General features: G+C 72.7%; 52 protein-coding genes, 1 pseudogene and 1 riboswitch (1 of these 54 only partly in view). Of the genes and pseudogenes, 19 read left to right on the top strand and 34 right to left on the bottom strand.

Annotated features, from left to right (window positions below):
* On the top strand, nt 1-427 hold the 3' end of the coding sequence (locus AB0C19_RS08415; protein WP_357181354.1) for an alpha/beta hydrolase. The gene continues 482 nt to the left of window position 1, outside the view; 427 of the gene's 909 nt are visible here — the last part of the coding sequence; the start codon falls outside the window, past its left edge; the stop codon is at nt 425-427.
* Between the two features lie 28 nt (nt 428-455).
* On the opposite strand, the gene AB0C19_RS08410 is transcribed toward AB0C19_RS08415, so the two are convergent.
* A complete protein-coding gene (locus AB0C19_RS08410; RefSeq protein WP_357181351.1) occupies nt 456-1595 on the bottom strand; it encodes a site-2 protease family protein in 1140 nt (379 codons plus the stop codon).
* A 160-nt stretch (nt 1596-1755) separates the two neighbouring features.
* Complete coding sequence (locus tag AB0C19_RS08405; protein ID WP_357181348.1) at nt 1756-2691, bottom strand: alpha/beta fold hydrolase; 936 nt, start codon at nt 2689-2691, stop codon at nt 1756-1758.
* Between the two features lie 59 nt (nt 2692-2750).
* Here AB0C19_RS08405 and AB0C19_RS08400 point away from each other — a divergent pair, with 59 nt between their 5' ends.
* Genes AB0C19_RS08400 through AB0C19_RS08385 form a run of 4 tightly spaced genes read left to right on the top strand, consistent with a single transcriptional unit; the run spans nt 2751 to nt 6239 of the window.
* Entirely contained in the window at nt 2751-3650 is a 900-nt protein-coding gene (locus AB0C19_RS08400) for an ABC transporter ATP-binding protein (RefSeq protein WP_357181345.1), read from the top strand.
* A gap of 1 nt (nt 3651) precedes the next feature.
* Nucleotides 3652-4452, top strand: a complete 801-nt coding sequence (locus AB0C19_RS08395) for an ABC transporter permease (RefSeq protein ID WP_357181343.1) — start codon at nt 3652-3654, stop codon at nt 4450-4452.
* Between the two features lie 27 nt (nt 4453-4479).
* A complete protein-coding gene (locus AB0C19_RS08390; RefSeq protein WP_357181341.1) occupies nt 4480-5610 on the top strand; it encodes a histidine kinase in 1131 nt (376 codons plus the stop codon).
* Nucleotides 5607-6239 carry a response regulator transcription factor gene (locus AB0C19_RS08385; protein WP_181539422.1) on the top strand — a complete coding sequence of 211 codons (633 nt, stop codon included), beginning with the start codon at nt 5607-5609 and terminating at the stop codon, nt 6237-6239. Before AB0C19_RS08390 ends, AB0C19_RS08385 begins: the two co-directional genes overlap by 4 nt.
* Nucleotides 6240-6255: 16 nt before the next feature.
* Here the strand turns inward: AB0C19_RS08385 and AB0C19_RS08380 are convergent, their stop codons facing one another.
* Complete coding sequence (locus AB0C19_RS08380) at nt 6256-7167, bottom strand: L,D-transpeptidase (protein WP_357181338.1); 912 nt, start codon at nt 7165-7167, stop codon at nt 6256-6258.
* Between the two features lie 75 nt (nt 7168-7242).
* Nucleotides 7243-8688, bottom strand: a complete 1446-nt coding sequence (locus tag AB0C19_RS08375) for an alpha-amylase family glycosyl hydrolase (RefSeq protein ID WP_357181335.1) — start codon at nt 8686-8688, stop codon at nt 7243-7245.
* Between the two features lie 271 nt (nt 8689-8959).
* On the opposite strand from AB0C19_RS08375, the gene AB0C19_RS08370 reads away from it, so the two are divergent.
* The 4 genes from AB0C19_RS08370 to AB0C19_RS08355 are packed head-to-tail and all read left to right on the top strand — an operon-like array spanning nt 8960 to nt 13647.
* Nucleotides 8960-10606 (top strand): ferric reductase-like transmembrane domain-containing protein, encoded by a 1647-nt coding sequence (locus tag AB0C19_RS08370; RefSeq protein ID WP_357181332.1) that lies wholly within the window; start codon nt 8960-8962, stop codon nt 10604-10606.
* Nucleotides 10606-12069 carry an NADH-ubiquinone oxidoreductase-F iron-sulfur binding region domain-containing protein gene (locus AB0C19_RS08365; RefSeq protein ID WP_357181329.1) on the top strand — a complete coding sequence of 488 codons (1464 nt, stop codon included), beginning with the start codon at nt 10606-10608 and terminating at the stop codon, nt 12067-12069. The genes AB0C19_RS08370 and AB0C19_RS08365 overlap by 1 nt, the downstream gene beginning before the upstream one ends.
* Before the next feature lie 52 nt (nt 12070-12121).
* A complete protein-coding gene (locus AB0C19_RS08360) occupies nt 12122-12769 on the top strand; it encodes a thioredoxin-like domain-containing protein (RefSeq protein ID WP_357181325.1) in 648 nt (215 codons plus the stop codon).
* A complete protein-coding gene (locus AB0C19_RS08355; RefSeq protein ID WP_357181322.1) occupies nt 12766-13647 on the top strand; it encodes a cytochrome c biogenesis protein CcdA in 882 nt (293 codons plus the stop codon). Before AB0C19_RS08360 ends, AB0C19_RS08355 begins: the two co-directional genes overlap by 4 nt.
* 24 nt (nt 13648-13671) lie before the next feature.
* Here the strand turns inward: AB0C19_RS08355 and serS are convergent, their stop codons facing one another.
* The 5 genes from serS to AB0C19_RS08330 all read right to left on the bottom strand — a co-directional run bounded on the left by serS (nt 13672) and on the right by AB0C19_RS08330 (nt 18992).
* Nucleotides 13672-14955, bottom strand: a complete 1284-nt coding sequence (gene serS, locus AB0C19_RS08350; RefSeq protein WP_357181319.1) for a serine--tRNA ligase — start codon at nt 14953-14955, stop codon at nt 13672-13674.
* A gap of 96 nt (nt 14956-15051) precedes the next feature.
* Nucleotides 15052-16134 carry a MerR family transcriptional regulator gene (locus tag AB0C19_RS08345; RefSeq protein WP_357181316.1) on the bottom strand — a complete coding sequence of 361 codons (1083 nt, stop codon included), beginning with the start codon at nt 16132-16134 and terminating at the stop codon, nt 15052-15054.
* Nucleotides 16135-16159: 25 nt separating this feature from the next.
* A complete protein-coding gene (locus AB0C19_RS08340; RefSeq protein WP_357181313.1) occupies nt 16160-17356 on the bottom strand; it encodes a saccharopine dehydrogenase NADP-binding domain-containing protein in 1197 nt (398 codons plus the stop codon).
* Nucleotides 17357-17406: 50 nt separating this feature from the next.
* A complete protein-coding gene (locus tag AB0C19_RS08335) occupies nt 17407-18555 on the bottom strand; it encodes an alcohol dehydrogenase catalytic domain-containing protein (protein ID WP_357181310.1) in 1149 nt (382 codons plus the stop codon).
* Nucleotides 18552-18992: a hypothetical protein gene (locus AB0C19_RS08330; RefSeq protein WP_357181307.1), complete on the bottom strand. Its 441-nt coding sequence runs from the start codon at nt 18990-18992 to the stop codon at nt 18552-18554. The genes AB0C19_RS08335 and AB0C19_RS08330 overlap by 4 nt, the downstream gene beginning before the upstream one ends.
* 144 nt (nt 18993-19136) lie before the next feature.
* Here AB0C19_RS08330 and AB0C19_RS08325 point away from each other — a divergent pair, with 144 nt between their 5' ends.
* The gene (locus tag AB0C19_RS08325) at nt 19137-21983 is read left to right on the top strand and encodes a LuxR C-terminal-related transcriptional regulator (protein WP_357181304.1); all 2847 of its coding nucleotides are present in this window, start codon (nt 19137-19139) and stop codon (nt 21981-21983) included.
* 5 nt (nt 21984-21988) lie between these two features.
* On the opposite strand, the gene AB0C19_RS08320 is transcribed toward AB0C19_RS08325, so the two are convergent.
* From AB0C19_RS08320 to AB0C19_RS08310, 3 genes are all read right to left on the bottom strand, one after another.
* Nucleotides 21989-22537 carry a thioredoxin domain-containing protein gene (locus AB0C19_RS08320; RefSeq protein ID WP_357181301.1) on the bottom strand — a complete coding sequence of 183 codons (549 nt, stop codon included), beginning with the start codon at nt 22535-22537 and terminating at the stop codon, nt 21989-21991.
* Nucleotides 22534-23031, bottom strand: a complete 498-nt coding sequence (locus tag AB0C19_RS08315) for a redoxin domain-containing protein (RefSeq protein ID WP_357181298.1) — start codon at nt 23029-23031, stop codon at nt 22534-22536. Before AB0C19_RS08315 ends, AB0C19_RS08320 begins: the two co-directional genes overlap by 4 nt.
* Before the next feature lie 96 nt (nt 23032-23127).
* On the bottom strand, nt 23128-23814 hold the full coding sequence (locus tag AB0C19_RS08310) for a BON domain-containing protein (RefSeq protein ID WP_357181295.1): 687 nt from the start codon (nt 23812-23814) through the stop codon (nt 23128-23130).
* A 359-nt stretch (nt 23815-24173) separates the two neighbouring features.
* Here AB0C19_RS08310 and AB0C19_RS08305 point away from each other — a divergent pair, with 359 nt between their 5' ends.
* Nucleotides 24174-26897 (top strand): cellulose binding domain-containing protein, encoded by a 2724-nt coding sequence (locus AB0C19_RS08305; protein WP_357181292.1) that lies wholly within the window; start codon nt 24174-24176, stop codon nt 26895-26897.
* A gap of 153 nt (nt 26898-27050) precedes the next feature.
* Here the strand turns inward: AB0C19_RS08305 and AB0C19_RS08300 are convergent, their stop codons facing one another.
* Together AB0C19_RS08300 and AB0C19_RS08295 are read right to left on the bottom strand one after the other, a co-directional pair.
* Nucleotides 27051-27449 (bottom strand): hypothetical protein, encoded by a 399-nt coding sequence (locus AB0C19_RS08300; RefSeq protein ID WP_238670081.1) that lies wholly within the window; start codon nt 27447-27449, stop codon nt 27051-27053.
* 169 nt (nt 27450-27618) lie between these two features.
* A complete protein-coding gene (locus AB0C19_RS08295; protein ID WP_167457621.1) occupies nt 27619-27759 on the bottom strand; it encodes a hypothetical protein in 141 nt (46 codons plus the stop codon).
* Nucleotides 27760-28143: 384 nt separating this feature from the next.
* Here AB0C19_RS08295 and AB0C19_RS08290 point away from each other — a divergent pair, with 384 nt between their 5' ends.
* Nucleotides 28144-28506, top strand: coding sequence for an STAS domain-containing protein (locus AB0C19_RS08290; RefSeq protein WP_030330302.1), 363 nt, complete (start codon nt 28144-28146; stop codon nt 28504-28506).
* Nucleotides 28507-28524: 18 nt separating this feature from the next.
* Here AB0C19_RS08290 and AB0C19_RS08285 read toward each other — a convergent pair whose 3' ends face one another.
* Nucleotides 28525-29352 (bottom strand): 5'/3'-nucleotidase SurE, encoded by an 828-nt coding sequence (locus AB0C19_RS08285; RefSeq protein ID WP_210783405.1) that lies wholly within the window; start codon nt 29350-29352, stop codon nt 28525-28527.
* Nucleotides 29349-30326: a PfkB family carbohydrate kinase gene (locus AB0C19_RS08280; protein ID WP_357181287.1), complete on the bottom strand. Its 978-nt coding sequence runs from the start codon at nt 30324-30326 to the stop codon at nt 29349-29351. Before AB0C19_RS08280 ends, AB0C19_RS08285 begins: the two co-directional genes overlap by 4 nt.
* 191 nt (nt 30327-30517) lie before the next feature.
* Between AB0C19_RS08280 and AB0C19_RS08275 the strand changes: the two genes are divergently transcribed.
* Nucleotides 30518-30985 carry an SRPBCC family protein gene (locus AB0C19_RS08275; protein ID WP_357181284.1) on the top strand — a complete coding sequence of 156 codons (468 nt, stop codon included), beginning with the start codon at nt 30518-30520 and terminating at the stop codon, nt 30983-30985.
* Nucleotides 30986-31160: 175 nt separating this feature from the next.
* Here AB0C19_RS08275 and AB0C19_RS08270 read toward each other — a convergent pair whose 3' ends face one another.
* The 5 genes from AB0C19_RS08270 to AB0C19_RS08250 all read right to left on the bottom strand — a co-directional run bounded on the left by AB0C19_RS08270 (nt 31161) and on the right by AB0C19_RS08250 (nt 37352).
* Nucleotides 31161-31670, bottom strand: a complete 510-nt coding sequence (locus AB0C19_RS08270) for a hypothetical protein (protein ID WP_357181282.1) — start codon at nt 31668-31670, stop codon at nt 31161-31163.
* Nucleotides 31671-31811: 141 nt separating this feature from the next.
* Complete coding sequence (locus AB0C19_RS08265) at nt 31812-32825, bottom strand: hypothetical protein (protein WP_357181632.1); 1014 nt, start codon at nt 32823-32825, stop codon at nt 31812-31814.
* A gap of 56 nt (nt 32826-32881) precedes the next feature.
* Nucleotides 32882-33013: riboswitch (cyclic di-AMP (ydaO/yuaA leader) on the bottom strand.
* Nucleotides 33014-33131: 118 nt separating this feature from the next.
* Complete coding sequence (locus tag AB0C19_RS08260) at nt 33132-34049, bottom strand: cation diffusion facilitator family transporter (RefSeq protein ID WP_357181278.1); 918 nt, start codon at nt 34047-34049, stop codon at nt 33132-33134.
* A 106-nt stretch (nt 34050-34155) separates the two neighbouring features.
* Nucleotides 34156-36273, bottom strand: a complete 2118-nt coding sequence (locus AB0C19_RS08255) for an AAA family ATPase (RefSeq protein ID WP_357181274.1) — start codon at nt 36271-36273, stop codon at nt 34156-34158.
* A 107-nt stretch (nt 36274-36380) separates the two neighbouring features.
* Nucleotides 36381-37352 carry an alpha/beta hydrolase gene (locus AB0C19_RS08250; RefSeq protein WP_357181271.1) on the bottom strand — a complete coding sequence of 324 codons (972 nt, stop codon included), beginning with the start codon at nt 37350-37352 and terminating at the stop codon, nt 36381-36383.
* A gap of 170 nt (nt 37353-37522) precedes the next feature.
* Between AB0C19_RS08250 and AB0C19_RS08245 the strand changes: the two genes are divergently transcribed.
* Entirely contained in the window at nt 37523-38146 is a 624-nt protein-coding gene (locus AB0C19_RS08245) for a carbonic anhydrase (protein ID WP_357181629.1), read from the top strand.
* A 76-nt stretch (nt 38147-38222) separates the two neighbouring features.
* On the opposite strand, the gene AB0C19_RS08240 is transcribed toward AB0C19_RS08245, so the two are convergent.
* Nucleotides 38223-38552: a hypothetical protein gene (locus tag AB0C19_RS08240; RefSeq protein WP_030330285.1), complete on the bottom strand. Its 330-nt coding sequence runs from the start codon at nt 38550-38552 to the stop codon at nt 38223-38225.
* 309 nt (nt 38553-38861) lie between these two features.
* Between AB0C19_RS08240 and AB0C19_RS08235 the strand changes: the two genes are divergently transcribed.
* Both AB0C19_RS08235 and AB0C19_RS08230 read left to right on the top strand, forming a co-directional pair.
* Nucleotides 38862-39353, top strand: coding sequence for a DUF3145 domain-containing protein (locus AB0C19_RS08235; protein ID WP_030488755.1), 492 nt, complete (start codon nt 38862-38864; stop codon nt 39351-39353).
* 87 nt (nt 39354-39440) lie between these two features.
* Nucleotides 39441-41174, top strand: coding sequence for a glycoside hydrolase family 3 N-terminal domain-containing protein (locus tag AB0C19_RS08230; RefSeq protein ID WP_357181266.1), 1734 nt, complete (start codon nt 39441-39443; stop codon nt 41172-41174).
* A 31-nt stretch (nt 41175-41205) separates the two neighbouring features.
* Here the strand turns inward: AB0C19_RS08230 and AB0C19_RS08225 are convergent, their stop codons facing one another.
* The gene (locus AB0C19_RS08225) at nt 41206-41877 is read right to left on the bottom strand and encodes a lipoprotein (protein ID WP_357181262.1); all 672 of its coding nucleotides are present in this window, start codon (nt 41875-41877) and stop codon (nt 41206-41208) included.
* 134 nt (nt 41878-42011) lie between these two features.
* Between AB0C19_RS08225 and AB0C19_RS08220 the strand changes: the two genes are divergently transcribed.
* Nucleotides 42012-42230 carry a hypothetical protein gene (locus tag AB0C19_RS08220; protein WP_357181259.1) on the top strand — a complete coding sequence of 73 codons (219 nt, stop codon included), beginning with the start codon at nt 42012-42014 and terminating at the stop codon, nt 42228-42230.
* A 51-nt stretch (nt 42231-42281) separates the two neighbouring features.
* On the opposite strand, the gene fabF is transcribed toward AB0C19_RS08220, so the two are convergent.
* The 7 genes and pseudogenes from fabF to AB0C19_RS08185 all read right to left on the bottom strand — a co-directional run bounded on the left by fabF (nt 42282) and on the right by AB0C19_RS08185 (nt 49024).
* Complete coding sequence (gene fabF, locus AB0C19_RS08215) at nt 42282-43508, bottom strand: beta-ketoacyl-ACP synthase II (RefSeq protein WP_091409277.1); 1227 nt, start codon at nt 43506-43508, stop codon at nt 42282-42284.
* A gap of 2 nt (nt 43509-43510) precedes the next feature.
* The gene (locus AB0C19_RS08210; RefSeq protein WP_030330276.1) at nt 43511-43750 is read right to left on the bottom strand and encodes an acyl carrier protein; all 240 of its coding nucleotides are present in this window, start codon (nt 43748-43750) and stop codon (nt 43511-43513) included.
* A gap of 85 nt (nt 43751-43835) precedes the next feature.
* Complete coding sequence (locus AB0C19_RS08205) at nt 43836-44780, bottom strand: beta-ketoacyl-ACP synthase III (RefSeq protein ID WP_091409280.1); 945 nt, start codon at nt 44778-44780, stop codon at nt 43836-43838.
* A gap of 14 nt (nt 44781-44794) precedes the next feature.
* Nucleotides 44795-45703 (bottom strand): annotated as a pseudogene (locus AB0C19_RS08200) (ACP S-malonyltransferase); the annotation flags it as partial.
* Nucleotides 45704-45781: 78 nt separating this feature from the next.
* Nucleotides 45782-47083 (bottom strand): helix-turn-helix domain-containing protein, encoded by a 1302-nt coding sequence (locus AB0C19_RS08195; RefSeq protein ID WP_279616386.1) that lies wholly within the window; start codon nt 47081-47083, stop codon nt 45782-45784.
* A gap of 37 nt (nt 47084-47120) precedes the next feature.
* On the bottom strand, nt 47121-47822 hold the full coding sequence (locus AB0C19_RS08190; RefSeq protein WP_357181253.1) for a response regulator transcription factor: 702 nt from the start codon (nt 47820-47822) through the stop codon (nt 47121-47123).
* Complete coding sequence (locus AB0C19_RS08185) at nt 47819-49024, bottom strand: histidine kinase (protein ID WP_357181250.1); 1206 nt, start codon at nt 49022-49024, stop codon at nt 47819-47821. The genes AB0C19_RS08190 and AB0C19_RS08185 overlap by 4 nt, the downstream gene beginning before the upstream one ends.
* 313 nt (nt 49025-49337) lie before the next feature.
* Between AB0C19_RS08185 and AB0C19_RS08180 the strand changes: the two genes are divergently transcribed.
* The gene (locus tag AB0C19_RS08180) at nt 49338-49667 is read left to right on the top strand and encodes a hypothetical protein (protein WP_112582586.1); all 330 of its coding nucleotides are present in this window, start codon (nt 49338-49340) and stop codon (nt 49665-49667) included.
* A gap of 57 nt (nt 49668-49724) precedes the next feature.
* Here the strand turns inward: AB0C19_RS08180 and AB0C19_RS08175 are convergent, their stop codons facing one another.
* The gene (locus AB0C19_RS08175; protein ID WP_357181246.1) at nt 49725-50375 is read right to left on the bottom strand and encodes a hypothetical protein; all 651 of its coding nucleotides are present in this window, start codon (nt 50373-50375) and stop codon (nt 49725-49727) included.
* 252 nt (nt 50376-50627) lie between these two features.
* On the opposite strand from AB0C19_RS08175, the gene AB0C19_RS08170 reads away from it, so the two are divergent.
* Complete coding sequence (locus tag AB0C19_RS08170; protein WP_357181242.1) at nt 50628-51245, top strand: copper resistance CopC family protein; 618 nt, start codon at nt 50628-50630, stop codon at nt 51243-51245.
* A gap of 107 nt (nt 51246-51352) precedes the next feature.
* On the opposite strand, the gene gltX is transcribed toward AB0C19_RS08170, so the two are convergent.
* From gltX to AB0C19_RS08155, 3 genes are read right to left on the bottom strand one after another with little or no spacing between them, the layout of a single operon-like run.
* On the bottom strand, nt 51353-52762 hold the full coding sequence (gltX, locus tag AB0C19_RS08165) for a glutamate--tRNA ligase (protein ID WP_357181239.1): 1410 nt from the start codon (nt 52760-52762) through the stop codon (nt 51353-51355).
* Nucleotides 52763-52813: 51 nt separating this feature from the next.
* A complete protein-coding gene (locus tag AB0C19_RS08160) occupies nt 52814-54091 on the bottom strand; it encodes an MFS transporter (protein ID WP_357181236.1) in 1278 nt (425 codons plus the stop codon).
* Nucleotides 54088-55437 (bottom strand): GH1 family beta-glucosidase, encoded by a 1350-nt coding sequence (locus AB0C19_RS08155; protein ID WP_357181233.1) that lies wholly within the window; start codon nt 55435-55437, stop codon nt 54088-54090. The genes AB0C19_RS08160 and AB0C19_RS08155 overlap by 4 nt, the downstream gene beginning before the upstream one ends.
* Nucleotides 55438-55548: the final 111 nt, after the last annotated feature.

The raw sequence follows: 55548 nt of genomic DNA, 5'->3' as shown, positions 1-55548 counted from the left end.
CGACCGCAACCGGCTCGCCGTGATGGGGCACTCGATGGGCGGCGGCGGCAGCCTCTCGGCGGCGAACTCACGACCGCAGTTGCAGGCCGCGATCCCGCTGACCGGCTGGCACACGGTCAAGAACTGGTCCGGCGTACGGGTGCCGACGCTTGTGGTCGGCGCGGAGAACGACTCGGTGGCGCCGGTCTCGTCGCACTCGGAGCCCTTCTACACCAGCCTGCCGTCCACGCTGGACAAGGCGTACCTGGAACTCAACAACGCCAGCCACTCCGCGCCCACCTCGACGAACGTGACTGTCGCCAAGTACAGCATCTCCTGGCTGAAGCGCTTCGTTGACGACGACACCCGCTACGACCAGTTCCTCTGCCCCGCACCCCCCGCCTCGACAACCATCCAGGAGTACCGCAACACCTGCCCCCACTCCTGACCCGTTGCCCCCTGCCCCCTGCCCCGCATCACCGGGAGGGGGTGGGGGTGCGGAGGGTGCTGCGTTGGACGGCGCGGCTGATGTCGCTGGGGGAGACTATGCCGGTCAGACGGCCGTCCTCGGTCACCACCAGGGCGCGGCCGTCGGCGCACTCGGAGAGCCGGGGGAGCAGGTCGTTGAGCTGTTCGCCGGGCTGGGCCAGCACCAGTTCGTCGGCTCGACAGGCCACCTCGGCCAGCGTGGTCGACGCCCGCCGCTCCGGCGGCACGCCCCGCACCCGGTCGACGGTGACCAGGCCGGTCGGCCGGCCGTCCTCGGTCAGCGGCAGCGCCGAATGCCGGTACGCGAACAGGTAGTGGTCGACGAAGTCCGCGACAGTCATCTGCGCCGAGGCGGTCTGCGGCTGCGGGGTCATCACATCGCCCACCCGAATCCCGCGCAGCGCGGTGCCGGTGCGGGCCTGCCGCTCCTCCATCCCGGCCGCCCCGATCAGGAACCAGCCGATCAGCGCCAACCACAGCCCGCCGAAACCCACACCGGACAGGAACTGCCACAACCCCAGGCCGATCAGCAGCACACCCAGCACCCAGCCGGCCCGGGCGGCGACCACTGAGGCGCGGGTCCGGTCACCGGTGGCCTTCCAGACCGCGGCGCGCAGCAACCGGCCACCGTCCAGGGGCGCGGCCGGCAACACGTTGAAGATGGCCAGCAGGACGTTGATCCCCGCCAGCCAGGCCACCGCCCCGAACAGCAGCCCGCCCTGCCCGGCCAGCGCGAGCAGCGCCGCGATGGCACCGAAGAACGCCCCGATCAGCAGGCTGACCAGTGGGCCGACGCCTGCGATGCGCAACTCGGCGCCCGGGTCACGCGGCTCGCCCCGCAACTCGGCCACGCCGCCGAACAGCCACAGCGTGATGCCGTCGACAGTCAGCCCGTTGCGTTTGGCGACGATCGCGTGCGACACCTCGTGGGCGAGCAGGCCGACGAAGAACACCACCGCCGCGGCCAGCCCGGCGATCAGGTACGCCACCGACGAGCGGTCGGGGTACGAACGGGGGAACTGGTTCGCTGCCAAGCCCCAGGCGATCAACGCGAAGATGACCAGCACGCTCCAGTTGACGCCGACCGGCACTCCCGCGACCCGGCCAAGCCGGAAACTGGCCCTCATCCCACCGAGATACCCCGCCAGACCGTGGGCATGCCGAGGACTCAGGCAAACGGTGTGATCCACTCCGCTTTCGTGAAGTCGGGGTGTTCTGGCGCCAGGGATACCCCGACGTCATGGACGACGAGTGGATCATGCCCGCCTGTCTGGCGCCGAGCCCAGGTCAGCGGCGGGGGGTCTCGCTGGCGATGGTCATCTCGCGGGGCAATGCCGCCGCGCGCAGCGCCCAGTCCAGCGCGTAGTCGGCGATCTGCTCCCAGCCGTCCTGGCCGACGGTGAAGTGCGATCGGCCGGCGAACTGCTCGTACGCGGTCAGGGCCCGGGACTTCTGGTAGAGCCCGGCGTTGGCGCGGACCACCGAAGCCGGCACCACGTGGTCGACCTCGCCGGCCATCAGCAGCAGCGGCGCCCGGTCGTTGCGACCGACGTCGACGCGGGCCGGCGAGCGCGGGTCGAGGTTGGCGAACGCGCCCTCGAAGAAGACCCGCCCGGCGCCGGGGACGGCGTAGCGCCGCCAGGCCCGGTCGGAGTCCTCGCGGCTCATCGTGTTGCCGAAGGCGTAGGCGAAGTCGTCAGGGGTGAACGGGACGGCCTTGCCCCGGTTGGCGGGGCTGCGCAGGATCGGAAAGCCCGAGCGCAGCTGACTCAGTGGCACCTTGAGCACGCCCTTCACCGCAGCAGGGTGCACTCCCACCACCGCCGCGCCGAGACCCCGGTCGGCAAGGACCTGGGCGAACAGGCCGCCGAACGAGTGCCCCATGATGATCGGCGGGCGGGGCAGCGCCCGGATGATCCGGTCGTAGTGCGCCACGATCGTGGCCATGCTCTGCTCGGCGATCGGGCCGGGGTCGTCGCGCAACTCCTCCACTGACCGGTCCATGCCGGGCCAGGCGGGGGCGATGACGTGCATGCCGCGCTCGGTGTACCGCCGGGCCCACCCCTCCCAGCTACGCGGCGTCATCCAGAGCCCGTGGATCAGCACGACCGTGTCGACCTGACCCTGCGGCGTGGCACCCATCGCGTCCTCCCGGTGTCGCGGTTCGGCCCGGCGGTTACCCGCTGTGCCCGTCCGGAATCCGGCCGCCCTGACAAATGTCACGGTCGGAGCGTGACGACCGCTCCGGGCATCGGGGTACGCCCCACCGGAGCATCAGTGGCATGACCAGTACGCATCCGGCTGTCGAGTTGGACGGCCTCACCAAGAGCTTCGGCACGGTCACCGCTGTCGACGGGTTGAGCCTACGGGTGCAGCCCGGCGAGGTGGTGGCGTTCCTCGGCCCGAACGGCGCGGGCAAGACCACCACCATCGACATGCTGCTCGGGCTGTCCCGCCCGGACACGGGCACCGTCCGCGTCCTCGGCGGCACCCCTGACGAAGCGGTGGCCCGAGGTCGGGTCGCCGCCGTACTCCAGACCGGTGGGCTGCTCAAGGACCTCACGGTGGGCGAGACGGTACGGATGACCGCCCACTTCTACCGGCACACCCGCCCGGCGGCGGAGGTGCTGGAGCGGGCCGGTATCACCGACATCGCCGACCGGGTGGTCGGGCGCTGCTCGGGCGGTCAGCAGCAACGACTGCGCTTCGCGCTGGCCCTGCTGCCCGACCCGGACCTGATGGTGCTCGACGAGCCGACCACCGGCATGGACGTCGAGGGTCGGCGCGACTTCTGGCAGGCCCTGCGCCGTGACGCCCGGCGGGGACGGACAGTCATCTTCGCCACCCACTACCTGGACGAGGCGGACGCGTACGCGGACCGGATCGTGCTGGTCCGACAGGGGCGCATCGTCGCCGACGGCACCACCGCGGAGATCAAGAACCTGGCCGCCGGCCGTACCGTGCGGGCCACCCTGCCCGGCGCCGACCAGGCAGCGCTCGCCGCCCTGCCCGGCGTGGACGCCGTGGAGGTGCGCGGCGACAGCGTGCTGGTGCGGACCGGTGACTCGGACGCCGTCGCCCGGCACCTGCTGACCCGGACCGCCGCCCGGGACGTCGAGATCACCTCCCGCAACCTCGAGGACGCCTTCCTCGCCCTGACCACAGCGCAGACCGGAGCCTGAGATGACCATCTCCACCCCCACCCGCGCCGCTGTCACCGAGCCGGACCGTCGGCTGCCCGCGCTGGGCGGGTTCGCTCCCGGCGCCCTGGGTATCGAGCTGCGCCGGGTGCTGCGCAACCGCCGCACCCTCGCCTTCACGCTGATCATGCCGGGCGTCTTCTTCCTCATCTTCGGCCTGCCGCAGGGCGGGCAGTCACTGGACAACGGTCGGCCGGTGACGGCGTACGTGATGATCAGCTTGGCCGTCTACGCGGCGATGGTGGCCACCACCAGCGTCGGTGGCGCGGTGGCCACCGAGCGGGCGTTGGGCTGGAGCCGGCAACTGCGGCTCACCCCGCTGCGCCCGGCGGCGTACGTGGCGACCAAGCTGATCACCGCGATGAGTCTCGGTCTGCTCGCGGTCGTCATCGAGTTCCTGGTGGGTGCCGTGGCCGGCGTTCGCGTCCCGGCGTACGTCTGGCTGCTGTCCGGGCTCGCCGCCTGGGTCGGCTCGCTGGTCTTCGCCGCGTTCGGTCTCTTCATCGGCTACCTGGCGCCGGCCGAGAACGTCATGCAGATCATCGGCCCCGTCCTGGCGGTGCTGGCCATGTTCGGCGGGTTGTTCGTCCCGGTCGAGGTGCTGCCGGACGTGCTCCAGCAGGTCGCGAAGTTCACCCCGGTGTACGGCATGGGCGTGCTGGCCCGCGCCCCACTGACCGGCGACGGGGTGAGCATGGCGGCGGTGGCGAACCTCGTCGTCTGGGCGTTGCTCTTCGGCGTCGGCGCGGCCCGGCTGTTCCGCCGGGACACCGCGCGGGTCTGACCGGCCGCGACCGCTAGCGTGAACCCGATGGACCTCTCGACCGGGCAGCCCTGGCCGGTGAGCCGCCACTGGCGGGTCACCGGCTGGCTGCTGGCCGCCGTCTGGCTGTTCTTCCTCAACGTGCCGCTCGCCACAGCGCTGCACCAGCCGGAGCCGTGGCGGCGGGCCCTCGGCGTGGTGGCCCTGGTCGTCTTCGGCATCGGTTACGTGCTGCTGTTCCAGTGGGCCCGCAAGCTGCGCCAGTCAATGCTGCCGATTCCGACGGGTCGGGCGCGGGTCGGGCTGGCGCTGCTGCTCGCGGTGGGTCTGGCCAGCCTCCCGGGCACCGAAGGGGACTGGCTGGCCACCCTTGTCTACGTGGCCGCGGCGGCGGTGTTCCTGCTGCCGCCGTGGGAGGCGCTGGCCGTCGTGGTGCTCTGCGCGGTGACCCCCGTGCTGGCCTCCTGGCTGGTGCCGGGGTGGGAGGCGGAGAACGGCATCGTCTTCGCGGTGCTGCTCGCCTCGTTCGCCATGTTCGGGGTGTCCCAGTTGGCCCAGCGCAACAGCGAACTGCGCGCCGCCCAACAGGAGATCGGTCGGCTCGCGGTCGCCGAGGAGCGGTCCCGCGCCGCCCGCGACCTGCACGACATCCTCGGACACTCGCTGACAGTGGTGGCGATCAAGGCCGAGTTGGCAGGGCGTCTGATCGAGGTCGACCGGGAGCGGGCCGCCGTCGAGATCGCCGAGGTGGAGGCGCTGGCCCGGGCCGCGCTGGCCGACGTACGGCAGACGGTCGGGGCGTACCGCGAGGTCAGTCTCGCCGCGGAGCTGGCCGGCGCCCGCTCCGCGCTGGCCGCGGCGGGCATCGCGGCGGACGTGTCGACCGAGGTGCCGGCGCTGCCGGAGGAGTGGGACCGGTTGTTCGGCTGGGCGGTACGGGAAGGGGTGACAAACGTGGTCCGGCACAGCGGGGCGCGATGCTGCGTGATCCGGGTCCACCCGGATCGGGTCGAGATCAGTGACGACGGTCGTGGCCCGTCCACACCCGACCCGAGCGGGCACGGGCTGGTCGGCCTGCGGGAGCGGGCGCGGCGGCTGGACGCGGTGGTGACGGTCGGCCGTCGGCCGGCGGGCGACGGTTTTCTGCTGCGGGTGCACGCGCCGGGGGAGGCCCGGTGAGCGGCGGTTCCACGCCGATCCGGCTGCTGCTCGCCGACGACCAGGCGCTGGTCCGGGGCGCGCTGGCCGCCCTGCTCTCGCTGGAGGAGGACCTGACGGTGGTCGCCGAGGTCGGCCGGGGCGACGAGGTGGTGCCCGAGGCTCGACGCAGCGCCCCGGACGTCGCCCTGCTGGACGTGGAGATGCCCGGCCTGGACGGAATCGCCGCCACCGCGGCGTTGCGGGCCGCGCTGCCGACCTGCCGGGTGCTGGTGGTGACCACCTTCGGCCGACCCGGCTACCTGCGCCGGGCGATGGAGGCCGGTGCGAGCGGTTTCGTTGTCAAGGACACCCCGGCCCGGCAGCTCGCCGACGCGGTCCGCCGGGTGCACGCCGGCCTGCGGGTGGTCGACCCGACGCTGGCCGCGGAGACCCTGGCCGCCGGGGTCAGCCCGCTGACCGAGCGGGAAACCGAGGTGCTGCGGACCGCGCGAGGCGGTGGCAGCGCCGCCGACCTGGCCAGGGCGTTGCACCTCTCCGAGGGGACGGTACGCAACCACCTGTCCGCGGCGATCGGCAAGACCGGTGCCCGCAACCGGGCCGACGCGATCCGGGTCGCCGAGCAGAACGGCTGGCTGCTCGGCGAGTGACGCTGCCGGCCGGCGCTCAGGCGGTCGGCGGCGGGGCGGCCAGTTGGTCGACCACGACGACGCTGCTTCCGGGACGGACCTCGGCGAGCAGTTCCCGCTGACCGCTGCGGGTCAGCCGGATACAACCGTTTGTGGTGTTCTCGCCCAGCTCGTCGTCGTGGTGCCAGGTGTGCACCCCGATGTGCGCGCCGCGCAGCCCGGACGGCACCGACTCCGGGTCGTCGGGCACCGAACCGAGGGCGTAGATGTCCACCCCGCCGTAGACCTCCTCCGGCGGTGGGGTGCGGCCCAGGATGAAGGTCCGCCCCAGTGGAGTCTCCTGGCCCGACTGGCCGAGGCTGACCTCCCAGGTGCGCACCGCCTTGCCGGCCCGGTACCAGGTGAGCCGGTGGACCTTGCGTTCCACAACGATCTGGTCGCGCAGCGGCACCGTCTCGAACCCGCCGGGCGGCAGCCAGGCGAGCCGGCGGTTGGCCGAGGGCAGCAGGACGGCCGTCCAGCCGGCGCGCCGCTGGGCGATCGGCATTGTCAGCTCGACACCGCGGATGGTCGGTTCGAGGAAGGCGCGCGGCCGACCGCCGGGCGCGTCGTACGCGGCGATCCGTCTGGTCGGGTGCACGCCCTCGGTCAGCGGTGTGACGTCCATGGTGTCCGGGTCGGCGGGGAACCCTCCGGGTGCGGGGTCGTAGTCGACAACCGGCAGCCCGTCCGGGGCGGGCGCGGCCGGAGGGATCGACTCCTCCGGGCTCTGGTCCACACTGCTCGGAGTCGGGTCGGCTACCACCACGTTGCGGTCGTCGGGGGCCGTCGAGCTGGGGGTGAGGGCCTGGCCGACAAGCAGCGCGGTCACCAGCAGCGCGGGTACGCCGATCGCGGCGGCCACCCAGACGCCGCGACGACGGTACGGAGTCTTTCGGTCAAACGGCACGAAACCACTCTATGGTGGCTGATGCTTCGGGGCCCCCGGTTCGGCGAGACCCGCCGTCCGGAGGCCCCTGTCGAATCAGATTCGCGCGCCGATGTGAATGGCCACGGCGTCGTGCGCCGGCACGTTCGTCGCGAACCAGCCGCTACCGTCCACCGTGATCACCGGTCCGCTGCACGTGCCGCTCGCGTACGTGCCGTGGATGACGTCGCAGTATCGACCGGCGGGCAGCCCCGTGTAGTAGGAGCGGCCGTTCACAGCGGCGTCCTCGTCGTTGACCGTGATGAAGCCCTTGCCGCTGCGGCTGAACGCGATGTGGTTGTTGCCGTTGTCGTACCAGTTGGCCACGCCGGCGCCCTCGGTGGCGTTGCGGAAGCCGACCATGTTGGCGATCACCGGCCAGCGGTGTTCGCACTCCCAGCCGGAGTAGCAGGTGGCGTTGAGCGTCTTGTTGGCGCCGTCCGACGGTGGGCCGGCGTCCCGGTTGCTGAAGGTGTAGCTGGACATGACGGTCGGGGAGCCGTACGGCCAGGCCAGCATGAAGGCGTTGGCCAGCGCGTAGATGCCCCGGTCGCGGTAGGTCAGCACACCACCGGAGTCGCGCTGGGTGTCGTGGTTGTCGACGAACACCGAGGCCGAGCCGGTGGGCAGGTGCCCCCAGCCCTCGCCGAAGTTGCGCAGGTACGCCAACCGCTCGGAGCGGAACACCCGGGCCAGGTCCTTGCCGTAGCGGAACTCGTGCACGTCACCGTTGCCCGTGTACTCGGTCGGCTGCACCGGCTCGCCGGCGCCGTGGATGACCTCCTGCACGATGTACGCGGAGCGGGACAGCTTGCCCCTGATGGCGGCGATGTCGGCGGCCGGCATGTGCTTGCTGGCGTCCATCCGGAAGCCGTCGACGCCGAGCGAGAGCAGGTCGTTGAGGTACGAGGCGATCTTCGTGCGGACGTAGTCCGACTCGGTCCTGAGGTCCGAGAGGTTGACCAGCTCGCAGTTCTGCACCTCGTACCGGTCGTTGTAGTTGGCGATGTCGTCGCCGCCGTTGCGCCCACAGTGGTGGAAGTCCTGGGTCTGGTAGATGCCCGGGTAGTCGTAGTGCGAGTAGGACGAGCCGGCCCAGCCGGTGCCGCCGTTGTCCTGACCGGACATGTGGTTGATCACCGCGTCGACGATCACCTTGACCCCGGCCGCGTGGCAGGTGTTCACCATCGACTGGAACTGGGCCCGGGTGCCCTTGCGGGACTCGATCCGATAGCTGACCGGCTGGTAGGCCAGCCACCACTGGTTGCCCCGCACGTGCTCCTGCGGGGGCGAGACCTGCACGAAGCCGTAGCCCTTCGGGCCGAGGGTGCTCTGGCATTCGCTGGCCACCGAGGGCCAGTTCCACTCGAAGAGCTGGACGATGACCTTCTTGCCGCCGGACGGGGCGGCGGCGGCCGGGGGTGCCGTCACGGCGGTGGGGACGAGCAGGCTGGCGATCAGGCCGAGGGCGAGGAGCGCCGAGCCGCGTCGACGTCGGTGCATGGGGACTCCTGACGGGAGCGGGGGTGGTGGTGCGGTGGGGGAGTGCCGGCTTGCCGGAATCTTGCAAGCCTGGCTGAAATTTGCTGAAAGGTTACAAGCGTGTTGCGGCGACTGTCAATGCATGGACATTCGTCACTGTCCAGATCGGTGGGGGAAGCGGGTACAACGCACTGCCGCGCCCCTCGGTTCGATTTCGGCAGAGAAATTTCCGTCGGCGGGTGATCCGCGCGCCCCGCCGGTCCGTACTGGATGGGGGAGCAGGGGTCGGCCGGTGGTACGCCGCCGCGAGACGATCGAGGAGCAGATGGCCCGGGCACAGCAGGACAAGAAGGCGGCGACGGTCCGGACCAGCGCCAGCAGTCGGGGGGTGCGCACCCCGTCGCGATCGGCGAGCGCCCTGCTGATCGCGTCGGTGCTCGCCGCGCTCTGGGCGGCGATCATGTTGACCGGCGCCGGTCAGACGGCGTACGCGTACGGCTTCTTCTTCACCGAGTTCTTCGCCGGGGTGGTCTCCCTGGTGGCGTTGAGCCTCACCGTGATGCTCGGCCTGCTCGCCACCGACCGGCTGGTGCTGCGCATCTCGCACCGGGTGCTGATGCAGTCGGCGCACCGGGCCACCGGCGTGCTGGGCGTGGCCGGGCTCGGTTTCCACGTCCTCACCAAGATCGCCACCGGGCGGGCGGCGGCGACCGACGCGCTGGTGCCGTTCGTCGGTGGCCGAGGGCTCTACGTGGGGCTCGGCACTGTCGCCGCACTGCTGATGGTCAGCGTGATCTGGACCGGCATCATCCGCGCCCGCTTCGCCGACGTCGGTCCGAAGTGGCTGTGGCGCACGCTGCACTCCACCGCCTACCTGGCCTGGCCGTTCGCTGTCTTTCACGGCCTCAACGCCGGTCGGGCCGCGGCGCCCTGGGTGATGTTCAGCTACCTGGGCTGCATTCTGCTGGTGGTGCTGGCCCTGCTGGTCCGGTTCTCGGTCACCATCGGTCGGCGCAGCCGCGAGCAGCACCAGGCAGCGGTGCGTAACGCGGTGATGGCCGGCCGGGCCGAGGAGGCGAAGACCGCCCGATCGCTGCTGGCCGGGTTGGGTCGGCGCAGCAAGGCCGCCGACAAGCGTCCCGCCTGGGCGGAGACCACCACCGCCACCTGGGCCGCGCCGGCCGCACGACGTGACCCGGAACGGTTCACCGTCCCGGTGGTGCCCGAGCCCGGTTCCCTCGTCGAGCCGACCCGGCCCAGCCGACGTCGGCGGGAGGAGGAGCCGGCTGCCCGCCGCGACACCGAACGGTCCTCGCGCAGCCGGCGGGCCGAGGAGACCACTACCAGCCGATCGGCCCGCCGCAGCGTGGAGGACACCGGCACGTTCCGACGCGACGAGGAGGAGCTGGAGCCGGTGAGCCGGCGACGCGGCTCCCGCACCCGGGACGAGGACGTACCGACCGGCCGGCGACGCGCCGACGACCAGACCTCTGAGCGGTCCGGTCGCCGGTCCCGCAGCGAGGACGACGGCAGTCGCTACTCGGCCCCACCGCAGCCGACCTTCGACGACGCCGAGGAGCCGTGGGACAGTCCACGCCGGTGGCAGGCCAACGAGCCCATCTCCGCCGGCCCGATCTCCGTCGAGCCGATCTCGGCCGGCCCGATCTCCAGCAGCCCGATCTCGTCGGCGCCGCGCAGCGGCAGCGGCCGGCACAGCGTCGAGGACGACCTGCCCGAGGAGCCGGACTACTGGCGTCCGCCGGCCCGGTACGTGCCGGACGAGGTGGCGCCGCCCGTCGACGACACCCCGACCCTTGTCGACCTGGCGTCCCGACGTGCTCGACGAGCAGCCGGCGAGGGCAAGTCCAAGCGCCGCAAGGCCAGCGCCGACGCTGTGGACGGGGCGTACTGGGCCGGGCTGCGGGGTGAGGCGAAGTGATGCGGACCGCCGTGCCACCGGTCGCCTGTGTGGGCGAACCGCGGCTCACCGCCGGCTTCGCCGAGTACGGCCGGCTCGACCTGCTCGCGCACGAGGAGGTGCACGGCCCGATCGGCCCGATGGAGCCGGCGCAGCTGCTCCAGCTCGCCGAGGGCATGCAGCTCAAGGGCAAGGGCGGGGCGGGCTTCCCGTTCGCCCGCAAACTGCGCGCGGTGCTGGAGTCCTGCGAGCGGCAGGACCTCGCCGCAGTGGTGGTGGTCAACGCCACCGAGGGGGAGCCGGCCAGCTGGAAGGACAAGGTGCTGCTGACCCGCGCCCCGCACCTGGTCCTGGACGGGGCGGCGCTGGCCGCGTACGCGCTGGACGCCGACGAGATCGTGATCGGTGTGGCGGACGACGGGGTCGGCCGTGACTCGCTGATGGAGGCCCTCGAAGAGCGCCGGATGCCGGTGCAGACGACGATCGTCACAGTGCCGCACCGGTTCATCTCCGGCGAGGGCGGCGCACTGGTCAACGGGATCAACGGGCTGCCGCACATCCCGCCGGGCACCAAGAAGCGCTCCAGCGACTCCGGGGTCAGCGGCCTGCCCACCCTGCTCTCCAACGCCGAGACGTACGCCCAGCTCGCCGTCGGCGCCCGACTGGGCCCGTACGAGTACGCGGCCCTCGGCACCGACGACGAGCCGGGCACCGTGCTGCTCACAGTGACCGGCGCGGCGGGCCGACCGGCGGTGGTGGAATGCACTGCCGGTATGCCGCTGCGCGATGTCCTCGACCTGTGCGAGGTGCCGGCCACCCAGGGCATCCTGATGGGCGGCTACCACGGCAAGTGGATCACCCCGGAGGCGGCGGAGAGGGCCGAGGTATCCCGCAAGGGCCTGGCCGCTGTCGGCGGCACCCTCGGCGCCGGCATCATCGTCCCGCTCGGCGTCGACACCTGCCCGCTCGGTGAGGCCGCCCAGGTGGTGCGCTACCTGGCCGGCGAGTCCGCCGGCCAGTGCGGGCCGTGCAAGATGGGCCTGCCGGACCTGGCCCGCGCCGTTGACCTGGCCGTCGCCGGCAGCCAACCGGCGGACGTGGTGCGCGCCGCCGCCGGCGAGGTTAAGGGCCGGGGCGCGTGCAGCCACCCGGACGGCACCGCCCGCTTCGCGCTCTCGGCGATCGAGGTCTTCGCCGAGGACCTGCGGCTGCACAGCACCGGCGACGGCTGTGGCCGACGGGTCAAGGGCGTGATGGGGCTGCCGGGGGCACCCGACGCGAACCCGCAGAAGCTGACACTGGACTGGTCCCGCTGCGACGGGCATGGCCTCTGCGCGCACGTCGTACCGGACTTCATTCGGCTCGACGCGAACGGATATCCCGCCTTCCCGGCCACCCCCGTGCCGACCTGGCTGCGCGAGGGCGCGCTGAAGGCGGTCAAGGTCTGCCCGGAGCTGGCGCTGCGACTCGCCAAGGCCGAGTAGCGACGCCTCAGGTCCAGCAAGGGTCCCTTCCGGACCGGAAACGGAGAAGCGGATGCGGGTCAGCAGGGCGTGGACAGGGGCCGGGCAGCTTCGCCGCTGGGCAGCGGCCGGGCAGCTTCGCCGTGCCGCCACCGCCGGGGCGCTCGTGGTGGCCCTGTTCAACGTTGCCGCCTGTACCGGCACCGCACCGGGTGGGCCCGCCGCCGCCGGATCGGCCCCGACCTCGACCGGTGCCCCGCCCACGCCGACCGACGCCGCGTCCACCCCGACCGGCGAACCGCCAGCGGCGCGGGTCCCGGACGTCCTGCGCTTCACCGGGACCACGCTCGGCGGGGCCGCCTTCGACGCGGCACGGCTCGCCGGCAAACCGGTGGTCCTGTGGTTCTGGGCCCCGTGGTGCGCCACCTGCGCCAGCCAGGCCTGGACGGTGGCCGAGATCGAACCCAGGTACCGGGACACGGTGCCGATCGTGGGCGTCGCCGGGCTGGGCGAGCGGAAGGCCATGAAGGAGTTCGTCACCGAGTTCGACCTCGGCGCGACGCAGCAGATCGAGGACACCGCTGGCGCGCTCTGGAAGCGGTTCAAGGTGACCGAGCAGAGCATCTTCGTGATCATCGACCGGAACGGCACTGTCGTCCACCACGGCTTCCTCGACGGTGAGGCGCTCACCGCCAAGGTCGCCGCACTGGCCGGGGCGTGACCGCCACACTGCTGCTCGCGCTGACCGCCGGCATGCTCGGCGCGGTCAATCCGTGCGGCTTCGCGTTGCTGCCCGCGTACCTCTCGCTGTTGGTCGCCGGGACGTCGGACACCCGCGGCGCGGTCGGCCGCGCGCTCACCGCGGCGGCCGGGCTGACAGTGGGGTACGTGCTGGTGTTCGGCGCGTTCGGCCTGGCGCTCGCGCCGCTGGCCGGCTGGTTGCGGCCCCGCCTGCCGTGGCTGACGGTGGCGCTCGGCGTGCTGCTGGTGGTGGCCGGCTGCTGGTTGCTCGCCGGCCGTCGACTGCCCGCCCCCGGCTGGTCCGCCCGGGCGCCCCGGTTGACCCGGTCCTGGCCGTCGATGGCGCTGTTCGGCGCGGTGTACGCGTTGGCGTCGCTCGGCTGCGCCATCGCGCCGTTCCTGGCCATCGTGGTGACCAGCCTCCAGGCCGGCTCGACCGGTCAGGGGTTGGCGCTGTTCGGCGCGTACGCCCTCGGGATGGGTCTGGTGGTGGCTGTCGCCGCGCTCGGGGTGGCGCTGCTGCGCGACGGCCTGGTGGCCCGGCTACGCGTCGCCGGCGCGCTGGTGCCCCGACTCAGTGGCCTGGTGCTGCTGGTCGCCGGCGGCTACGTCGCCTGGTACGGCTGGTACGAGCTACGCCTGGCCGCCGGCCGCCGCGACGCCCTCGGCGACCCGGTCATCCAAGCGGCGTCCCAGCTACAACGAACCCTGGCCAACACCCTGGACTCGGTCGGCCCGGCCCTGCTCGTAGCCGCCCTAGCGGCCCTCCTGCTGACAGCAGCCCTAACCAGGCGCTCCCGCCCCCGCCCCGTCGATCATGAAGTTATTGCCGTGACACGCCGAGGCGAGGGGCAATAACTTCATGATCAACGCCGGGATGGGCTAGCGGGGGGTTAGGCGGTCGGTACCTAGGCGGTCCTGGAGGACCTTGGGGACCAGGACGCTGCCGTCGGCCTGCTGGTACTGCTCCAGGATGGCCGGGAAGAGCCGGCTGGTGGCCAGCGCCGAACCGTTGAGGGTGTGCACGAAGCGGGTCTGCTTGCCGCCCGGCTCGCGGTAACGGATGGCCGCCCGACGAGCCTGGTAGTCGCCGGCCCAGGAGACCGACGACACCTCCTTGTACTTGCCGGTGCTCGGCATCCACACCTCGATGTCGAGGGTCTTCTTCATCGAGGCGCTGGCGTCACCGGCGGAGAGCAGCGTGCGCTGGTAGTGCAGACCCAGCCCCTCGACCAGGCTCTCGGCGTGGGCGAGCATCTCCTCCAGCGCCGCGTCGGCCTGCTCCGGCAGGGTGAACTGGAAGATCTCCACCTTGTTGAACTGGTGCCCCCGCACCGTGCCGCGCTCGTCCGAGTGCGAGCCGGCCGACTCCCGCCGGTAGCACGGGGTGTACGCGAACGCCTTCAGCGGCAGCTTCGGGGTCTCCAGGATCTCGTCCTGGTACGCGCCGAGGATCGCCGTCTCCGACGTGGGCAGCAGGAACTGGCCACGCGGGGCGGACGCCGAGTCCAGGTGGTAGACGTCGTCGTAGAACTTCGGGAACTGACCGGCGGCGAAGCCGGCCGAGTCCAGCAGCAGGTGCGGCGGGAGCAGGAACTCGTAGCCGGCCTTGATGTGCTGGTCGACGAAGTAGTTGAGCAGCGCCCACTCCAGCCGGGCGCCGACCCCGGTGTAGATCCAGAAACCGGACCCACCGAGCTTGACCCCGCGCTCGTAGTCGACAAGGCCCAACGCGCGGCTCAGCTCCACGTGGTCGCGGACCTTCTCGATCACCGGCGGCTCACCGAAGGTCTTCACCACCCGGTTGGCTTCCTTGCCGCCGGCCACGACGTCGTCGCTGGGCAGGTTGGGCAGCTCACTCATCGCGTCGCGCAGCCGAGCCTGCACCTCGTCAAGCTGGGACTCCAGCTCGGCGAGCTGCTTACGCTCCGCCTCCGGCGCGGCGGCCTGCGGCTCCTCGCCGGCCCGCTTCGCCTGCGCGTACGCCCGGGCCTCGGCCTTGCGGCGCTGCCGCTCGGCGTCGATCTCCGTGATCAGGGCGCGGCGTTCCTGGTCGAGCCGCTGGATCTCGTCCAGGGCACGGGTGACCTCGGCGGGATCCAGACGCTTCGCCAGCGCGGTTGCCACCGCCTCGCGATCCTTCCGGATCAACTCCATGTCGAGCATGCTGCTCCGTACGCCTCCGTCCGGGGTTCACTGGTGAACCATCAGATGTTACCGTCGCGCACGTTTCCACCCGACTACGGGGAGCGCGAGGGATTTCTACAGCCGGATCGGCATGAGCACCGAGTAGGTGTCCGCGTCGTCCGGTCGGCGTACGGCCAGCGGGGCGATCGGCCCATCCAACTCCAGCACCAGTTGCGGCGCGCCGGCCGCGTTCAGCGCGTCCAGCAGGTAACCACCGTCCACCCCGACCCGCAGCGCGTCGGAGCCCAGCTCGGCGGCGGGAAGCAGCCGCAGCTCGCCCTTGTCGTCGACGCCGAGAACCGTGACCGCCCGGGTCGTGCCGTCGTGGTCGCGGGCGACGGTGGGGGCCGCCGGGTCGGCAAGCGCCGCGCGCAGCGCTGCCGCGTCCACCGGGATCCGCCGCGCGGTCGGCCGCTCACCGACTGACTTGCGCAGCAGCCGGTGGTAGTCGGGGAAGTCGTACGGCAGGGCGGCGCCGGTCAGCGTGCGGTCGGCCACCCGCACCCGCAGGTCCGCGCCCGCCACGCTCAGCCGTACCGGCCAGGTGTCGGCCGTGTCGAGCAGCGGCCGGAGCTGGTCGACGAGGGCCACCGGCACGAACACCCGCACCGGCGGCCCGTCGACGTCGGCCCCGGCCCGAGCCAGGGCGAGCCGGTACCTGTCGGTGGCGACGAGCCGGACCCCGTCGGACTCCACGTCGAACAGCACGCCGGCGAGCATCGGCAGCTCCGGATCGACGCCGACGGCGAAGCGCACCGCGTCGAGCGCGGCGGCCAGGGCGGCGGGGGCGACCAGGAGTGTGGTGGCGGTCGTTGGGGCCGGGTCCACCAGGGCCCGGAGCCGGTCGACCTCGCGGCGGGCGTCGCTGAGCCCGTCGGCCAGCCTGCGCAGGTGCGCATCGAGCAGTTGGTGCACCACTGCCGGCTCGGCGCGTACCGCGGCGGCGATCTCCGGCACCGGCATGCCGATCCGACGCAGCCCGGCCACCAGCCGGGCCGGGGCGATCTGCCCCTCGGTGTACCAGCGGTAGCCGGTCACCGGGTCGACGAGGGTCGGCTCCAGCACCCCCGCCGAGTCGTAGAAGCGCAGTGCGCTGACGGTCAGGCCGCTGGCCCGGGCCAGCTCGCCGATGCTGTGCAGGTCGCTCACGCTGGGCATCCTGCCCCCTCGACCCGGTCGAGGGTCAAGCCGAGGGCCCCCGTGTCTCCTGCTTGAGCACCCGGAAGGTGAGGCCGGCCCGGACGAGCCGGTCGAGCAGCGCGTCACCCATCGCGGCGACCGGGGTGAGCTGCCCGGCGGTCGGCGGCAGCTCGTCGAGCGCCAGGCACAGCGCCGACTCGGCGAGCATCTTCGCCGTCTCGTCGTAGCCGGGGTCACCGCCGGCGACCTCGGTGACCACCCGCTGCCCGCCGCCGGTGCCGACGAACCGGACCCGGAACCAGGACGACGCCCGCTGCGCCGCGGTGGGCCCCTGCCCGGACGCGAGCCGCCCGAGCAGCCAGCGTCGGCTGGGCGGCAGCTTCACCAGCCCGATCAGCGCGCCGAGCCCGGCCGCGCCGGCCAGCACCGTGGGCAGCCGCTTCACGGCGGCGAAGTGCCGGTAGCGGAAGTCCGGGCCGTACTCCGGGCGGGCCGCGGCCGAGCGGCGGACCACCTGCGGGTCGATGGTCGGCAGCGGCACGGTCCAGATCCCCAGCTCCGCCGAGTGGGCCAGCCGGCCGGGCACCGCCCGGACCCGCCGGTCGGTGGGGCGCGGCTCGACAGCCCGACGGTCCCGGGCGGCCCGGCTGGCCTGCCCGGTACGGGAGAACGCGGTGAGCGCAGAGTGGTAGGTGCCGGCGGAGAACCGGCCGCCGGCGCGCACGTACCCGTCCACTGTGATCGGTACGTCGGCGGGCAGCTGCTTGACTGTGAACCAGACGCCCAGGTCGTGCGGGATGGAGTCGAAGCCGCAGGCGTGCACCAGCCGCGCGCCGGTGCGTGTCGCCTCGGCGTGGTGACGCACGTACATGCTGTCGACGAACTCCGGCTCGCCAGTGATGTCCAGGTAGTCGGTGCCGGCCCGGGCGCAGGCCCCGACCAGTGGCTCCCCGTGGTGGACGTACGGGCCGACGGTGCTGGCCACCACCCGGGCGCTCTCCGCCACCGCCCGCAGGGAGTCGGCGTCGGTCACGTCGGCGGTGAGCAGCGGCAGCTCGGCCAGGCTCGGGTCGATAGCGGCGAGCCGATCCCGTACGGCGGCGAGGCGCTGCGGGTTGCGCCCGGCCAACGCCCAGCGCAGCTCGGCCGGCGCGTGTCGGGCCAGGTATTCGGCGGTCAGGCCGCCGGTGAACCCGGTCGCTCCGAACAGCACCACGTCGTACGTTCGCTCGCCAGTCATCCTCAGAGTCTGCCATTCGTGGTCGCCGATCAGCGATCACGAGGAGACGGTCACGGCGTGAACACGGTGCGTACGCAGCCGTCGGCCCGGTCCCGGAACAGCGCGTACCCCTCGGGGCCCCGCGCCAACGGCAGCCGGTGGGTGGCCAGGTGTTCGGTCCGCAGCTCGTCGCGGGCCATCCGGTCCAGCAGCATCGGCACGTCCCGCAGATCGGGCCGACCGGCGCCGCGCAGCGTGAGTCGCCGCTCGGTCAGCGCACCCAGCGGGAACGCGTCGACGAACCCGCCCGTCCCGCCGAGCACCACCACCACGCCGCTCTTGCGACAGGCGTGCACGGCCTCCCGCAGCGCGTCCGGTCGGTCGGCGTGCTGGCCACCGAACCGGTCCGCCCTCGACCGGGCCGGCGGCGTGCCGACCGCCACCACGCACACGTCCGGCCCGCGCCCGCCGCTACGGTCGCGCAGCTCGGCAGCGACGTCGGTGCGGCGATAGTCGAGCGGCTCGGCGTCGGAGTGCCGCTCGGCCATCCGCAACCGCTCCTCGTGCCGGTCCACCACCAGCACCCGGGCTGCGCCGCGCAGCACCGCCGCCCGGGCGGTCAACTGACCCACCGCCCCGGCGCCCCAGATCGCCACCACGTCGCCGGGGCGTACCGCACCCAACTCGGCGGCGAGCCACCCGGTCGGCGCCACGTCCGCGGCGAACACCGCCCGGTCGTCGTCGACGGCGTCCGGCACCCGGAAGGCGCTCACGTCGGCGTACGGCACCCGCACGTACTCGGCGTGGCCGCCCGCGAAACCGCCCGCCGCCAGGGGTCGGCCGAAGCAGCCGGCGTCGGAGCGGGCCCGGTCGGGGTCGGCGCTGGGCAGGTCGGCGCTGGCGTTGTCGCAGCAGGAGTGCATGCCCTGGCGGCAGTACCAGCAACCGCCGCAGGCCACGCTCGCGCCGACGACCACCCGATCGCCGGAGCGGTGTCGGCGGACCCCGGGGCCGACCTCCACCACCTCGCCCAGGAACTCCGCGCCGAGCACGTCGCCGGGCCGCAGCAGCGGGTGCCGGCCGGCCAGCAGCGGCAGGTCACCTCCGCAGGTGGCGCTGCGCCGAACCCGGACGATGACGTCACGCTCGTTGCGCAGCTCCGGGTCGGGAACCTCGCGTACGGCCAGTTCGCCGGCGGCCACCCAACACAGCGCCTTCACCCGTGGACCTCGGGGCGGTCCAGCGCGGACCGGTCCGCGCGGAGCACCTCACCGGCCTCCACCCGTTGCTTGATCTGGCGCAGTGTCCGGCGGACCAGCAGACCCGGGTCGTCGCCGACCAGATGTGCGGCCAGCCCGGTGGGCGGTGTGACGCCGGCCAGCGGGCGGGCGGCCAGCTCGGTGCCCCGGTCACCGGGCGCCGGGCGCACCCGCACCTCGACCGCCCCGTCCAGGCGGCGCAGCGGCTCCGGCCAGCGGCCCTCCGGCAGCACCTGCTCCGGCGGCCGGTCGACGGTCACCACCTCCCACCGGGGCGGCGCGGCAGCGTCGCCGTCCGCGCCGGGCCGGGCACCCCGACGGGGTACGCGCAGCAGCCGCGCCGCCCCGGCCAGCGCCGCGCCGCCCAGGGCGGGTCCCGCCCGCGCCAGCCGTCCCATCGGTACCACCCGTCCTCGGAGTTCACGTCCCCCGATCGTCTGTCGCACCCGGGTGAAGCGCGCTCGCCCGGAAGGGGTGAACCGGCCCGTGCCGGGTAACCGCTCGCCGACCGGGGGCGGAGCGCGTGGTGGGGGTGGGGCTGGGTGCCGGAACAGGATCACGTACGGGTCGAACCGGCACCGGGGCCAGCACTGTTGGCGTCCCGGCTGACGCCGGCCGTGCCGCCGGAGCCGGTGGTCGCCCGGCCCCGCCTGCTGCGCCGGTTGGACGAGGGCAGCGCGGGACCGGTCACCCTGGTGGCCGCCCCCGCCGGCTGGGGCAAGACCACACTGCTCGCCTCCTGGATGCGGCTGGGCGGCGCGCCACCCGACGTGGAGCCGGGCGCGTTGGTGCCGGACTCCGGCGACCTGTCGGTGTCCTCGGCTGACGACCCGGTCTCGGCGTGGATGTCGGTGGAGGCCGGCGACGACCCCGCCCGGCTCTGGGCGTACCTCGCCGCGGCGCTGCTGTCGGCGACCGGGGCGACGGACGGCGGCCCGGTGCCCGACCGGCCGCCGCGCCCCGACCAGCTGGAGGCGTTGGCCGCCACGCTCGCCGCCGCCGACCGTCCGGTGCTGCTGATCCTGGACGACCTGCACCGGGTCGCCGACCCGGCGGCGTTGACCGGCCTGGAGTTCCTGCTGCGCCATGCCGGGGGGCGACTCCGTCTGGTGATCGGCGCGCGGGCCGGACTGCACCTGCCGCTGCACCGGCTCCGCCTCGCCGGCGAGCTGACCGAGATCGGCCCGGACGAGCTCGCGTTCACCGACGACGAGGTGGCCGACCTGCTCACGGCCCACGCCGCCGCACTTCCGGCGACCGCCGTGCACCGGCTGCGGGAGCGCACCGGCGGCTGGCCGGCCGCGCTGCGCATCGCCGCCCTGGCGGTACGCGAACAGCCCGACCCGGAGCGCTGGGTGGGGCAGTTCGGCGGAGACCAGCCGGAGATCGCCGGCTACCTGCACGAGGAGGTGCTGGCGACGCTCGACCCGGCCGAGGAGGACCTGCTGCGTCGTACCGCCGTCGTCGACACCGTCTGCGCCGACCTGGCCGAGGCGCTGACCGGCCGCGCCGACGCCGGGCAGGTGCTGGCCGACCTGGCCGGGACCGGTGGTCTGCTGCACCGGGAGGACACCCGGCCGCCCTGGTACCGGTACGACTCCCTGCTCGCCGACCTGCTCCGCGCCGACCTCGCCCGGTTGCCCGCCGAGGAGCTACGCGAGCTGCACGTCCGGGCCGCCGACTGGTACGCGGGTGACGGCCGACCCGCCGACGCGCTGCGGCACGCCCTGGCCGCCGGCCGCTGGGACCTGGCCGGTGACCTGTTCGTCGCGCACTGGCCGGAGCTGACCCGCTTCGACAGGGACCCGGTGCACGCCCCGGCACCCACGCCGCCGCCAGCGGACGTGATCCGCGCCGACCCGGAGGTGGCGTTGGCCTGCGCCGCCGAGCGCGCGTACGCCGGTGACCTGCCGGCCGCCACCGGTCACCTGCGGGCCGCCGCCGGGCACGCCGCGGGCCTGCCGGTTCCGCGCCGCGACCGGTTCCTGCGGTTGGTCACCGCCTTGGAGCTGACAGTGGCCCGGCTCGCCGACGACCGTAGCGAGGTCCGGGCCGCCGCCGCCCGACTGCTGCGCACCCGCCCGGCGGAAGCCACGCCGACCCGGCTGCCGGCGCGGGTGACCGGTTCCGCCCCGACGGCCGGTGGTGGCGGGGCCGCCGACGACCTGGACCTACGAGCGTTCACGGGTACCGCGCTGGGGCTGGTCGAGTTGGCCGACGGGGCGCTGCCCACCGCCCGGTTCGTCAGGGCTCGGGCGGCGGCTCGGGAAGCCGGCCGACCGCGTACCGAGCTGGTCGCCGCGAGCCGCGCCGCGCTGCTGCTCGCGGTGCGCGGCGAGCTGCGGGCAGCCGAGCAGGCGGCCAGGGACGCGCTCGGTATGCCGCCCTGTCGGGGCTGGTCCTGTCGGCTCGACTGCGGCCACGCGTACCTGGCTCTCGCCGTGGTGGCGCTGCTGCGCGACCAGCCCGAGGAGGCCACGGCGAACCTTGCCCTCGCCCTCCCGGCGCTCGACGTGACCGGCGGCTGGGCCGGCGACCCCGAGGTGGGCGGCGACTGGCTGGCCGCCGCCCCCGACGAACCGGTGGCGGCGGCGGTGGCCGCGCTGTGCCGGGCGCAGCTACGCCGCGACTCCGGCGACCCGGCGACCGGCCAGCGGCTGCTCGTCCGGGCCCGGGAGGCGCTTGCCGACCGGCCGTCCGCCGGCGAGCTGACCGGTCTGCTGCGGGCCGCCGAGGCCGAACTGCGGGCCGCGCGGGGCGACCTGGACTCCGCCCGCGAGCTGCTGGCCGACGCCGCCGACGAGGGAGCCGACCCGGTGCTCGCTGTGACGTTGGCGAAGGTGCAGCTGAGTGCCGGCGACGCCGCCACCGCTCAACGGACCCTGCCGGACTGGCAGGCGCCGGCCGCCACGGCCTGGCCCCTACCGGTACGCCTGGACGCCGGTCTGCTCGACGCGGTGCTGGCCCAGCGCGCCGGGGACGCGCGTCGGGCGGGTCGGATCCTCGAGCAGACGCTGGACCTGGCCGGCCCGCAGGGCTGCCGCAGGGCCTTCACCCGCGCCGAGCCGCACGTGCGGGACCTGCTGGCCGCGCACCTGGACGCGGGCACCGCGCACTTCACGCTGGTCAGTGACCTGGTGCGGGGCGCGGGACAGGGGGCCGACGGGCCGGCCGCCGGGGCGAGGGGCGCGCTCGACGAGCCGCTCACCGAGCGGGAGCTGACTATCCTGCGCTACCTGCAGAGCATCCTGTCCAACGTGGAGATCGCCAGCGAGTTGTCCCTCTCGGTCAACACCGTGAAGACCCACGTCCGCAACATCTACCGCAAACTCGACGCGACCCGCCGGCGTGAGGCGGTCCGGCGGGCGCGCGAGTTGCGGCTGATCTGAGCGGGTCAGGCGTTGGCGGCGGCGTCCGCTGCCGTCAGCAGGTCCGCCAGGTCGTACCCGCCGTCGTGGCGGATGCCGTTGACGAACAGGGTCGGGGTGCCGTTCACCCCGCTGCGGATGCCGCCGACGAAGTCCCGGCGCACCCGGTCCGCGTGCGCACGGTTCTCCACCTCGGCGTTCAACTCGTCCGGCGGCAACCCGACCTGCTCGACGCCGAGCGAGAGGTGCACCGGGTCGAGCTGGTCCTGATGCTCGTAGAGCCAGTCGTGCATCTCCCAGAACCGGCCCCGAACCCCGGCGGCCTCGGCCGTCTCGGCGGCCCGTTCGGCGTACGGGTGCACGTTGGCGATCGGGAAGTAGCGGTAGACCAGCCGTACGGTGTCGGCCCGCTGTCGCAGCAACTCGTGCAGGTTCGGATACGCGGCGCCGCAGAACTGGCACTGGAAGTCGCCGTACTCGACGATGGTCACCGCCGCGTCGGCCGGCCCCCGGATGTGGTCGTCGGTGGTCACCGGGTCTCGAAGTCGGGCGGTGACCTGCAGTGGCGTGCTCATCTGGCCATCACCTTCCGGTCGGCGGCAAGTTGGTCCAGCGCGTCGAAGATGCCGTCGGCGCCGGGGTTGACGTCGGGCGGTGACAGGTAGCTCCAGGTCACCTTCCCGGCCGGGTCCAGCACCACGAGCGCGCGGGCCGCCTCACCGTTCGGCATGTACGCGCCGTAGCTGCGGGCCACCTCACCCTTGGGCTCGAAGTCGGCCAGCAGGGGGAACTCGATGCCCCGGCTCTCCGCGAACGCCCGGTGTGACCAGATGCCGTCCACCGAGATGCCGAGCACCACCGCCTCGTACTGGGCGAAGACGGGTGCTGCCGACTGGTAGAGCGACATCTGGTCACCGCAGACCGGGCTCCAGTCGGCGGGGTAGAAGGCGAGCACGACCGGCCGGCCACGGAACTGCTCAGGCCCCAGCAGAGCCCCGTCCGGGGTGGCCGGCAGCGTGAAACCGGGCGCGGTGCGCCCCGGTTGGATCAGCCCGTTCGGATCACTCATGCCCCCAGCCTGCTCCCGGGGTGGGTGAGACGGACTCACCCACCCCGGGTGGTTCCGCGCCCGCTCAGCGCCCGCTGAGCGGGCGCCCGCGCCCGCTCAGTGCAGCACCGGGGCGACGGCGATGTGGTTCTGCACCTCCCGGATGCCCGGCGCGGACCAGGCAACCTGCTCGACCTCGGCCCGTTCGGGCATCGAGTGCACCAACCCGGCGAGTATCGCGGTGTCGCCGTGCACCCGGACGCTGATCCGTTCGGCCTCGGTCGCTCCGGCCCGGGCGAGGGCGTCGACGATCCGGTCGGCCAGGTTGCGGGCGTCCGGCGCGGTGGCCGGCCGGACGGTGATGCCGTTGCTCACCCCGCGTACGCCGGTCAGCCGGGCCACCGCGCGTTCGGCGGCTCGCCGTTGGTACTCCCACTCGACGTCGCCGTGCAGCGTCACCCAGCCGGCCGAGACGGTGACCTGGAGCTTCTCGATGGGCACGAACGCGTCCCACTCCAGCCCGTGGCTGGCCGCGGCGGCCAGGTCGCTGTCGGCGCGCTCGGTGCCGTTGGTGAGCTGCACGGCCACGTCGTTGGCGACCGCCCGGACCGAGGCGACCCGGTGGGCGGCCCGTTCGGCGGCCCACTTCTTGGCGTAGCTGTCCACGCGGCCGGTCAGGGTGACGACGCCCTCGGCGACGGTCACGCCGATCTCGTGCGGCTGCACCCGCGGTTCCCAGGTCAGCTCGTCGAGCACGGCGGACTGGATGTCCTGGTCGGTGCGGTTGATCTCCGCGATGGCCATCTGTCCCTCCTCCGCTGTTCCGATGGCGGACCGGGGTGCTGGCCTCGGCCCGAGGTCCGCCGTGCTGCGATCCTGCCGCCGCCCCGGGTGAGCCGCCCTCGCCCGGACCGGGTGACGGCGCGGCCCGACCTGGGCGGCACGGGTGGGAAACGGGGACGAACATCGATGATGGGAGCGCTTCCAAAGCGAGCCGATTTCGGTTACGGTAATCGCGTTCCTCGATCGCGGGAGCCGTCGCGTCGGGTGGTGGAGCCAGGGCAGCTCTGCCCGTCCCCGACGTCGTGCTCGTCCCCCGGGCCACGGCGTCACCCAGGCGATCGACCCCGTCCCCCGGGGCTCCATCCCGAGAGGAACCGCAGATGCGGAGAAGTCTCGCCGGCACGGTCGTGTCCGTGCTGGCCGCCGCCACAGCCGTCGTGGTGGTCCCGTTCGCCGCCGCTGGGTCGGCCCCCACCCCGGCCGCAGCGGAGGCGTACACCTGGCGGAACGTCCCGGTGGGCGGTGGTGGCTTCGTACCCGGCATCGTCTTCAACCCCACCGAGAAGAACCTCATCTACGCGCGCACCGACATCGGCGGGGCGTACCGCTGGGAACAGACCAGCCAGTCCTGGACGCCGCTGCTCGACTGGGTCGGCGCCGACCGCTGGGGCTACAACGGCGTGGTCAGCATCGCCACCGACCCGGTGCAGACCAACCGGGTGTACGCCGCGGTCGGCATGTACACAAACGGCTGGGACCCGAACAACGGCGCGATCCTGCGCTCGGCCGACAAGGGCGCCACCTGGCAGGCCACCGAGCTGCCGTTCAAGAACGGCGGCAACATGCCGGGCCGGGGGATGGGGGAGCGGCTCGCCGTCGACCCCAACCGGAACAGCATCGTGTACTACGGCGCCGAGGGCGGCAACGGGCTCTGGCGCAGCACCGACCACGGCGTGACCTGGGCCCGCGTCGCCGCCTTCCCCAACGTCGGCAACTACCGGGCGGACCCCGGCGACCCGAACGGCTACAACGGGCAGAACCAGGGCCTGACCTGGGTCAGTTTCGACAAGAGCACAGGCACCGCCGGCTCCACCACGCAGACCATCTACGTGGGCGTGGCAGACAAGGAGAACCCGGTCTACCGCAGCACCGACGGCGGCGTCACCTGGGCGCGCGTCCCCGGTCAGCCCACCGGCTACCTGGCCCACAAGGGGGTCGTCGACCCGGTCGGCGGTCACCTCTACATCGCCACCAGCGACACCGGCGGCCCGTACGACGGCGGCAAGGGCGACGTCTGGAAGTTCACCCGGTCGACCGGGGCCTGGACGCGGATCAGCCCGGTGCCCTCCACCAGCGCCGATGCCTACTTCGGCTACAGCGGGCTGACCATCGATCGGCTTCGCCCGAACACGCTGATGGTGGCCACCCAGGTCTCCTGGTGGCCGGACGCCATCTTCTTCCGCAGCACCGACGGCGGGGCGACCTGGACCCGGATCTGGGAGTTCAGCAACTATCCCGAGCGGTCCCGCCGCTACACGATGGACATCAGCTCGGTGCCCTGGCTGACCTTCGGCGTCAACCCGGCGCCTCCGGAGGCCTCGCCCAAGCTCGGCTGGATGAACGAGTCGGTGGAGATCGACCCGCACGACTCCAACCGCATGATGTACGGCACCGGCGCCACCATCTACGGCACCACCGACCTGACCAAGTGGGACACCGGCGGTCAGTTCACCATCCGGCCCATGGTCCGGGGGCTGGAGGAGACAGCCGTCCTCGACCTGATCAGCCCGCCCAGCGGCGCACCCCTGATCAGCGCGCTCGGCGACGTCGGCGGCTTCCGACACACCGACCTGGACGCCATTCCGTCGATGCTGTTCACCCAGCCGGTGTTCACGTCGACCACCAGCCTCGACTACGCCGAGAGCAAGCCCGCGGTGCTGGTACGCGCCGGCAACTTCACCGACGCCGACCGGCCCAACGACAGTCACGTCGCCTTCTCCACCGACGGCGGCGCCACCTGGTTCCAGGGCACCGAACCGTCCGGGGTCAACCTCGGTGGCACGGTGGCCGCCGCGGCCGACGGCAGCCGCTTCGTCTGGGCGCCCGGTGACGCGGGCCAACGCGTCGTCCACTCGGTCGGTTTCGGCAACTCCTGGGCAGCGTCGACAGGCATCCCGGCGAACGCCACTGTCGAGTCCGACCGGGTCGACCCCACCCGGTTCTACGGCTTCAGCGGCGGGCGTTTCTACCTGAGCACCGACGGCGGGGCCAGCTTCACCCCGACCGCGGCTGCCGGGCTGCCCACCACCGACGTGCGGTTCAAGGCGCTGCCGGGCCGGGCCGGCGAACTGTGGCTGGCGGGGCCGGGTGGTCTGTGGCGCTCTACCGACGCCGGCGCCAGCTTCACCAGGCTGGACGGCGTCAGCGCCTCCGGCAACGTCGGTTTCGGCAAGGCGGCACCCGGGCGGACCAACCCCGCCGTGTTCCTCTACGGCACCGTGAACGGTCAACCGGGCGTGCACCGTTCCGACGACGCCGGCGCGACCTGGGTACGCGTCAACGACGACCGCCACCAATACGGCAATCCGACCGAGGCGCTGACCGGCGACCCGCGTGTCCACGGTCGGGTCTACCTCGGCACCAACGGTCGCGGCATCCTGGTCGCCGACCGCAGCGGCGGCGAGCCCCCGACCACGCCGCCCCCGACCACGCCGCCCCCGACCACGCCACCCCCGACCACGCCACCCCCGACCACGCCACCCCCGACGACCCCACCGCCCACCACGCCGCCGCCGTCCGTCGGCTGCGCGGCGACCTACCGGGTGACCGGCTCCTGGTCCGGGGGATTTCAGGCCGAGCTGGTGGTCCGCAACGCGGGAAGCGCCCCCATCGCCGGCTGGACGCTGGGCTGGACCTTCACCGACGGCCAGCGGATCGACCAGTTCTGGGGCGGCACCCACACCCAGACCGGAGCCGCCGTGTCGGTCCGGGACACGGGCTGGAACGGCGCGCTCGCCGCCGGGGCCAGCACCACCGCCGGCTTCCTCGGCTCGTGGGCCGGTAACAACACGTCCCCGGCCACCATCACCTGCACGAGCCGCTGAGCGGGTGATCCGGGTCGGGACCCCGGATCACCACCAGACACCGGTCCGCCGGGCCGCCTGAGGGGTCCGGCACCCGGCGGACCGGTTCCACCCCGGCACCACTGCGGGCCCCGCTCGACCTGAGTCGATCGGGGCCCGCGGTGGCGCTGTCGTTCAGACGGCGGGGGAGTTGGGGCGGTCGACGTCGACGAACTCCACGTCGTCGACGGCGCTGTCGTCCCGGCTGCCGGCGGCCCGCGCTGCGGAGCCCACGGCCCAGCCGACCGCCGCGCCGACGAGCGCGGCGCCGATCAGGAGCGTCCAGGGCAGTGCCGGCTGGCGGCCGGCGAGCGCGTCGAAGGCCAGCGAGGCGCGTCGTCGCGCCTCCTCGGCGGCGGATCCCACCAGGTCACCCGCCCCGTCGGCGAGATCGCTGCTGTTCTGGCGGGCCGAGCGGGCGGTGTCCCGCACACTGTCTCCGGCGTAGCTGACGGCCGAGAGTAGGTGCTCCCAGGCCTGGTCTGCGATCCGCTCCGGCTTGCTGCGGCGGTCCAGCAGGTTGGTTCCGAACATCGTGGTTACCTCCTCGGGTGCCGAAGCCGCCGGCCACTTCGGACTTCGGCGTCTTTCCAGCGCGTCACGGTGTCGCCTACCCCGCAGTGCCCCGCCTCAGCCGGACGCAAACCCCGACCTCCGCGGAGCACCGGTAGCTCGGCGCGCCGGAACCCGGCGCGCCACCGAATCAGCGCACCGCTGACACGGCGACACCTCGGGCGAAGTCGTCGTCATCGTCGTCATCGTCGCCCCCGCCACCGAAACCGCAGGCCAGGACGAGGGCGAGCAGAACACCGACGCCGGCCAGCCCGGCAAGTCGCTTGATCATTGAAGATCCTCTCCGTCGCGGTGGTGTCCCGGCCGATGCTAGGGCGCGTCGGCAACCGGGACGCGAGTCGCGCCGGCCGACGGTGGGCGACACGCCGACGGCACACGGGGCAGGCGTCCGTCGTGGCCGGTTGTCGGGCGCGCCGGGTCCGGACCGCTACCCTGGTTCGGCGGCGGGCCGGTCACGACCGATCGTCGATGGTCAGATAACGAAAAGTCTTGAGTAATCAGATACTGAAAAGTGCGGATATGGGTGGCTTTGTGGGCCCGGATCCGCGAATTGCTCATCCCGAGGGGTGGCGACCGAGGCCGTCGGAGGAATACTCTCGGTCGCGGCCCGCGTACTGATGAGGCGCCCGGGGGACGGGCGGGTGGAGGTGCTCGCGTGAGCCTGTCGATCGTGAAGTCGGTTCTGTCCGGTGGTGTCGTGGAGATCGCCCCACGGGGTGAGATCGACGTCGACACAGCGTACGAGGTGCGCGAAGCGATCGCCGAGGTGCTGGCCAAGGGCCGCCCTCTGCGCATCGAACTCAACATGAGGTTGGTCACCTTCATCGACTCGGTCGGCATCAGCGCCATGGTCGCCGGCTTCCAGACAGCCGAGGTCAGCGACGTCAAGCTGGTGGTCACCGAGCCGAGCCGGTTCGTGCACCGGCAGCTCTGGGTGACCGGCCTGCTCGGTCTCTTCGGCGCCCCGGAGCCCTACTTCGCCGGCGCTGCCACCCCCGAGGTGCTGCCCGGCGCCTGAGCGCGCCGGGCATCCCCGTCAGGGCTGCTCGTCCAGGCCGGTCAGGTCGATGTCGGTCGCCTCGGTGACCGCTCGGACGGCCGTCACCGACGCGTACCCGGCGGCCAGCAACGCCACGTCCGTGCCCGGCTGCGCGGCCTGCCCCGGCTCCTCCAGCGAGGTACGAACGAACCCGTGGCCGGATTCGGCCACCGTCATCTGCACCTGACCGAAGCTGGCCAGGGTGCCGCGCCGCACCCCGCGCAGCTGCCCGTGTGGCAGGTCCGGGGTGTTCACGTTGAGCACGCTCTCCATGGGCGCGGAGGTCAAACGGGGGAGCAGGTCCAGGGCGACCCGCGCGGCGGTGCCCCAGTGCCGTTCGGCGTCGCGTACCCGGGCAGCGGCGTCCACTGCTGCGCCACCGCTCGCGGCCGTCGCCTCGCCGGCGGAGAGCACGTCCAGGGAGACCGCCATCGCCCGGCAGCCGTTGGTAGCTGCGGTGAAGGCAGCGCCCACGGTGCCGGAGTGCAGCACCGCCCGGCCGGCGTTGGCGCCCCGGTTGACCCCGGAGAGCACCACCGACGGCGGTGGGCCGAACGCCCCGTGCAGGGCGATCAGCGTGATGAAGCCCGGGGAGCCGGCGACCCCGTACGCCGGCACACCCGCCAGGTCCGGCAGCGGGTGGTCGTTCACGACGACTCGCCCGTCGCGCTCCATGGCGCTCATCGCGGCGCTGGTGCCGCTCGCCTCCTCCATCGGCGCGGCCACCACGACGTCCAGACCCCGCTGCCGGGCGGCCCAGGCGAGCGCCTGGATGCCCGGCGCGGCGATCCCGTCGTCGTTGGTGATCAACACCCGGAGTGTCATCGCTCGACCACCCGGCCGGCCAACTCGTCAGGGGTCGTCCGCTCCTGTTGCCGGCTGTCCGCCGGCACCAGCCGGACCCGGTCCACCAGGCCGGTGATCGAGTCCAGCCGTCCGGTGCCCAGGCCGTGCCGGGTCACGTTCAGCGCACCAGCGGCGGCGCCGGTGCGGATCGCGGTCCGAATGTCCCCGCCCCTGGCCACGACGGCCGCCACTCCGGCCGTCATCGAGTCGCCCGCGCCGCGTGGGTCGGCGGCCTCCAGCCGGGGCATCTCGACCTGGAACAGCTCCCCGTCGATGAGCGCCAACGCCGGCTGGTCGGCGCGGCTCACCACCACCGTCTCGGCGCCGCCCGCGTGCAGCTCGTACATGGCCCGGGTCAGCTCCTCGGTGTCGTCGCTGCGGGCGCGGCCGTCGCGGATCAACTCCTCGTGACTCACCTTGAGGAAGAACACGCCGCTCTCCAGCACCGAACCGAGGTGATCGCCGGAGAGGTCGACCACCACCCGGCCGCCGTTCGCGCCGAGGTCGGCGGCGAAGCGTCGGTACAGGTCGGCCGGTACGAGCCACGGTTCGTTCGGCCCACTGAGCATGCTCACCGAGGCCCGCAGGCCCTCGCCGAGGGCGAGGTTGTACAGCTCGTCGATCTCGTGTCGGCTCAGCGGCTGCCCGGGCACGTCGGCGATCTCCTGCCGGGAGCCGTCGCGGCGATCGTGCACGTACCCGCCGCTGCCGGAGTCACGGACCACCACCTTGAGGTCCACGCCCTCGCTGACCAGCAGCGGCTCCAGCACCTGGCCGATCTCACCGCCGAGGGCGGCGCAGAGCACCACGTCGACTCCGAGGGAGATCACCATCCGGGCCTGCCAGACACCCTGTCCGCCAGGGTGCAGGTGCAGCTCGGGGTGGTCGTTGGGCTGGTCCACAGTCACCGTCAGCTGTGGAGTGGGCGCGAAGACCATCACGTGCCCACTCATTGGTCGTCGCCGTTCATGCTGGCCGCCCTTCGGCATCTTCGGGAAGGTTTCGCACTAACCGACCTTAATGGCGCAGATGGTGGCAGGTCGGCGCATCGGCCCGGTCCGGCGCGGCGCTGAGGGCGCGGGGGCGTTGCCAGCCAGACATCGGTACGGGACGATCGGGCGACCAAACGACGGCGGGAGACGGTGTGCTCAGCAGCGATACCTTCAGCTACACCGTCCAGGCCCGGTGCTCACCCGCCGAGGCGGCAGCGTTGCTCAGCGACCTGACCCGGCAGGGCGAGCTGCATCCGCTGATCGTGCGGGTTCGCCGGGTGCCGCCCCGGCCCGGCGCCCAGGCCAGCTATACGATCAACGACCGGTTGGCGGCCGGTCCGCTGCGCTTCCGGACCACCTACCACGCGGACGTGCTGATCAGCGAGGCCGACGAGATCGTCATGGTGGCCCGCCAGTGGCCGGCCACCACGGTGCGAAACCACACCCGACTGCGCGCCGAGCCGGACGGCCTGGTCCGCATCGACGTGGAGATCACCCTGACCGCGCCGACGCCGCTGTTCCGCTACGCCTTCCGCCAGGCCCAGGCCGCTCACCTAGCCCTAGCCACCCGCCTGGGCGCGGCCCTGGACCAAACCAGCACCCCCCCAAACCCCACCTGACCCGCGCCGCGCCGCGCCGCGCCGCATCGCCCCGCCCGCCGCCCCGCCGCGTCGATCTTGCAGTTTCGGTTGTCTATATCGGCGTAATGCCCCATATGTCGGGACAGTAAGTGCAAGATCGCGGAGCAGGGCAGATCGCTTGCGCTTGGTGCGACGTGCTCAGCGGGGGTGGCGTCTAGATCGTGGTTGCGGCGCGATCACGGCTCGTGCGGGCCGGTCGGGTGGCGGAACGCCGGCCCCACGGCTTGTAGGTGGACAACACCGTCGCGATGACCATCAGGCTTGTCGACACCGCCGGCGCGATGACCAGGTCGGCGCGATCCCGGGCGGGCAGGGCGGCACCGACCGATCCGGCGTGACGCAGGTTCGGGGTGAGCAGGAACAGCACCAGCCCGACCATCACCGTGGTGAGCACGAGCTTGACCAGCACCCAGCGGTGGCGCAGCAGGCCCCACGGGGTGAGCAGCGAGCTGGCGACTCCGATCAGCCAGACCAGGACGCTCAGCGGCGCGAACAGCACAGTGCCGACCAGGGCCGTGACCGGATAGACCACCGCCGGGTCGGCGCCCCGCTGGACGGCGATGCCGAGGGTGAGCAGCACCAGGTCGGCGCCGAGCCAGCCGAGCGAGGTGACGAGGTGCAGGGTGAGCAGCGCCTTGCGGGTGGTGGGTCGGATCCGAGGCATACCGCGATGCTGCCCGCCGACCGCTGCCGGGTCGTCCGACGAGCGACGACATCAGGGGTACGCCCGGCGACGTAGCCCGGCCCCGGACACACGTGATGCCTGCGAGCCAGCACACGGCTCACAGGCATCACGACGCGTGGGTCAGTAGACCGACAGGTGTACGTGGTTGGTGTGGTCGGTCGACGGGGTGCCGTGCGCCCCGCTGTACGACTTCCACCCGCTGCTGGGCAGCCAGATCTGCCTGTACCAGATCACGTAGAGCACGGCGAGCCGGTCCGCGTTGCGGATGAAGTACGCGGCCAGGTTGTTGCCGTACGTCTTGTCGCCGCCTGTGGCGTTCCCGCCGAAGCCGCCCTTCTGCGCCGCGAAGTCGCAGGCCCGGCCCTTCGGGTGTTCACCGGAGCCGCTGGGGCGGTGGCACGAGACGTAGCGGGTGAATCCGGCGGCCTTGGCCTGGTTGAGCGCGTGCAGGGTGCGTGGGGTGATGCAGCCGTTGGCCGGCGTGGGGTCGTTGACGCTGCACGACTCGGAGGGCCAGGAGCCGTCGGAGTTGCGCGGTGCGGCCTTCGCGTTGGCGCTGGAGGTGCCCCGGTTGGAGCCGGCGTCGGCTGTGGTCTGCGGTTTGGGTGTCGTGGCCACTGTCAGGGCCCGTTCGGCCTGCTCCTTGCGCTTGGCCATGACCGCGACCTGCTTGCGCTGTTCGTTGATCTCACCGTCCAGGGCGACCCGGGTGCGGTTCGCCTTGTCCTTGCTGTTCAGCAGGTCGCGCAGCACCCGGTCCTCGTTGGCCGCCACCGCGTCCAGCGCGGCTGCCCGGTCCATGAAGCCTTCCGGAGTGTTGCTGTTGAGCAGCGCCGACATCGCACCGAGCCGGCCGGTGCGGTAGGCCACCTCGGCGATCTCGCCGACCTTGCCGTTGCGCTGGTCGATCTCACCCTCGATGGTCGTCAGCTGGGTGGCGAGTTGCTTCTGCCGTTGCACCGAGGTGTCCAGGGCGCGCTTCGCGTCCAGGTAGCCCTTGCTGGCCGCCTCGAGTTGGGCCCGCAACGCCGGGGTGCCGCCCTCCTCGTCGGAGTCGGGTGCGGCGGCTCGCAGGCCGGTCGGGGGAGCGGCCGAGGCGGTGCCGGCCGGAAGCGCGACGCCGAGGGCGAACATCGCGACGATCAGGGCCGCCAGTCGGGCGGCGGGTGGTCGTGCTGGTGCCACTGCGCATGTCCTTCCGTCAGCCGCCGACCGGGTTAGCTGACGGGTTCGGGACGGAAGATCCCTACCGCTGACGCGGATGCACCCCAGGAACATGGTTCCCCGGTTCGCCCAGTTGGGCGATTAGGCGGCGACCGCCACCGGCGCCGGGAGGGCGCCGCCTTGTGGAGGCCGGGACCGAGCCTACCGGTGCGGGTGGGGCCGCTGCAGCCGATGTGACGGACGGTGCGTGCGCCGCCACGGAAAATTACGGCGCCGTCACCATTCGATGGAGCCACAGGCTCCAGAAGCGGCGCCAGGCTCGATCTGCAACGTCGCGTGCTCGATGCGGAAGTCGTCGTGCAGGGCCGTACGGGCCGCGGTGAGCACCGCGCCGACCTCCGCGCCGGGTGCCATGGTCAGGTGAGCGGAGGCCACCTCCATGCCCGAGGTGAGCGTCCAGACGTGCAGGTCGTGCACCTCGACGACACCGGGGACGGCGGCGAGCCGGTCGTGCACCGCGGTCACCTGGAGGTGCTCCGGGGCGGCCTGCACCAGGATGCGGATGGCGGCGCGGGCCAGCCGCCAGGTGCGGGGCAGGATGAACACGCCGATGGCGACCGCGACCAGGGGGTCGGCCCACCACCAGTCGGTGACGGTGATGAGTAGCGCCGCGCCGATGACGCCGACCGAGCCGAGTAGGTCACCGAGCACCTCCAGGTAGGCGCCCTGGAGGTTGATGCTCTCCCGGGCTCCGGCGCGCAGGAGCGCGAAGGCGGCGATGTTCGCGAGCAGGCCGAGCACTGCCACCGCGAGCATCGGGCCGGCGATGACCTGGTGCGGGTCGCCGAAGCGGCGGATCGCCTCGATCACCACGTAGATCGCGACGCCGGAGAGCAGGACGGCGTTGGCCAGCGCGGCGAGCACCTCGAGCCGGTAGAGCCCGAAGGTGCGCTGCGGGTCGCCGGTGGCCCGCCGGGTCGCCGTGATGGCGGCGAGCGCCATCCCGATGCCGAGCACGTCGGTGAACATGTGCCCGGCGTCGGAGAGCAGGGCGAGCGAGCCGGTGTGCAGGGCGGCCACCGCCTCGACCACCATCAGGGTGGCGAGCAACCCGAACGCCGCCCAGAGTCGACCTCGGTGCTGGTGTGCGGCATTGGCGACGGACCCATGGTGGTGGTCATGACCTGCGCCCACGAGAACCACCTTCCGCCGCTGGTCGGGACCCGGTCAAATGTATGCTCACATCGCTATGTGTGCAAGTGTACGGGCAGGGCCTTCCGCTGGCGGCAGTCCGCACACGTCAGCCGGTCGGGTCGATGGTGGTGAGCCGCTGGGTGGCCCGGGAGAGCGCCACGTACAGGGTGCGCACGCCGGCACCCGGATCCGCCCGGATCTCGCTCGGGGCGACCAGCACCACCCCGTCGTACTCCATGCCCTTGGCCTCCAGGCTGGTCACCACCTGCAACCTCGGCGCGCCGAGCGCGCCGAGCCACCCGGCGACCTCGTCCCGGCGGGGGACCGGCGTGATCACCCCGACCGTGCCCTCCACCTCGGCCAGCAGGCCGGCGGCAGCCTCCACCGTCGCGGTCTCCAACTCCGTCGCGGGCACCACCAGCTCCACCGGCTCCACCCCGGTCGAGCGGACGGCGGTCGGCAGCGGCAGGTCCGGGTAGAGCCGACGGATCTCCGCCGCCGCCACCGCGAAGATCTCCGCCGAGTTGCGGTAGTTGGTGGTGAGCGTGAAGTCGTGTCGCTTGCGCCGGCCCAGCGCCTGGTCCCGGGCCCGGTCCAGTTCGTCGGGGTCGCCGGTCCACGCGGTCTGCGCGGGGTCGCCCACCACCGTCCAGGAGGCAAGCCGGCCGCGACGACCGATCATCCGCCACTGCATCGGCGAGACGTCCTGCGCCTCGTCCACGACCACGTGCGCGTAGTCCCGGTAGTCCTCCGGACGCTCCCGGGCCGCCGCGCGGGCCGCCCGCTGCCGTTCACCGAGGGTGCTCAGCTCACGGACGCCGCCGGCGAGCTGGAACGGATCGCGTCGCGCGCGGGCCGGCTGTGCGGGCTTACCGAGCAGCGCGTCCAACTCGTCCAGCAGTGCCACGTCGGCGATGGTCAGCCCGGCCGAGTCCAGACTCCGGTACGCGGCGCTGAGCAGCCGGATCTCCGCCGAGGAGAGGATCCCCCCGGCGTACCGGCGCAGCCGGTCCGGCTGCGCCAGCCAGCCGAGCACGTGCCGGGGGTGCAGCCGAGGCCACCATGCCTTGAGGAACTCCCGGAACTCCGACCGCTCGGCGATCTCCGCCTCGAACGCCGGTTGTTCCGGAAGCCGACCGCTGCTCAGCTCACGGGCCTGCGCCCAGAGCGCGGCGAACACCCCGTCGAAGCCGGCCCGGCGCACCTCGTTGCGTCGTGCGCCGCGTTGCAGCGCGCGGTCCCGGATCCGGTCCAGCGCGGCCCGGTCCAGCCGCAGCAGCGTGCCGCGGTAGAGCAGCCGCAGCTCACCCGGGCCGCCCGGCACCGCGTCGCGGGCCGCCCGCTCCAGCACCCGGCGCATCCGCAGCGAGCCCTTCACCGCCGCCACCTCGGGCGGGTCGGGGCGGGTGGCGGTCATCCCCGGGAAGAGGGTGCCCAGCGAGTGCAGGGTCGCGGTGTCCTCACCGAGCGACGGCAGCACGGAACCGATGTACTCGACGAAGACCGACGACGGGCCGACCACCAGGATGCCGCCGCCGGCGTAGCGGCTGCGGTCGGAGTACAACAGGAACGCGGCCCGGTGCAGGGCGACAGCTGTCTTGCCGGTGCCTGGGCCGCCCGCGACGATCGTCACGCCGGAGCCGGGGGAGCGGATCGCCTCGTCCTGCTCCCGCTGGATGGTCGCCACGATGTCGCGCATGCCCCGGCCGGTGGCCTTGGACAGGGTGGCCAGTAACGCGCCGTCACCGACGACAGTCATCCCCTCCGGGGCGGCCGTCGGGTCCAGCAGGTCGTCCTCGATCCGGGTGACCCGCTCGGCGCGGGACTGGATGGTGCGGCGCCGCACCACGTCCAGCGGCTGCGCCGGGGTGGCCTGGTAGAAGGCGGCCGCGGCCGGCGCGCGCCAGTCGACGACGAGCGTGACGGCGTTCTCGTCGCGGATCCCCAGTCGCCCGACGTGCAGCACCTGGCGGTCGAGCAGGTCCAGCCGGCCGAAGACCAGCCCCTCGTGCTCGGCGTCCAGGGTGTGCCGCCGCTGCGCCGCGTGGAAGACCATCGCGTCGCGCTCGACCAGGGCGCCGTGCGTGCCCACCCGGGCCATCCGGTAGCCGTCACGCTCGGCGCGGACGGCCGACTGCCGCAGCTCGGCCAGTCGGGCGTACACCCGGTCGAGGTGTCGTTGCTCGACGGCGATCTCCTGCTCCAGGCCGGTCTGGTCGGTCAACGCACGCTCCTTCAGAGGTCGCCGGCAGGCAGCGGGAACCGCGCGGGCCAACCGAGAAGAGTACGGCCCTGGGCGCGACCCGCCGCGCCCGAGGTGCGCGAACGTGCTCAGGCACCCGTCCCGGCGGGGGTCGCGCCATTGTGAGCCGGCGGCGACGCGCCACTGTGGGCCGGCGGCGATTCGGCGAGCACCCGCCGCACGACGCCGGTCAGCGCGGCGTTGACCTCGTCCGGACGTTCCATCATCAGCATGTGCCCGGCACCCGGGCAGACGGTCAGCTCGGTGGCCGGCAGGGCCGCCGCGATCGACTCGGCGCACGGCGGTGGGGTCAGCCGGTCGCGGTCACCGACCAGGGCGGCGGCCGGCAGGTGGGCCAACGCGGCGAGGGTGTCCAGTCGGTGCTGGGTGCCGATGGAGGCGCGGAACCCGCCGATCGAGCGCAGCGAGGCCCGAGCCACCGCCGACGTCACCAGGCGGATGTCGGCCGGCTCGCAGCGGTCACCGAAGAGCATCCACCGGATGCTCGGTTGCAGCGCGTTCAGCAGTGCCCGGGGCGCGCGCCACGAGCCACACCGGGCCAGCACGCCGGCGCCGGTCGTCTCGGCCAACCGGATCAACCGGGCGATCCGCGGCGAGAGCCCGTAGACGGTGTGCGTGTGCCCCTCGGCGGTGGTCGAGACGAAGACCAGGCCGGCGGTACGGGCGGCGAAGTGCGCGGGATGGCGGTGGGCGTACTCCATGATCGTCATGCCGCCCATCGAGTGCCCGACAAGCACCACCGGGCCGGTCGGCGCGACCGCGTCGATCACCGCCGCCAGGTCGTCACCCAACTGGGCCACTGTGGCAGTGGGCAGCGCCATGCAACTGGACCGGCCGTGCCCCCGCGCGTCGTAGGCGACCACCCGCACCGCACCGCCGAACGGCGGTGCCGTGAGCGCGTCGACCTGCCGGTGCCAGGCGCGCCCATCCAGCGTCCAGCCGTGCAGCAGGATGGCGGTGACCTGGGCGTCCGTCGGACCCGTCGCCTCGACGTTGAGCCGTACGCCGTCCGGCAGGCCGACCTCGAACCGCTCCGGCATCGCCACCTCCCCAGGGCCGCCCAGTACCACCAGCACCTCCGATACCCGGCGGTAACATGGGCTACCCGCCATGACACCACGCCAATCGCGCCGTGGCGAACATTCCCGACCTCGCCCGTGCCGGACGGCGGCGGGCCAAGCTGAACGGCATGGGGTCGTCGGGAGCGCCCATGGGTGCGACGTCGGGGCAGGGGCGGCAGGCCGGCGGCACGCCCCGCGCCGCGCTGGCCGACCTGCTCGCCGGGAATCGGCGGTTCGTCAGCGGCCAGCCGGTGCACGGACACGACGTCACTGCCGCCGCTGCGGCCTCTGGCGACCAGCAGCCGTACGCGGTGGTGCTGGGCTGCATCGACTCCCGGGTGCCGCTGGAGGCGATCTTCGACCAGACCTTCGGCGCGATCTGCGTGATCCGTACCGGTGGGCACGTGCTCGATCGCGCGGTCTGCGGCTCGATCGAGTACGTGGTCGGCCAGCTCGGCGTACCGCTGGTGATGGTCCTCGGCCACGAGCGGTGCGGCGCGGTGCAGGCCACTGTGGAAGCGCTGCGCACCGGGCAGCGTCCCGGTGGGTCGCTGGCGCACCTGGTGGACGAGATCGCCCCGGCGGTCACCGAGGCGGGGCTGCACGATCCGGCGGTGCAGCCGCTGGCGATCCGCCGGCACGTCCGGCGCACGGTGCGCACCCTGCGCGAGGACGATCTGCTGGCCGGGCCGGTGGCCGCCGGCCGGGTGGCAGTGGTCGGCGGCCTCTACGACCTGGCCACCGGCGAGGTCGCCCTGCTCGATCCAGGCTGACCCGGGCCGCCGGACATGCGAGACCGCCCGCCGGGAAGTCCCAGCGGGCGGTCTCGTTGGTGCGGTGGGGGAGGGCTCAGCCCTCGAAGACGCCGGCCGCGACCAGGCGCTTCTCGGTGGCCTCCCAGCCGTCACCCGGGTGGGTGGCAGCCAGGTTGTTGATCTCCGCCCGGATCTTGGCGGCGTGGCCGGCGGCGGCCAGAACGCGGATCTCCTCGACGAAGGCGTCGGAGTCCGTGCGCAGGTGCGCGGTCTTGCCGTTGGTCAGGTTCCGCACGTAGGCGTGCTTGCCGCCGTTGAGCGGGATGAGGTACTTGAACTCGCCCAGCACGCTGAGGGCGCCACCCTGGCCAGCCTGGCCGGCCCGGACGGACGCGCGCGCGGTCTTAGAGGTGTTGCTCGCCACGGAGGTACTCCTTGCAAGACGTACGGGAGGACTGGACGTCCGGGGGCTGTGTGCGGGCCACACTGCGCTCGGCCCGCGAAGATGTAACGCGGCATAAGCCGCCGGTGGAACTGTACAGGACCACGACATCATGCTGGTCGTCGCGGTGTCCTGAGCGGTAACCGCAGCCACCCGTCCGGCTATTCCAGCCGGCGTTTTTTCCGATTCCCTGGCGCACCACGCGTCACAGGAGTCATCATGTGTTGCAGCAGCCACCTGGGTGGACGAGGTCGTAGGGGAAGACGCACCTCGCTCTCCCGGGAGGTCACCGTGCCAACGCGTGGCGTCGTATACGTCCATTCGACCCCGCTCGCCGTGTGCTCACACGTCGAGTGGGCGATCGCGCGCGTCCTAGCCGCGCCGGTCAACCTGCAGTGGACGGCTCAGCCCGTCGACCCCGGCGCACGCCGGGCCGAGTGCGGGTGGACCGGTCGTCCGGGGACGGGCGCCGAGCTGGCTGTTGCCCTCCGGCAGTGGCCCATGATCCGTTTCGAGGTCACCGAGGAGCCGAGTCCCGGTGCCGACGGTGAGCGGTTCATGTACGTGCCAGCCCGTGGCCTGTTCCGGGCAACGGTCGGCGTGGCCGGCGACATCCAGCTCGGCGAGGACCGCCTTCGGGCGCTGATGGCGGCCTCCCGGGCCCCCGAGGCGTTGGCGCACGCCCTCGACAAGGCGCTCGGCACGGCGTGGGACGCTGACCTGGAGCCCTACCGGTACGCCGGCGACGGCGCCCCGGTGACCTTGCTCACTCGGGTCGGCTGACCCGGTCGGTGGGCCGCTGGCCGTGGGCCGTCGCACCGGTGACGACCGGTAAGGTCAAGTTGCCCCGATAAGGGAGAAGCTGGTGGGATGGGCGGCGTGTCGAATCGCCCGTGGCGCGCCAGTGTCGCTGTCGCCGCCCTGACCGCCCTGCTCGTCTCCGGCTGCTCAGGTGACCCGGAGCGCCCCACGCCGACGCCCAGCCCGGTCGCCACGTCCGCGGGCCCGAGCGTCCCGGCCGCGCCGCCGGCCAGCGACCCCGCCGGCCGCGCCGCCGCGCTGGTCGCGACGCTGTCCGACGAAGACCTGGTCGGTCAGGTGCTGATGCCGTACGCCTACGGCGACTCGGCGACGAAGGTCTCCGCCGGCTCGGCGGCCGGTAATCAGGCCCTCGCCGGGGTGGACACCCCCGCCGACATGATCGCCAAGTACCGGCTGGGTGGCCTGATCCTGGTCGGCTTCAGCGCCGACGACCCGACAAAGGGCAACCAGGAGACCACCAACGTCGACAACCCCAAGCAGGTGCACGAGCTCACCGCCGGGCTGCGTACCGCCGCCGGTCGGCTCGCCGCCGGCTCGGCGCCGCTGCTCATCGGCACCGACCAGGAGTACGGCGTCGTCACCCGCGTGACCGACGGGGTCACAGTGCTGCCCAGCGCCCTCGCGGCCGGCGCGGCCGGTGACCCGAAGCTCACCGAGGCCGCCTGGCGGGCCGCCGGCGCCGAGTTGGCCGCGATGGGCATCAACATCGACTTCGCCCCGGTGGCCGACGTGCTGGCCACCCGCAGCACCGTGATCGGCTCCCGGTCGTACGGCGCCGACCCGAAGCAGGCCGCGGCGCAGGTGGGCGGCGCGGTCCGTGGCCTCCAGGCGGTCGGGGTCGCGGCCACCCTGAAGCACTTCCCCGGGCATGGTCACAGCGCCGACGACTCGCACCAGGACCTTCCGGTGCTGACCCAGTCCGCCGCGGCGTTGCAGAGCGGCGCATGGCCGCCGTTCACCGCCGGGATGGACGCGGGCGCGATGGCAGTGATGTCCGGTCACCTGGACGCGCGAGCGATCGACCCGGGGACCCCGGCGACGTTCTCGCACAAGCTGCTCACCGACGTCCTGCGCGGCCAACTCGGCTTCAAGGGCGTGGTGATCACCGACGGGATGAACATGCCGCCCGCGATGCGCTGGGCTCCCGGCGAGGCGGCGGTCCGGGCGCTCAACGCCGGTAACGACCTCATCCTGATGACCCCGAACGTCGGTCAGGCGTACGACGGGCTGCTCGCCGCGCTGCGCGGCGGATCGCTGCCCCGGACCCGGCTGGTCGAGGCGGTCACCCGGGTGCTGACCATGAAGTTCCAGCTCGCTGAGCTGCCGGCGGCGCAGATGTCAACGCTCAACACCCCGGCGCACCGGGCGGCGGCCGACGCGCTGGCCGCCGCCGCCGTCACAGTGCTGCGCGGCGCCTGCGGCAAGGCGGTACGCGGGCCGGTCACCGTCACCTCGTCCGGCGGTCGGGACGGCACCCGGGCCACGCTCACCGCAGCGTTGACCGCCGCCGGGATGCAGGTCAAGCCCAGCGGCGGCACGATCGTGCACCTGGTGGGCTACGGCGACGGCGCCAAGGACCTGAGCCCCGACGCGGCGGTCACGGTCGCCATGGACACCCCGTACGTGCTGGCCGACGCGAAGTCACCGACGCTGCTGGCGACGTACTCCTCCAGCCGGGCCTCGATGACCGCCCTCGCCGCCGTGCTCGCCGGCAAGGCCCGGCCCGGTGGCCGGTCCCCGGTGGCCGTTCCCGGTCTGCCCGCGACGACCTGTGGCACCTGACCGACCGGAAGCGGACGGCTCAGCGCCCACCTCACTCGCCCTTCGCGAGCCCGCGCACCGCGAGCCGGTACGCCGGCAGCACGTCGGTCCGTTCGGTGATCAGCCCCTCGTTGACAGCGAAGACCAGCGTCTGCCCCGCCGACTGGACGGCCAGCGCCCAGTTCCGCGACTCATCCTCCTCCTCGACCAGCGGGTTGGTGGCGAGCCAGGTCATCTCGGTGGCGTCGAAGCCGCCGGCGCGCAGGTCGCGGAACTGTTGCCCGGCGACCGTCTCGCCGGCCCCGGCTGCGAAACTCTCCAGCGCGGCGCGCGGCGTGACAGTCGGCGAGTCCGCCGCCCAGATCCGCACGAATCCGCCGCCGGCCGAGCGGCCGTCCACCTCGCAACGCACGGTGCTGCCGCCGCGCTTGGTGAGCGCCTCGCCGACCAGCTCGGCCAGCTCGCCCTTGGGAGGCTCGATCGCCTTCGCCGTCCACCCGTCGGCCAGCGGAAACGTCACCGGTACCGGGCAGGGGGAGCCGGTGCCGCCGGTGGTGCCGCCGGGCGACGCCGCAGCCACCTCGTCGTACCAGGGCTCGCCAGTGGCCTGTGGGGCCGGGCTGCCGGCCGCGGGCCCGGCGGGAGCGCCGCCGTCGTCGCCGCAGCCGGTCAGCAGGCCGAGGGTGAGCGCCGCCGACACGGCGACGCGGGTACGAGTGTCCATCGTGGTGATCCCCGTCAGTCGATCTTCAGTCGGCCCATCTAAGCCGTGCGGTCTCTCGACGTCAATCGGGATCGTGTTCCCGTGCGACGGAAATCGGGTCGCCCCCGCACCGGTCAGTCTGACAGCCTCACCCCATGGGAGCGGCAGCAGGATTCCGGCACGTGCAACAGGCGGACGGCACTGTGGTGATCACCCACCACGGCCGGGTCGCAGGCACGCTGCGCGGCGCTCGGGCCGCCGAGTTCCTGGCCGAGGTCGACGACGACCCGCAGTTGGTGATGGCCCGCTGGACCGGCAACTACCGCCACGGCAACGAGCGCACCGCCAAACAGCACCCCCGCAACCGAGGCTGAACGACGAAAGGGCCCCTCCTCTCGACGAGGAGGGGCCCTTTTCGCGGGATCTCAGGGTCGGGCGAAGACGAGAGCCACGTTGTGGCCGCCGAAGCCGAACGCGTTGTTCAACGCGGCCGGGATCTCCATGTGGCGGGCCTTGTGCGCGGCGACATCCAGGGTGAGGCCTGGGTCTGGGTCGTCGAGGTTGATCGTCGGAGGGACGACACTGTCGCGGATCGCCAGGATGGTGGCGATCGACTCCAGCGCACCGGCCGCACCGAGCAGGTGACCGGTCATCGACTTCGTCGCGGACAGCACCGGGTGGTCGCCGAGCGCCTTGTGCAGCCCGCCGATTTCCAGCATGTCCCCGATCGGGGTCGAGGTGGCGTGCGCGTTGACGTGCACGATGTCCCGCTTCGCCACGTCCGCGTCGGCGATCGCCTTGGCGATGGCCCGGATGGCGCCCTCGCCCTCGGCGTGCGGCTGCACGATGTCGTACGCGTCGGAGGTGATGCCGGCGCCGGCGAGGCGCGCGTACACCCGGGCGCCCCGGGCCGCTGCGTGCTCGGCCCGCTCCAGCACCACGATGCCGGCGCCCTCGCCGAGGACGAAGCCGTCCCGGCCCCGGTCCCACGGGCGGGAGGCCCGCTCCGGATCGTCGTTGCGGGTCGACATGGCCCGCATCGAGCTGAAGCCGGCGATCGGCAGGGGGTGGATGACCGCCTCGGTGCCGCCGGCCACCACCACGTCGGCCCGGCCGGAGCGGATGATGTCCAGGCCGAGGGCGATCGCCTCGGCGCCGGTGGCGCAGGCGCTGGCCACCGAGTGCACACCGGCCTTGGCGCCCAGCTCCAGCCCGACCCAGGCGGCCGGACCGTTCGGCATCAGCATCGGGATGGTGTGCGGGGAGACCCGCCGTGGCCCGGACGCCTCCAGGATGTCGTCCTGGGCGAGCAGGGTGGTGGCACCGCCGATGCCGGAGCCGACGCTGACGGCCAACCGCTCCCCGTCGAGGTCGGAGCCGGCGAGGCCGGCGTCCGCCCAGGCCTGCTGCGCCGCGATGATCGCGATCGCCTCGGAACGGTCCAGGCGGCGCAGGCGGACCCGGTCCAGCACCTCGGACGGCTCCACGGCCAGTTGGGCGGCGATTCGGACCGGCAGTTGCTCGGCCCACTCCTGGGTGAGGGCACTCACCCCGGAGCGGCCGGCGAGCATTGCGTCCCAGGTCGACGCGACGTCCCCGCCAAGCGGGGTCGTCGCGCCGAGCCCGGTGACGACGACGTCTGGACGACTCATGATCAGGACTGCGCCGCGATGTAGCTGACAGCGTCGCCGACGGTCTTGAGGTTCTGCACCTCGTTGTCCGGGATCTTGACGCCGAACTTCTCCTCGGCCGCGACCACTACCTCAACCATGGAGAGCGAGTCGACGTCGAGGTCGTCGGTGAAGGACTTCCCCTCGGCCACGTCGTCCGGGTTCACCCCGGCAACCTCTTCGAGGATCTCGGCGAGGCCGGTGGTGATCTCGTCACGGGTCATTGCGGTTGGTTCCTTTCATCGGGGTTCTCCGGCGGTCGGCGTCGCCGACCGCCACTCCTGGACGCGTACGCGTCCGAGGGGGTCATCAGGGGCAGCGGACGACCTGACCGGCGTAGGTCAGGCCACCGCCGAAGCCGAACAGCAGCACCGGTGCGCCCGAGGGCACCTCCCGGCGCTCGACCAGCTTGGACAGGGCCAGCGGCACGCTCGCCGCGGAGGTGTTGCCGGACTCGACGATGTCCTTCGCGATGATCGCGTCGGGGATGTTGAGCCGCTTGGCGATGCCGTCGATGATCCGGGCGTTGGCCTGGTGCGGCACGAACGCGGCCAGCTCCGACGGGTCGACCCCGGCCCGCTCGCAGGCCTGCAGCGCGAGCGGCGCGATAGCGGTGGTGGCCCAGCGGAACACCGCCTGCCCCTCCTGCTGGATGTACGGGCGCCAACCCTCGATGCGGACCGCGTCGCTCTTGTCCGGCACCGAACCCCAGACGACCGGGCCGATCCCGGTCGGCTCGTCGTCGGCGGTGGCGGAGACCACTGCGGCACCGGCCCCGTCCGCGAAGATGATGCAGGTGGAGCGGTCGGTCCAGTCGGTGAAGTCGGACAGCTTCTCCGCGCCGATGACGATCGCGTTGCGCGACGCCCCGGCCCGGATGGCGTGGTCGACGGTGCCCAGCGCGTACGCGAAGCCCGAGCAGGCGGTGTTGAGGTCGAACGCGCCAGGGGCGGTGATGCCCAGCTTGGCGGCGACCCGGCAGGCCACGTTGGGGCTGCGGTCGATGGAGGAGCAGGTGGCGACCACTACCAGGTCGATGTCGGCGGCGGTCAGGCCCGAATTGGCCAGCGCCTTGCCGGCAGCCGCGGCGGCCATGTCGGCGACAGTCTCACTGTCGGCGATCCGCCGGCTGACGATGCCGACCCGGTCGCGAATCCACTCGTCGTTGGTGTCGACGAGCTGGGCGATGTCGTCGTTTGTCACCACCCGGGAGGGCTGGTAGTGCCCCATCGAGACGATGCGACTGCCAGTCATGAACGACCTCCGATACGGGCGATCAGGTCCCGTGCGGCCGGCAGGTCGTCCGGGGTGTTGAGGGTGACGATCTCCGGGGCGCCGTCGCCCTTGAGTTCCCGCTTGACCAGGCCGGCGAGGGTGCCGGCCGGGGGCAGTTCGATCACGCCGGTGACCCCGAGGTCGGCCAGCGTACGCATGCACAGGTCCCAGCGCACCGGTGCGGTGACCTGCCGAACGAGGCGCTGCACCATGGCCGCGCCGTTGTCGACGGCGGTGCCGTCGAGGTTCGACAGCAGGGTCCGGGCCGGGTCGGCGGGGGTGATCCCGGCGGCCTCCGCGGCGAGCGCGGTCTCGGCCGGAGCCATGTACGGGGTGTGGAACGCGCCGGCCACCTGGAGCCGGATGATCCGGGTCCGTGCGGGCGGCGCGGCGGCGAGCTTGTCGAGCCCGTCCAGGGCGCCCGCGGCGACGATCTGCCCGGCGCCGTTGCGGTTGGCCGGGTAGAGCCCGTTCGCCTCGATCGCGGCGATCACCTCGTCGGGGTCACCACCGAGAACCGCGGCCATTCCGGTCGGCTCCAGCGCGCACGCGGCGGCCATCTCCCGGCCGCGGACGCCGGCCAGGGTGATAGCGGCGTCGGCCGTCAGCACACCGGCCAGGGCGGCGGCACCCAACTCGCCGACGCTGTGGCCGGCGGTGAGCGCGACGCCGTCCAGCGGCAGGTGCTCGGCCGCGAGCAACGCCGCTGCGACCAGCAACGGCTGGGTGCGGGCGGTGTCCTTGATCTCGTCGGCGTCGGCGTCGGTGCCCAGGTGCAGCAGGTCGACCCCGGCCAACGCCGACCAGTCGCGCAGTCGCGCCTCGGTGCCGGTCAGGTCGAGCCAGGGGGTCAGGAAGCCGGGTTTCTGAGAACCCTGGCCGGGACTAAGTACGGCGAGCACGTCTATGACTCTCCCGGATAAAGGCGGGTAACGCGGTGCCGCCTTCGACCAAACCACACTAGGACCTTTAGAGGTTTCCTACAAAGATCGGCGGGGATCATCCTCGGTTTGGGCGGATTTCCGGGTAGCCGGGGTCATTGTCTGAGTCGGGACCGGCGAGGCCAGCGGGGCGACCGGATCCAACCGACCCACGGTCAGCGCGACCTGAAGGGCGAACGCGTCGCGCGGCGACAGTGGCGAGAACCCCGTCACCTCGGCGATCCGGCGCAACCGGTAGCGCACCGTGTTCGGGTGCACGAACAGTGCCCGGGCCGCGCTCTCCAGCGTGCCACCTGCGGCCAGGAAGGCGTCCAGGGTCGCCAGCAGTTCCCCTCCGGCGCGCACCAGCGTCGCGTACACATCGTGACGCAGCCGCCGACGGGCCTCCGCGTCGCCGGCGAGGGCCCGCTCCGGCAGCAGGTCCGCGGCCGGCACCGGTCGGGGCGCGCTCGGCCAGGCCGGTGCGGCCCGAAAGCCGGACAGCGCGGCCCGCGCCGACTCGGTCGCCTCGTCGAGGCTCGGTACGGCGGGACCGACCACCACCGGGCCGTCCCCGAAAGCGCTCAGCAGCTTCGCTGTGGCGGTCAGCGGGTCAGGTGCGCCACCCAGCACGATCACCAGCCGGTCGCCGTGGACGCCGCCGATCACCTCCACGCCGATCCGGCGGGCCTGCCGGTAGACCACGTGCAGCACCGCGGAGACCTCGCCGCCGGGCGACCGACCGACAGCCACCGCCACCGGCGGCGCGTCCGCCCAGCCGAGCGCGGCGGCCCGACTGGCCAGGACGTCAGGCGAGTCACCGCGCAACAGCGCGTCGACCAGCAGCGCCTGCAACCGGGCGTCCCAGGCGCCGCGCGACTCGGCGGCCCGCGCGTACACCCGGGCGGCGGAGAACGCGATCTCCCGGGAGAAGCGCAGCACCGCCTCGCGTAGCTGCTGCTCCTCGCCCTCGGCGGCCAGGTGCGACACCTGCTCCTCGACCACGTCGATCGTCACCTTGATCAACGCCACGGTCTGCTGGAGGGTGATCGACCGGGCCAGCGCCTGCGGTGCGGCGGCGAAGACCTCGTCCGAGACCTCCTGGGTGCTGTCCGCAGTGCCGCCGCCCTCGCGCAGCCACTGCACCAGCGACCTCGCGCCCGCCTGGGCCACCAGCATCACCCAGGAACGCTGGTCGGCCGGCAACGCCCGGAACCAGGGCAGCGTCTCGTCCATCCGGGCCACGCTGGAGGTGGCCAACGCCCCCGCCGATCGTTCGATCCGACGCAGCGTGGCCGACAGCTCCCCACCGCCCGGCGTGCTCACCGCCCTAGCCTGACACGTCGTGAGCAGGCCAACCACGCCGGCACCGGTCAGCGGGCCGCCGCCGGGGCCCGTCTCACGGCTGTGGGGGAGCGGGCAGCCCCAGCTCCTGGGCCAGGATCGCAGCCTGCACCCGGCTACGCAGGCTCAGCTTCGCCAGGATCCGGCTCACATGTGTCTTGGTGGTGCTCTCCGCCAGCACCAGCCGACCGGCGATCTGCTGGTTGGACAGGCCCAGGCCGAGGCAGGCCAGCACGTCGCGCTCGCGTGGGGTGAGGGTGTCCAGCGCGGCCCGGGTGGCCGCGGACGCGCCCGGCGTGGTGGCCGCGAAGGCGGTGATCAACCGGCGGGTCACCGCGGGGGCGATGAAGCCGTCGCCACGCGCCACCGTCCGCACCGCCGCCACCAGACCGTCGGCGTCGGTGTCCTTCAGCAGGAAACCGGCCGCACCGGCACGCAACGCGCCGAAGACGTACTCGTCGAGGTCGAAGGTGGTGAGCACCAGCACGTCGGCGAGCCCGTCGGCGACGATGGCCCGGGTCGCGGAGATCCCGTCCCGGCGGGGCATCCGGACGTCCAGGACCGCCACGTCCGGGCGCGACTCCCGACACAACCGCACCGCCTCGTCGCCGTCGGCTGCCTCGCCGACCACCTCGATGCCCGGTGAGCCGTTCAGGATCAGGGCAAGTCCGGCCCGTACCGCCGGCTGGTCGTCGGCGAGCACCACTCGTACCGTCGCCGGACCCGCGTCGTCCGGCGGCCGAACCGGCCCGGTCACCCGACCTCCCCGGTGGGCAGGGCGGCCCGGACCAGCCACCGACCATCCTGCGGCCCCGCGGTGATCCGACCGGCCAGCAGCGTGGTCCGCTCCCGCATGCCGATCAGCCCGGCCCCGGCGCCCGGCAGACCGACCCAGTGCCGACGCACCGGGTTCTCCACAGTCAGCACCACCTCCGCCGACCCGTACGCGATCGTCAGGTCGGCCTCACCCGTGCCGTGCTTGAGCGCGTTGGTCAACGACTCCTGCACGATCCGGTACGCGGCCAGGTCCACCGCCACCGGCAGCGGCCCCGGTGTGCCGTCGGTGCGGACCCGCACCGCGAGGCCGGCCGCCCGGACCCGCTCGACCAGTCCGTCCGCCTCGGCCAACCGCGCGGTGACCACCTCCGGCGCGGCCGGGTCGTCACCCGATGGCGCCGAACCACCGGTGGCCCCCGGCTCGCGCAGTACCTCGATCATCTGACGCATCTCCGCCAGCCCCTGCACGCTGCTCTCCCGGATCACCCGCAACGCCGACTCGACCTGGCCGCGATCCAACCCGGGCACGGAGAGCACGGCGGTGGCGTGGATGGCCACCGCGCTGAGGTGGTTCGCGACAACGTCGTGCAGCTCCCGGGCCATCCTGGCCCGTTCGGCGCTGACCGCCTGCCGACGATCCAACTCGACCAGCCGGGCGGTCTGCTCGGCCCGCGCCCGTTCGGCGGCGGCCTGGTCGCGGTACTGCCGCACACTGATGCCGGTCAGGACCGGCAGCACCCCGGCGAGCACCACCAGCACCCCGAGCGCCGCTCCGCGCCACTGGCCGTACCCGAGCACGCCGACGACCACCCCGACCAGGCTCAGCGCCACGGTGATCCGCAGCAACCACCGCCACAGCCGGGGCGGGCCGTACACGCAGGCGTCGTAGAGCACCTGCGTGTAGACCAGGACCGTGCCGAGCGAACTGCCCAGCGCCGTGTCGACCACCAGCGCGCCGGTCCCCACGGCCAGGCTGGCGCGTGGTGCGACCCGCCGTAGGCCGACGGCGACGCAGACCGCCACCAGCGGCGGCAGGAACAGCGCCGACGGCACGTTCCCGTCCGGACGGACCTGCGGTTGCCAACCCAGGGCGTGCAGCACCAGGCCACCGGCCAGTGACGCTCCGGCCAGCACGAGGTCGCGGCCGAGAGTGCCGGAGTCGAGCCACGGTGGCGCACGCATGCCCCGATCCCACCACAGCCGCCGCCCGCCGAACTCCCACCGGGGGAGGACCTCGACCGCATCGCCATGCGCCGAAAGGGGTACGCGGACCCGTACCGACCGCCGGTGGGCCCTCGGTAGTGGCGACCCGGGTGAACTGCGCGAAAAGAAGGTGTGAACTGCATAACCGGCCCCCGCGCTCAGCGGCCTCTTCGAGGACCGACCGGTCCGGACCCCGGGTACGCTGCGCGCGGCCCGTCGGTCCCGGCCAGTACGGTGACAGGGCACCTCGGGGAGAGCACCCGGGGGCGAGGCGAGCGTGAGGAGACCGGGGATGGCGCACGGGGAGGCCGAGCACGGCTGCGCCCAGGGCGAGCCCTGCCGGCCGGGGCACCACGACCCGCAGGCGGCTGGCAAGCACCGCCGGCCGGTCGGCGGCGCACCATCGCACCCGGTGGAGCCACTGCACGGGCGCGTCGATGACGAACCAGTGCTGCCGCGTCAGCGCTCCGCCGAGCCCGCCGGTCTCGCCGAGCCCGACTCGGACGTTCCCGCTGGTTGCCTCAGCGAACTTCCCGGCTGGGCCGGGGCACATCGGCACGGCGCGGTCCGACCGCGGCCGCGTGCCACCCGCCGGGAGCGCCCACCGCGCCGCTGGTGCTGAAACACCGCCGACGCACCCGCTGATCAGCGAGTGCGCCGGGTCAGCGCGTGCGCCAGCTCAGCGCGTGCGGCGTCGGATCAGTAGGGCGATCCCGGCGAGGCCGACAGTGATGGTCAGCATCACGCCGACGTTGAGCAGCAGCAGGTGTTGCAGGTCGCCGAGCGCCTCGTCGAGGTCCTTCGCCGGGTCCAGCGTGTCCTCCGGGAGAACTCGCTCGCCGCCGCCCGCGCCGCCACTGACAGTGTCGAACTGCCGCTCCAGCGGCACACCGGCGGTGCGCAGGGTCTCGGACATGCTGAGCCGACCCAGGAACCAGCCCGCGCTGGTCTTGCGGCCATCCGGCTGCTTCGCCGGCCGGAAGACGCGAGGGCCGCCGATCGCCTTGGGATAGAGGTCGTAGGTCTGCTTCGGCGTCTCGCCGGCGAGCACCACGACAGTGTATTTCGGACCGAGGTTTGCTGCCTTCGGACCGGTTGGCATGCCGGTGCGAGCGAGGAAGTTGACCTGGTCGATGACCGCGCCCACGAGGGCGGGCTCCTTGTCCGCGTGCAACCGCAGCGGCGCGGACAGCCCCGTGCCGCTGATGTCCACTCCGGCGGGTGCCGGCTTCGGCGCCGCCGAGGCCGAGTTGGCGGTGCCAAGCGACAGCAGTGCCACCGCCAGCGTGCCCGCCAACACGGCGGCCAACCGCCTCATGTGTCGGACCATCCCGCCTCCTCGCCCCGTTCGATGGATGGCTTCGTCGTGACGTCTGGACCGATCTGCCGGTGCGGCATCGACCGGATGGTCGCGTCCACTCCTACAGACTCCGCAGAACGTCGATGAGTTGCAGCTTTCGGAACAGTAATTGGAACTATCTGCGATCTCTGCTCGACTAATGAGGAGCCGTTTGATCAGCGGGCGGATCGTACCCTTACGGAGGGGTTCATGGGGGGCAGGGTTACACGTACGGTGCGGGTCATGCCAGTGGTGCTCGGCGTGGCGTTCGGTGTGTCGTTTCTGGTGCCGGCGACTCCGGCCGCCGCCCACAACCAGCTGACCGGCAGCAACCCGCGGGACGGTGCCCGCGTGGCATCGGCACCCGCCCGGGTCGAGCTGCGGTTCCTCGCCAAGCCGTCACCGACTACGACGAAGATCACAATAACCGGACCGGACAATGTGGTCGCTGGCGGGACTCCCGCCTTCGATGGCAGTCGGGTGCGGGTGCCGTTCAAGCCGGCCGCCGCCGGGCTCTACATCGTCGGCTACCAGCTCGCGTCGGCCGACGGGCACCCGGTGAAGGGCGAGGTGCGGTTCACCCTCACCACCGGCACCGCCGCCGACCCGTCCGCCTCGCCGTCGGCCGTCGTCAGCACCAACCCGGCCGGCTCGCCCTCGGCTGCCGCGTCGGCCGCCGGCGTACCCTCCAGCGGGCCCGCGTCGGCGACCCCCGGCAGCGCGACGGCCTCCACTGTGCCAGCGGCGTCGGAGCGGTCCGACTCCGGCGGTCGCTGGTGGATCTGGGCGCTCGGCGGCCTGTCGCTGCTCGCCGCACTCGGGGCCGGCCTGGTGTTCCGCCGCCGACGCGGAGCCCAGTGACCACTGGGCTGACCCTGCTCCGCGATCTTGCACTTACTGTCCCGACACAAGGGGCATCCCACTCATGTCGACAACCGAAAGTGCAAGATCGGCGCGGTGGTGGTGGGTCAGACCAGACGCAGGCGGGCGGCGCGCATCCGGGTCAGGGTGCGCTCGCGACCGAGCACCTCCAGCGACTCGAACAGCGGCAGACCCACTGTGCGGCCAGTGACCGCGACCCGCACCGGCGCCTGCGTCTTGCCGAGCTTGAGGCCCCGCTCGGCGCCGACCGCCTCCAGCGTCGACTTCAACGACTCGGCGTCCCAGGACTCCAGCGCCTCGAACGCCGCGACGGCGTCGTCCAGCAGCTCGGCGGAACCGTCCTTCATCGTCTTGGTCCAGGCGGCCTCGTCGATCAGGGGCGACGCCAGGAAGAGGAAGTCGACGTTCGGAACGATCTCGCTGAGCACCGCGATCCGCGTCTGGGCCAGCGGCGCCACGGCGGCGAACGCGTCGGCGTCGAACTCCTCCGGCTGCCACGGCGGCGGCGCGATGGTCCCGGTGCCGGTCAACCACGGCTGGCAGGCGTCGATGAACTCGGCCACCGGCAGCGCGCGAATGTACTCGCCGTTGAACGCGCGCAGCTTCTTCTCGTCGAAGAACGCCGAGGAGAGGTTGACCTCGTCCAGCCGGAACTCGTCCTCGATGACCGACCAGGGAACGATCTCCCGGTCCCCGGAGGGGGCCCAGCCGAGCAGCATGAGGTAGTTGCGCATCGAGCCGGACAGGTAACCCTCGTCGCGGTACGCCTCCAGGGCGACCTTGTCCCGGCGCTTGGAGAGCTTCTGCCGCTTCTCGTTGACCACCACCGGCACGTGCGCCCAGATCGGCGGCTTGACCCCGAGGGCTTCCCAGAGCAGCTGCTGCTTGGGGGTGTTGGGCAGGTGTTCTTCGGCCCGGATCACGTGGGTGATCCCCATGGTCATGTCGTCGACGACGTTGGCCAGCAGGAAGACCGGCGAGCCGTCGCCCCGGGCGATGACGAAGTCCTCGATGAGCTTGTTCTCGAAGGTGGGCTCACCACGGATCAGGTCGACCACAACTGTCGCGCCCTCGTCGGGCGTACGGAAGCGCAGGGCGTGCCCGGGGCCGGGGCCGAGGCCACGGTCGCGGTGGTAGCCGTCGTAGCCCTGGTACTGCGAGCCGGTGCGGGCCTGCACGTCCTCGCGGGTGCAGTCGCAGTAGTAGGCGCGGCCCGAGTCGAACAGGCGCGCGGCGGCGGCCCGGTGCTCGCCGGCGTTCGCGGACTGGAAGTACGGGCCCTCGTAGCTGCCCCGGGAGATCCCGATCCAGTCCAGCGCGGAGAGGATGCCCTCGGTCCACTCGGGCTTGTTACGCGCCGCGTCGGTGTCCTCGATGCGCAGCACGAACACGCCGCCCTGCTGCTTGGCGTAGATCCAGTTCTGCAGCGCCGAGCGGGCGCCGCCGACGTGGAACATACCGGTCGGGGAAGGGGCGAAGCGCACACGTACTGTCACGTCCCCCAGCCTACGGCGGTACGCGACTGCTTTCCGCCACCGCCCCCTTGCTCAGGGGACGGAGCGGATCTTGACGACCAGTGCGCTGCCGAGCAGGGTGACCACCGCGGTGACCGCGTAGAGCGTGGGATAGCCGCCCAGGTACACCACGAGCGGGGCGGAGAGCGCCGGACCGAGCACCTGCGGCGCCGAGTTGGCGATGTTGATGACGCCCAGGTCCTTGGCCCGGTCGGTGGCCCGGGGCAGCACCTGGGTGATCAACGCGGCGTCCACCGAGAGGTAGACGCCGTAGCCGGCGCCGAGCAGCAGCGCGGCGACGACCGCCATCGGCCAGACCGGCGCGACAGCGAGCAGCAGCGCGGCCACCGCCATGATCAGCCCGGAGACGATCACGTAGATCTTGCGGCGGCCGGAACGGTCGGACATCCGGCCGGCGACCACAGCGGTCAGCATCATCCCGAGCGTGTAGAGCAGGATCAGGATCAGCAGGCCGCCCTCGGGGTCGGGGTGGCGCACCCCGTCGCTGAGGAAGTACAGCAGGTAGAGGGTGCCCAGGGCGTTGCCCAACTGGACCAGGAACCGGGTGATCCAGGCCCAGGCGAAATCCGGGTGCCGGCGGGGGCTGATCCACATCGAGGCGAGTAGCGCCCGCGTGCGGATCGCCGGCCGATGCGTACGCGGCAGCGGTTCGTCGGGCGTGAGCAGCGCGAACGGCAGTGACAGCAGCAGGATGGTCACGGCGATGGCCAGGTAGCCGGCGGCATTGCCGGTGACCACGGCGGTGACCAGCACCGCGCCGAGCACCAACCCGAGCGCCTGCGGGATGCCCACCCACCCCGAGACCCCGCCGCGCTGCGTCACCGGAACCCGGTCCGGGATGGCGGCACTGAGGCTGGCCAGCATCGCGTTGAAGCAGACCTGCGCGGCGACCCAGCCGAGGGCGACCCCGAGGATGGTCCGTTGCTGGGCCAGCAGCACCAGGGCCGCCGCGCCGAGCACTGCCCCGCCCGCCGTCCAGACGTGCCGACGGCCGAACTCGCGTCCGGCGATCCGCAGGCAGGTCCGGTCGGAGAACGCGCCGGCCAGGGGGTTGGCCAGCACCGCGGCCAGCGCACCGAGGCCGGTGACCACTGCCAGCATGTTCTCCTTGTCGCCGGGCGCGATCTGCTCGATCTGCTGCGGCAGCAGCACCTGGATGGGCGTGAAGAACGCCATCCACACGCCGAGGTTGGCCGCGAAGATCAAACCGATCCAGCCGCGCCGTACCGGCACCGTCGGCTCGGCGAGCGCCGCCGGCAGCGACGCCGGCGTCGGGTCGAGGGTGGTCACCGCGCCGACCCCGGCCGGCTGGCCGCGATGACGTCGCGCAACCAGGTGTACGACGACTTCGGCGTACGGGTCTGGGTGGCGTAGTCGACGTGCACCAGACCGAAGCGCTTGGTGAACCCCTCGGCCCACTCCCAGTTGTCCAGCAGCGACCAGACGAAGTAGCCGTGGACGTCCACCCCGTCGTCGATGGCGGACCGCACCGCCCGCAGGTGCCCGTCGAGGTACGCGATCCGCTCCGGGTCGGCCACCTGCCCGTCGGCGTCGGGTGCGTCGTCGTACGCGCAGCCGCTCTCGGTGATCTCGATGGGCGGCAGCGCGTCGCCGTACGTGTCGCGCAGCCAGCCGAGCAACTCGCGCAGCCCGTCGGGGGCCACCGGCCAGTCGAAGGCGGTGCGTGGGTAGCCGTCCAGCGGCACGAGGTCGAACGGCAGGGGTGAACCCTCCTCGGCGGCCCGTACGCCGGTGGGGTTGTAGTAGTTGACTCCGAGCACGTCGATCGGCGCGGCGATGATGTCGAGGTCGCCGGGGTGGATGACGCTCGGGTCGAAGCCGGGCAGCTCCGGGTAGCCGCGTCCGAGCAGCGGGTCGGTGAAGAGCCGGTTGTGCAGCGCCTCGTACGTCGCCCCGGCGGCCCGGTCGGCGTCGCGGTCGCCGAGCACCCGCACCGGCGAGTAGTTGTTGGCGATCGCCACCGGGCTGGCGCTGTGGGCCCGCAGCGCGGCGACCGCGAGCCCGTGCCCGAGCAGTTGGTGGTGGGCGACCGGGAAGGCGTCGAACAGCAGCGTCCGGCCGGGGGCGTGTTCGCCCATGCCGTAGCCGAGGCTCATGTGGATGAACGGCTCGTTGAGGGTGATCCAGAGTCGGACCCGGTCGCCGAGCCGGGCGGCGGTCTTCTCGGCGTACTCGGCGAAGCGGGCGGCGGTGTCGCGGTGCAGCCAGCCGCCGCCGTCTTCGAGGGGTTGCGGCAGGTCCCAGTGGTAGAGGGTGGCCACCGGGTCGACGCCGGCGGCCAGCAACTCGTCCACCAGGCGGTCGTAGAAGTCCAGGCCGGCCGGGTTGGCCGGACCGCATCCGGTGGGCTGGACCCGGGGCCAGGCGATGGAGAACCGGTACGCGGAGACGCCCAGGCCGGCCAGCAGCGTGACGTCCTCGGTGTGCCGGTGGTAGTGGTCGCAGGCCACCTCGCCGCTGCTGCCGTCGCTGATCCGCCCGGGGGAGTGCGCGAACGTGTCCCAGATGGACGGACCGCGCCCGTCGGCGGTGGTGGCGCCCTCGATCTGGTGGGCCGATGTGGAGACGCCCCAGCGGAAGCCGGTGGGGAACTGGGGCATCGGTGCGGTCGACATGCGCCCTCCCGGTCAACGTGAAACGTGTTCGGGACTTTAGAGCGCTCTCGATGAATGCGCCATAGGCCGGCCTGGCGCATTCCGCAATGGTTGATCGGCGTGTCTTTTTCC

The sequence above is a fragment of the Micromonospora sp. NPDC048842 genome, assembly GCF_040649935.1.
Taxonomy (GTDB): Bacteria; Actinomycetota; Actinomycetes; order Mycobacteriales; family Micromonosporaceae; genus Micromonospora; species Micromonospora hortensis.
The sequence above is the reverse complement of the archived record's forward strand: the minus strand, read 5'-3'. Positions and strand labels throughout refer to the sequence as shown.

Coding starts and splice junctions, on each gene's coding strand:
- AB0C19_RS08395 (WP_357181343.1), top strand. CDS start 3,652: ATGACCATCTCCACCCCCACCCGCGCCGCTGTCACCGAGCCGGACCGT.
- AB0C19_RS08220 (WP_357181259.1), top strand. CDS start 42,012: ATGGGAGCGGCAGCAGGATTCCGGCACGTGCAACAGGCGGACGGCACT.
- AB0C19_RS08185 (WP_357181250.1), bottom strand. CDS start 49,024: ATGCGTGCGCCACCGTGGCTCGACTCCGGCACTCTCGGCCGCGACCTC.
- AB0C19_RS08410 (WP_357181351.1), bottom strand. CDS start 1,595: ATGAGGGCCAGTTTCCGGCTTGGCCGGGTCGCGGGAGTGCCGGTCGGC.
- AB0C19_RS08365 (WP_357181329.1), top strand. CDS start 10,606: ATGCGGACCGCCGTGCCACCGGTCGCCTGTGTGGGCGAACCGCGGCTC.
- AB0C19_RS08345 (WP_357181316.1), bottom strand. CDS start 16,134: ATGCCCAGCGTGAGCGACCTGCACAGCATCGGCGAGCTGGCCCGGGCC.
- AB0C19_RS08390 (WP_357181341.1), top strand. CDS start 4,480: ATGGACCTCTCGACCGGGCAGCCCTGGCCGGTGAGCCGCCACTGGCGG.
- AB0C19_RS08210 (WP_030330276.1), bottom strand. CDS start 43,750: ATGACCCGTGACGAGATCACCACCGGCCTCGCCGAGATCCTCGAAGAG.
- AB0C19_RS08305 (WP_357181292.1), top strand. CDS start 24,174: ATGCGGAGAAGTCTCGCCGGCACGGTCGTGTCCGTGCTGGCCGCCGCC.
- AB0C19_RS08330 (WP_357181307.1), bottom strand. CDS start 18,992: ATGGGACGGCTGGCGCGGGCGGGACCCGCCCTGGGCGGCGCGGCGCTG.
- AB0C19_RS08170 (WP_357181242.1), top strand. CDS start 50,628: ATGCCAGTGGTGCTCGGCGTGGCGTTCGGTGTGTCGTTTCTGGTGCCG.
- serS (WP_357181319.1), bottom strand. CDS start 14,955: ATGCTCGACATGGAGTTGATCCGGAAGGATCGCGAGGCGGTGGCAACC.
- AB0C19_RS08400 (WP_357181345.1), top strand. CDS start 2,751: ATGACCAGTACGCATCCGGCTGTCGAGTTGGACGGCCTCACCAAGAGC.
- AB0C19_RS08375 (WP_357181335.1), bottom strand. CDS start 8,688: ATGCACCGACGTCGACGCGGCTCGGCGCTCCTCGCCCTCGGCCTGATC.
- AB0C19_RS08280 (WP_357181287.1), bottom strand. CDS start 30,326: ATGAGTGGGCACGTGATGGTCTTCGCGCCCACTCCACAGCTGACGGTG.
- AB0C19_RS08175 (WP_357181246.1), bottom strand. CDS start 50,375: ATGGTCCGACACATGAGGCGGTTGGCCGCCGTGTTGGCGGGCACGCTG.
- fabF (WP_091409277.1), bottom strand. CDS start 43,508: ATGAGTCGTCCAGACGTCGTCGTCACCGGGCTCGGCGCGACGACCCCG.
- AB0C19_RS08285 (WP_210783405.1), bottom strand. CDS start 29,352: ATGACACTCCGGGTGTTGATCACCAACGACGACGGGATCGCCGCGCCG.
- AB0C19_RS08155 (WP_357181233.1), bottom strand. CDS start 55,437: ATGTCGACCGCACCGATGCCCCAGTTCCCCACCGGCTTCCGCTGGGGC.
- AB0C19_RS08245 (WP_357181629.1), top strand. CDS start 37,523: ATGGGTGCGACGTCGGGGCAGGGGCGGCAGGCCGGCGGCACGCCCCGC.
- AB0C19_RS08320 (WP_357181301.1), bottom strand. CDS start 22,537: ATGAGCACGCCACTGCAGGTCACCGCCCGACTTCGAGACCCGGTGACC.
- AB0C19_RS08250 (WP_357181271.1), bottom strand. CDS start 37,352: ATGCCGGAGCGGTTCGAGGTCGGCCTGCCGGACGGCGTACGGCTCAAC.
- AB0C19_RS08180 (WP_112582586.1), top strand. CDS start 49,338: ATGGCGCACGGGGAGGCCGAGCACGGCTGCGCCCAGGGCGAGCCCTGC.
- AB0C19_RS08340 (WP_357181313.1), bottom strand. CDS start 17,356: ATGACTGGCGAGCGAACGTACGACGTGGTGCTGTTCGGAGCGACCGGG.
- AB0C19_RS08270 (WP_357181282.1), bottom strand. CDS start 31,670: ATGCCTCGGATCCGACCCACCACCCGCAAGGCGCTGCTCACCCTGCAC.
- AB0C19_RS08310 (WP_357181295.1), bottom strand. CDS start 23,814: ATGGCCATCGCGGAGATCAACCGCACCGACCAGGACATCCAGTCCGCC.
- AB0C19_RS08230 (WP_357181266.1), top strand. CDS start 39,441: ATGGGCGGCGTGTCGAATCGCCCGTGGCGCGCCAGTGTCGCTGTCGCC.
- AB0C19_RS08205 (WP_091409280.1), bottom strand. CDS start 44,780: ATGACTGGCAGTCGCATCGTCTCGATGGGGCACTACCAGCCCTCCCGG.
- AB0C19_RS08360 (WP_357181325.1), top strand. CDS start 12,122: ATGCGGGTCAGCAGGGCGTGGACAGGGGCCGGGCAGCTTCGCCGCTGG.
- AB0C19_RS08295 (WP_167457621.1), bottom strand. CDS start 27,759: ATGATCAAGCGACTTGCCGGGCTGGCCGGCGTCGGTGTTCTGCTCGCC.
- AB0C19_RS08225 (WP_357181262.1), bottom strand. CDS start 41,877: ATGGACACTCGTACCCGCGTCGCCGTGTCGGCGGCGCTCACCCTCGGC.
- AB0C19_RS08300 (WP_238670081.1), bottom strand. CDS start 27,449: ATGTTCGGAACCAACCTGCTGGACCGCCGCAGCAAGCCGGAGCGGATC.
- AB0C19_RS08315 (WP_357181298.1), bottom strand. CDS start 23,031: ATGAGTGATCCGAACGGGCTGATCCAACCGGGGCGCACCGCGCCCGGT.
- AB0C19_RS08265 (WP_357181632.1), bottom strand. CDS start 32,825: ATGTTCGCCCTCGGCGTCGCGCTTCCGGCCGGCACCGCCTCGGCCGCT.